Below are 54,466 nucleotides of genomic sequence, written 5' to 3' on the forward strand. Positions count from 1 at the left end.
CGAGGTCGGGGGTGTGCACGGTCAGTTCGTCGGCCTCGATGCCGGCCGAGTCCAGCCAGTCGAGGATGGAGCGCAGCTCGCGCTGGGTGCCGTCACTGGGGACCTGCAACGACAGCGACTCGTCGTCGCGGGTGACCTCGCGGAGCGCGGAGGCGGCGCTCCGGTACGCGGCCGGGTCGGTGAAGCGGAGCCGGACGTGCCCGCCGGGGATGAGCCGCTTGAGCTCCCCGGCGGTGCCTTGGGCGGCGATCCTGCCGTCGTTGAGCACGGCGATACGGTCGGCGAGCTGGTCGGCCTCCTCCAGGTACTGGGTGGTGAGGAAGACGGTGACGCCGCCCGTGACGAGGTCGCGGATGAGCTGCCACATGGTGTGGCGGCTGCGGGGGTCGAGGCCGGTGGTCGGTTCGTCGAGGAAGATGATCCTCGGGTCGCCGACCAGGGTCATGGCGATGTCGAGGCGGCGCTTCATGCCGCCGGAGTAGGTGGAGGCCGGCTTCTTCGCGGCCTCGACCAGGTCGAGGCGCTCCAGCAGCTCGGCGGCGACGTGCCGCCCCTCGCGCTTGGACAGGTGGTGCAGGTCCGCCATGAGGAGCATGTTCTCCTCGCCGGTGATCAGGCCGTCGACGGCGGAGAACTGCCCGGTGACGCCGATCGCGGCGCGGACCGCCTGCGGGTCGGCGGCGAGGTCGTGGCCACCGACGTGGATCACGCCGTCATCGGCGCTGATCAGGGTGGAGAGGATCTTGACGGCGGTGGTCTTGCCGGCGCCGTTCGGGCCGAGCAGGGAGAAGATCGTTCCTTCGGGGACGGCCAGGTCGACGCCGTCGAGCACGACCTTGTCGCCGTAGGACTTGCGCAGCCCGTTCGCCGCGATGGCCAAGTCGGTCATGGTGGGTGCTCCTTCTACAGGCCGCGGGTTCTACAGGCTGCGGGCGCTGATGTCGCCGTAGGCGGTGGTCGCGTGGATGGTCAGGCCGGCGGCGGCGCCGTCGGTGTTCTTGAGCGCGTTGTGGATCCGGCCGTGGGCGGTGCCGGCGTCCAGGGAGGCGGAGACTCCACGGGCGGCGCCGATGGACACCTCGCCGGACTCGGTGCGCAGCACGACCGTGCCGCGCACGGCCTCGGCGATGTGGATGTCGCCCTTCTGGGTGCTGATCTCCGCGGGCCCGCCCAGGCGGCCGACCGAGACGTCGCCGGCGAGGAGCGTGAGGCGGGCGCTCGCGGCCTCGTCGAGCTTCACCGAGCCCTGCGCGCCCTCGAAGGCGACGTCGCCGAGCCGTCCGACGCCCCGGAACTCGGCGCTGGCCGCCTTCACCTCGACCTGGGAACCGGCGGGCAACTGGATGGTCACCTCGATGGACCCGGAGCTGCCGAGGATCCGGTTCTTCGCCGGTGCGGCACCGATCCGCAGGACGCCGTCGCCGTATGCGACCTCGGTCCGCTCCGCCGCCTTCACATCGCGGCCGTTCGAGGCGTCCGCGGGGAGGACCTCGACCGCCGTGTCCGCCCGGTCGGCGGCGATGAACCGGATGCGTCCCGCGGGGATGTCGAGGACGGCGGAGATCGGGGCGGGGGTGTCGAACTTCTGCATCGCGCGCTCCTTCGAATCGTGTTTCCGATATAGGAAACGCTACGTTGCATTCGTGGATCGCTCAATAAAGTTGTTGCGCAGAAGCGACGTCACCGCAGCTCAGCGCCGCGAAATCGTTGCAATGTTTCTGGATTTAACGCAACGGCGGCCCGTCTGATCGTTGCAATGAGTTGACGGTGAAGGCTATGCTGGAGGCACCGAGGAGAACGAAGGAGAACGCGATGCCGGGAGGCAGGCTCACCCAGCAGGAACGCCAGCAGATCGCGCTGGGACTGGCCGACGGCCTCGCCTACGCGGAGATCGCCCGACGTCTCGACCGTCCGACCTCGACGGTCACGCGTGAGGTGATGCGGAACGGCGGCCCCACCGCCTACCGCGCCGACCTGGCCCACCGCGCCACCGAACGCCGCGCCCACCGGCGCAAGCGGGTCGCGCCCCGGGGAGCGGAGACGCCCCCGCGGGCCCACGGACGCGACGCCGAGGCCGTGCGCGAGTACGAGGAGGCGTTCACCACCGTCCTCATGCGCTCGGGCCTGCCCAAGATGATGGCCCGGGTGCTGGTCTGCCTCTACACCACCGACGCGGGCAGCCTCACCGCGTCCGAACTGGTCCAGCACCTCCAGGTCAGCCCGGCGTCCGTCTCCAAAGCGATCGCGTACCTCGAAAGCCGGGGCGTCGTCCGCCGGGAACGCGACGAACGCCGCCGCGACCGCTACGTCGTCGACGACGACGTCTGGTACCAGGCGATGATGGCCAGCGCCCGGTCCAACGCCCAGCTCGTCGAGATCGCCCGGCAGGGCGTCGGCATCCTCGGCCCCGACACCCCGGCCGCCACCCGCCTGGAGAGCGTCGCCCGCTTCGTCGACTTCGTCAGCGAGAGCGTCACCCGGGCCGCGGAGCAGGCCCGCGACGTTTTCCACACGAAAGCGAAAACGCCCCCAGGTGCCACTGCCGAGCCGCGTCCGAATCGCGGTGGCGATAGCCGGCCATCGTGAGGTGACACTTTTGCAAGCGGTTGCTTGCAAAAGTTAGCAGGAGGGTGCACCATCGACGTATGGCATCACTCAACGTCGGCAATCTCGGTGAGTACCTGCGCGAGCAGCGGCGCAATGCGCAGCTGTCCCTGCGTCAGCTCGCCGATGCCGCGGGGGTGTCCAATCCGTATCTGAGCCAGATCGAGCGCGGGCTGCGCAAGCCGAGCGCGGAGGTGTTGCAGCAGGTCGCCAAGGCGCTGCGGATCTCCGCCGAGACGCTGTACGTGCGGGCCGGGATCCTGGACGAGCAGGAGCGCGAGCAGATCGAGACGCGTGCCGTCATCCTCGCGGATCCCTCGATCAACGAGCGCCAGAAGCAGGTGCTGCTCCAGATCTACGACTCGTTCCGCAAGGAGAACGGGCTCGATACGGAGACGAGAGGCGCCGATGACACCACCGAGGACGGCACCTCACCCGACCTCTGAACCGCGATCCGGGAGGACCACAGACGTGGCCATCATCGAAGAACTCCGTACGCCCCTCTACTTCGCCGCCGGTACGGCGGACCTCGCCATGAAGCAGGCCAAGAAGGTGCCCGGCCTGATCGAGCAGATCGCCGCCGAGGCGCCGGCGCGTATCGACGCGGTACGCAACACCGACCCGAAGGTCGTGCAGGAGAAGGTGAGCACCCAGGCCAAGGAGGCCCAGGCCACCGTCCAGGCCAAGGTCACCGAGGTGTTCGGGTCCCTGGACACGGACCTGAAGAAGCTGGGCGAGACCGCCCAGGACTTCGCGCTGCGCAGCGTCGGCGTCGCGGCCGAGTACGCGGTCAAGGCGCGCGAGACGTACGAGAAGGTCGCCGAGCACGGTGAGCAGGCCGTGCGGATCTGGCGCGGCGAGGCCGCCGATGAGATCACCGAGATCGCCGTGGCCGTCGAGCCGGAGCCGGCGCCGAAGAAGGCGGGGGACACGAAGGCCGACGAGCCGAAGGCACCGGCCGCCAAGAGGACCGCCCCGGCGAAGAAGGCCCCGGGCCCGGCCCCCGCCTCGGCCCCGACGCCGGCCCCGCGCAAGCCGGCGGCGAAGAAGACGGCGCCGTCCGACAAGTAGGCCCAGGCGGCGTTGAGGGGGTGTTCCGGGCCGGGCAGGGCCCGGGACACCCCCTGCGCGCCGGGCACATTCGGGATGGCCCGGACGTTGTACGGGTACCTTGGCCGCGAGGCGCTTCACTCACTGACTAGGCGGTGCTCAGCATGCTGCTCGCAGGATTCGGCACGTTTCTCTTTCTGCTCAACCTCGCGATGCTCCTGCTCGCCGTGGTCGCCCTGTTCATCGCGGCGACGGCACGCGAGGACGCCTACCGCGCCGCCGACAAGCAGACCAAGATGTTCTGGCTGATCATCCTGGGCGTCACGGTCGCGGTGAACCTGCTCGTACCGATGCTGTTCCTGCAGATCGCCGGGCTCGTCGCCTCCATCGTGTTCATGGTCGACGTACGGCCCGCCCTTCAGCAGGTGTCCGGCGGCGGCCGCGGCAAACGACACGGCGGCGGCTCCAGCAGCGACGGGCCGTACGGCCCCTACAACGGCGGACGGTAGCCCCCCGGCCTGAAGGAGCGGCTTCCAGGGGCGGCCTACTGGGACGGCCTCTTGGGGGCGGTGCCTGGAGCGGCCTCCAGGGAGCTCCTGGGACGGCCTCTTGGGGCGGCGCGCACCAGCCGCGTGATTCAGCCGCGTGATTCAGCGGCGTGCTTCAGCGGCGCCCGGCGGGCGCCCGGTCGCGGGCCAGGAGCAGCACGGCCACGTCGTCCGTCAGCTCCCCGCCGTTCAGCTCCCGCACCTCCGCCACCGCGGCCTCCAGCAGCTCCTCGCCGCCCAGGCCCTGCGCCAGCTGGCGGTTGACCATCTCGACCATGCCGTCCTGGCCCAGCCGCGGCGAGCCCGGTCCCGCCGAGCGGCCCTCGATCAGGCCGTCCGTGTACATCATCAGGCTCCACGAGCCGCCCAGCTCCACCTGGCGGCGCGGCCAGCGGGCGCGCGGCAGCAGCCCCAGCGCGGGGCCGCCGTCCTCGTACGGAAGCAGCTGTGCCGCCCGGCCCTGCCGGGCTATCAGCGGCGAGGGGTGGCCGGCCAGGCACAGCCCGGCCCGCCGCCCGTCCGGCGCGATGTCGACCGTGCAGAGGGTCGCGAAGATCTCTTCGTTCTCGCGCTCGTGCTCCAGCACCTGCTGGAGGGTCGAGAGGAGTTCGTCGCCGCACAGCCCCGCGAACGTCAGCGCCCGCCACGCGATGCGCAGCTCCACGCCGAGCGCGGCCTCGTCCGGCCCGTGTCCGCACACGTCGCCGATCATGGCGTGGACGGTCCCGTCCGGCGTACGCACCGTGTCGTAGAAGTCGCCGCCCAGCAGGGCGCGTGAGCGGCCCGGCCGGTAGCGGGCGGCGAACCGCAGGTCGGAGCCCTGGAGCAGCGGCGTGGGCAGCAGGCCCCGCTCCAGGCGGGCGTTCTCCTGGGCCCGCAGCCGGGACTCGGCCAGCTTGACCTGGACCGAGTCGGCGCGCTTGCGTTCCACGGCGTACCGGATGGCGCGGATGAGTAGCGGCCCGTCCAGCTCCTCCCGGAACAGGTGGTCCTGGGCCCCCGCGCGTACCGCCTCGGCGGCCAGCTCCGGCTCGCCCGACGTGGCCAGCGCGAGCACGGCGTGGCGCGGCGCGAGGCGCAGCACATGGCGCAGCGTCGCCAGCCGGTCGCCGTACGGCGCGTCCGGCAGCGAGCCGGGCGGCGTGCCCGGCGGCACGTCCGCGTGCGGCCGGTCCGCCTGTGGTGCGGGCAGCGCGAGGTCGACGAGCACGCAGTGCACGTCGTCGGTGAGCAGCCGCTCGGCCCCGGTGAGGTTGCGGGCGGTACGGATACGGACCCGGGTGCCGGACGCGTCGATCAGTTCCGGAACGGTGAAGGTGCCCGCCGGGTCATCCTCGATCACCAGAAGAGTGAGGTCCGTGTTCCCGGCGTTCTCCGCGACGACGGCGTTGCTTGGAGTGTTCACCCGCTGTCGCGGTACGGGTACGGGCATCGGTTCGGTTTCCTTCCCTCCCCCCGAGGGCGCGGTGGTGCGTCGGTCGACACACCACCAGACGGGGACCATAGCGGTCCCCGGCGGCCGAACGGAATGGTGATCAGCGAAGACCGGATGGCATATGCCGCGCCAGGGGAGGTAGTTGGGCACTCGGTCATGACGAACATCACGCGTCCGCTGTTGGCCCCATCACATCTCGGGACGTATCCGGCAGGCGAGCCACCAGGGCTGCCATGTCCATGTGACCGGGGTCTTAAATGGGTTGTTTGTCCGGGCGTACGACCCCGAGGATCGCCATCGAGCCCGCCCCCGCCACCGTCACGCTCCGTCCCGGCCTCGGCGCGTGCACGATCGCCCCGTCGCCGATGTACATGCCCACATGGCTGGCGTCCGCGTGGTAAATGATCAGGTCGCCCGGCCGCATGTCCTTGACGTCGATCCGGGGCAGCAGCCGCCACTGCTCCTGCGAGGTGCGCGGGATGCCCTTGCCGGCCACCGCCCACGCCTGTGACGTCAGCCCCGAGCAGTCGTACGACCCCGGGCCCTCGGCGCCCCACACATACGGCTTGCCGATCTGCGCCGTCGCAAACTCGACCGCCTTCCTGCCCTGCGCGCTGGCGCTGCCGCCGATCCCCGTCAGCACACCGGAGCCGAGCCACGCCGTCTGCGCCTTGCTCTGCTCGTCCTGCTCCAGCGCCAGCAGCCGCGCACGCTCCTCCGCCGCCAGCTGCGACTCCAGCTTCTCCGCGGCGGCGATCTTGGTCTCGATCTGCTTCCTCGTCCTGGCCTGCTGAGCCCGGGTGGCCTCCAGGCTGGTCCGGTGCGCGCTGGCGTCCTTGGTGTACGTCTCCAAGTCGGCCTGCTTCTGGTGCAGTTCTGCGAGCAGGTCCTTGGTGGCCTTCTGGCCCTGCTGGATGCGGCCCACGCCGGAGAGGAAGAGCTGCGGGTCGTTGGTGAGGACCAGCTGGGCGCCGTCGGGTATGCCGCCGTTGCGGTACTGGGCGCGGGCGGCCGCGCCGGCCCGGTTCTTCAGGTCCTCGATACGGGCCTGGCCGTCGACGATCGCCTGCGCGAGCTCGACGATCTCGGCCGACTGCTTCTTGGCCTGCTCGTCGGCGAGGTTGTACGCGTCGGTGGCGGAAGCGGCCTGGCGGTAGAGGGTGTCGATCTCCGCGCGTACCTCTTCGAGGCTCTTGCCGACCGCGCCGGCGGGAGGGGCGGGGGGAGCGGGGGGAAGGGGCATCGGCGCCGCGTATGCCGCCGGGACCGGCGACGCCAGTACGAGCACGGTCATCGCACAGACCACGGTGATCGCGGCGGTGGCGCGGCGGCGTCGGTTCACGTACTCCCCCAGCTTCTCATCTGATTTACCGTCAGTAACTTGCGGATGCCTCGGAGATGGTGCCACGACCGTCGCGAAAGCGACAGAGGCTGCGGCAGGGGCTGACGGTCCCCCCGCTCCCACCCACCAGACGAAAGATCGTCGCGGTGCGTTCCCGGCCCTCGTTCAGGTGGTGACGGGCCGACTCCCGCTCACGCGGCGCCGGGCGCGAGCGCGGACCACCGGACCGTGACCTCGCCCTGCCGCCACCCCCGCCGGCCGTCCACCAGTGGCCAGTCGCCGGCCAGGTCCCGCGCGGTCCTGATCCACCGCTGCCTGGCGCCGAGCGAGGCGTACGGAGCCGCCGCCGCCCACGCCCGGTCGAAGTCCCGCAGGAACGCGTGCACCGGCTCGCCGGGGACGTTCCGGTGGATCAGCGCCTTCGGGAGGCGCTCCGCCAGGTCCGAAGGGCGGTCCAGCGAGCCCAGCCGCGTCGCGAACGTCACCGTCCGCGGACCCTCGGGCCCCAGCGCCACCCACACATGGCGCCGCCCGATCTCGTCACATGTCCCCTCCACCAGCAGTCCACCGGGCGCGAGCCGCGCGCACAGCCGCGCCCAGACGGCCGCGACCTGGCCCTCGTCGTACTGGCGCAGCACGTTCGCCGCCCGGATCAGCGCGGGCGCGCCGTCCACCGGGACCTCGAAGCCGCCGTGTACGAAGGTCAGGCCCTCGCGCTCGTACGGCCTGGCGGCGGCCACCCGCGCCGGGTCGATCTCGACCCCGGCGACCCGGGCGCGCGGATCGGCGGTACGCAGCCGCTCCAGCAGCTCGACGGCGGTCCACGGGGCGGCCCCGTACCCGAGGTCCACCGCCGTGGGCGGCCGCTCGCTGCGGCGCAGCGCCGCGCCGTGGACGGCCGCGATCCAGCGGTCCATGCGGCGCAGGCGGTTGGGGTTGGTGGTCCCGCGGGTCGGCGTGCCGAGGGGGCGGGTCCCGGCGGGGCGGGTTCCGGCGGGATGGGTTCCGGCGGGACGGGTCCCGGCCGGGAGGGGCCCGGCGGGGCGGGTGGTGCGCGGGGGCATGGGGACGAGCGTAAGCGGTGCGCTGCCGTGGCTCCGTACGCCTCCCGCCCCACGTAATGAATTGGCAAAGCGGAAATGAAGGGGAGCGCCGCGCTGTTGTGGCTGCTTGGAGGAGCGCGTGCAGGGTCGCCCGCGTGGCCTCCGTTCGTCATGCCGGAAAGCGTCCTGACTGAGGGACGCCCGAACGCCCCGCCTCTGCCCCACCAGCGGAAGGACCGCCGACGTGAGCCAGTACGTGTCCCGGTTCGCCGGCACCCTGGCGGCGCCGCACCGGCTCGCCGCACCCCACCGGCTCCGGCTCCCCGGCCGGGCGCGGGTGCCTCGCCGGGTCGCCATGCTGAGCGTGCACACCTCTCCGCTGCACCAGCCCGGCACGGGCGACGCGGGAGGCATGAACGTCTACATCGTCGAGCTCGCCAAACGCCTGGCCGCGATCAACGTCGAGGTCGAGATATTCACGCGGGCGAGCGCGGGCGGGCTGCCCGCGGCCGTGGAGCTGGCGCCGGGCGTGCTCGTACGGCACGTGGACGCCGGCCCGTACGAGGGGCTCGCCAAGGAGGAGCTGCCCGCGCAGCTGTGCGCCTTCACGCACGGTGTCATGCGGGCCTGGGCGGGGCACCGCCCCGGCTACTACGACCTGGTCCACTCCCACTACTGGCTCTCCGGCCACGTCGGCTGGCTCGCCGCCGAGCGGTGGGGCGTCCCTCTCGTGCACGCCATGCACACCATGGCCAAGGTCAAGAACGCCGCCCTGGCCGAGGGCGACACCCCCGAGCCGGCGGCGCGGGTCATCGGCGAGACGCAGATCGTGCGGGCGGCCGACCGGCTGATCGCCAACACCGCGGAGGAGGCCGACGAGCTCGTCCGCTTCTACGAGGCGGAGCCTTCGAAGGTCGCGGTCGTGCACCCCGGCGTGAACCTGGAGCGGTTCCGGCCGGGCGACGGGCGGGCGGCGGCGCGCGCCCGGCTCGGGCTGCCGGCCGACGCGTTCATCCCCGTCTTCGCGGGACGCATACAGCCGCTCAAGGCCCCGGACATCCTGCTGCGCGCGGCCGCCCTGCTGCTGGACGAGGACCCGTCGCTGCGGTCCCGGATGCTCGTGCCGGTCGTCGGCGGGCCGAGCGGCAGCGGCCTCGCCAAGCCGGAGGGCCTGCAGAAGCTGGCCGCCCGGCTGGGCATCGCCGACGTCGTACGCTTCCACCCGCCGGTGGACCAGGAGCGACTGGCCGACTGGTTCCGGGCCGCGTCCGTGCTGGTCATGCCCTCGTACAGCGAGTCCTTCGGGCTCGTCGCCATCGAGGCGCAGGCGGCCGGCACGCCGGTCGTCGCGGCGGCGGTGGGCGGCCTGCCGGTGGCCGTCCGGGACGGCTCGACCGGGTTCCTCGTGCGGGGCCACGACCCGGTGGACTACGCCGCGGCGCTGCGCCGCTTCGTCGCCGACCCGTCGCTGTCCGGCCGCCTGGGCGAGGCGGCCGCCCGGCACGCCCGGTCGTTCGGCTGGGACACGGCGGCGTCGGGGACGGCGGACGTGTACACCGAGGCCATGCACGACCACCGCCGCCGCGACGACCGGCGTGGCGTACGCTCGCGTCATGGCTGACGCCCGGAAGATCATCGAGTCCTCGCTGACCGACGCCGAGCTGACCTGGGAGTCCCCGCAGCCCGGCACGTACGTCGTGACCCTGCCCGGTACGCGCAAGCTGTCCACCACGCTGTCGCTGCGGCTCGGCAACCACTCGCTGTCCCTGAACGCCTTCGTGATCCGCCACCCCGACGAGAACGAGGCGGGCGTCCACCGCTGGCTGCTGGAGCGGAACCTGCGGCTGTACGGGGTGTCGTACGCGGTCGACAGCCTCGGCGACATCTACCTGACCGGCAAGCTCCCGCTGGCGGCGGTGACCCCCGAGGAGCTGGACCGGCTCCTGGGCTCGGTCCTGGAGGCGGCGGACGGCGCGTTCAACACGCTCCTGGAGCTGGGTTTCGCGACGGCGATCCGCAAGGAGTACGCCTGGCGCGTGTCCCGTGGCGAGTCCACGCGCAACCTCTCCGCGTTCAGCCACCTGACCAGGCCCAGCGCATAGCGCGAGGCCGCCTCCCGGACCCGGGAGCGCGCCCCCTCCACGCGCGCGTGGAGGCGTACGGCACCCCCGTCGCCGTACGCCCCCACAACCTGTACGAGGCAGAGCGCGCCCTCAGGCGCTGACCGCCTCCCGGGACGGCGCCGCGGCGGTGGTCCCCGGCTCCGCCTCCAGCTCCGGCTCCTCCCGCAGTTCCCGCATCAGCAGCCAGTAGCCGAGCCCCGCCACCGTTCCCAGCACCGCGCACGCGCCCCACAGCCACCCGGCGCCGAACCGGTCGATCACCCAGCCGGACAGCAGCGGGGCGATCAGGGCGGCGACGGACCACGACGTCGTGTACACCCCCTGGTAGCGCCCCCGCCCGTGGACCGGGGAGAGCCGGACGACCAGCCCCGTCTGGGTCGGCGCGTTGACGATCTCGGCGAGCGTCCAGACGCAGACGGTCAGCGCGTAGACGGCGACCGATCCGGCGAAGGCGGTGAGCCCGAACCCGTAGCCGGCCAGCAGCGCGGAGACGATCAGCAGGCGGCGCGGGTCGCGGTGCTCGATGTAGCGGGTGACCGGGATCTGGAGGACCACGATCAGGACGCCGTTGACGGCTATCACGAGGCCGAAGTCGGCGGCGCTGAACCCGTCGGCGCCCATGGCGACCGGCAGGCCCACGTACCCCTGCTGGAAGATCAGCGAGATCAGGAACGACAGCCCGACCACCCCCATGAACCGCCCGTCGCGCAGCACGGTCCCCATGCCGACCTCCGGCTCGGCGGCCTTCCCCGGGGCGGCCGGCCCCGGCTCCGGACGCGACTCGGGGAGCTTGACGAAGACCAGCACCGCGCACGCCAGGGTCAGTACGGCCTCGCCGATGAAGCCGGCCCGGTAGCTGTACTCGGCGAGGAAGCCGGCGCCCACGGAGGAGAGGGCGAAGCCCAGGTTGATCGCCCAGTAGTTGAGCGAGAAGGCGCGCAGGCGGTCCTCGGGCCGGACGATGTCGGCCATCATGGCCTGTACGGCGGGCCGTGAGGCGCTGGACGCGGCGCCCACCACGAAGGCGACGGCGGCGATCGCGACCGGATGCTGCATGAAGCCCAGCACGGCCACGGAGACCGCCGTCGAGGACTGGGCGATCAGCATCGTGGGCCGCCGCCCCAGCCGGTCGGTCATCACGCCGGCGCCGAGCGAGGAGATGACCCCGCCGAGCCCGTGGAGGGAGGCGACGAGACCCGCGTACGAAGCGGAGTGGCCGCGCTCCAGGGTCAGGTACAGGGCCATGAAGGTGGCGACGAAGGCGCCGAGCCGGTTCACCAGGGTGCTGGTCCACAGCCACCAGAACTCCCGGGGAAGCCCCGAAACGCTCTCCTTGGCCGCCCGTTTGAGCATGGCGATGGACATCCGTACCCCCTGTAAGTGCCTGGCCCGCTGACCGGAACTTACAAGGGCTCGGGGCCCGGAAGCCATTGAATTGACGCGGCCCGTCAACTGTCATCGGCGTCCATTAATCTCGTACGCATGGCCGACGCACCGTACAAGCTGATCCTCCTCCGCCACGGCGAGAGCGAATGGAACGCGAAGAACCTGTTCACCGGCTGGGTGGACGTCAACCTCACCGAGAAGGGCGAGAAGGAGGCAGTCCGCGGCGGTGAGCTGCTGAAGGACGCCGGTCTGCTCCCCGACGTGCTGCACACCTCCCTCCAGAAGCGCGCCATCCGCACCGCGCAGCTCGCGCTGGAGGCCGCCGACCGCCACTGGATTCCGGTCCACCGCTCCTGGCGCCTGAACGAGCGCCACTACGGCGCGCTCCAGGGCAAGGACAAGGCGCAGACGCTCGCCGAGTTCGGCGAGGAGCAGTTCATGCTGTGGCGCCGCTCGTACGACACCCCGCCGCCGGTCCTCGCCGACGACAACGAGTTCTCCCAGGCGGGCGACGCGCGGTACGCCACGATCCCGCCGGAGCTGCGCCCCCGCACCGAGTGCCTCAAGGACGTCGTCGTCCGCATGCTGCCGTACTGGTACGACGGCATCGTCCCGGACCTGCTCGCCGGCCGCACGGTCCTGGTCGCCGCCCACGGCAACAGCCTCCGCGCGCTGGTCAAGCACCTGGACGGCATCTCGGACGAGGCCATCGCGGGCCTGAACATCCCCACGGGCATCCCGCTGGTCTACGAACTGGACGCCGACTTCAAGCCCCTCACCACGGGCGGCACGTACCTGGACCCCGAGGCGGCGAAGGCTGCCATCGAGGCGGTCAAGAACCAGGGCAAGAAGTAGCCCCCTGCTGACGCCGGAAGGGCCCCGCCCATGGTGTGGACGGGGCCCTTTTGCGTACGGTCCGGCGGTCAGCCGCAGCAGCCGCCGCACTGGCACGGCGCGCCCGACTGGCAGCCGCAGCCGCAGCCGGAGCCGCAGCCGCAGGCGCCCAGCACGGGCAGGCGGACCACTTCGACGGGCACTTCCTGCTGGGGGTGGGTCATGGGGTCGTCGGCCATGGGGTACCTCCTCGAAGGCGTACGTCGCCTGCCCCCATTGGATGCCCACCCGTCAGGGCGCATCAACGGCGCACGGAAGCCCCCGCCCCCAGGGCTCACGCCCCCAGGAACGGGGCCTCGTCTCACGGCGGCGCCCCGCGATCCCCTGCGTCAGGCGCCCTCGACGGGGGCCTCCGACTGCTGGAGTTCGTCGGCATGCTCGCCCGTGACCAGGTAGACCACGCGCTTGGCCACCGAGACCGCGTGGTCGGCGAAGCGCTCGTAGTAGCGGCCCAGCAGGGTGACGTCGACGGCCGTCTCGATGCCGTGCTTCCAGCGGTCGTCCATCAGGTGCTGGAAGAGCGTCCGGTGCAGCCGGTCCATCTCGTCGTCGTCGTGCTCCAGCTGGAGCGCCAGGTCGACGTCCTTGGTGATGATGACCTCCGCCGCCTTGGCCATCAGCCGCTGTGCCAGCTGCCCCATCTCCAGGATCGTGGCGTGCAGGTCCTGCGGCACCGCCGTGTCCGGGAAGCGCAGCCGGGCCAGCTTCGCGACGTGCTGGGCCAGGTCGCCGGAGCGCTCCAGGTCCGCGCTCATCCGCAGCGAGGTCACCACGATCCGCAGATCCGTCGCGACGGGCTGCTGGCGCGCCAGCAGGGCTATCGCGCGGGCCTCCAGGTCGTGCTGGAGGTCGTCGACCTTCTGGTCGGCGGCGATCACGGCCTCCGCCAGCTTCAGATCCGCGTCGAGCATCGCCGTCGTGGCGCGCCCGATCGCCGACCCGACCAGCCGGGCCATTTCGACCAGGCCCTCGCCGATCGAGTCCAGTTCCTCGTGGTACGCGTCCCGCATGGATGTCCCTCTCTCAGTGCGAACCTCAGGGGTCCGGGTGGGCTCGGGCCCCTACGCTCCCACGGTCCGAGTCCAAAAAGTCCGGGGCCTCCCTCACAAGTGAACCGTCACTATCCCCTCGGTGAACTCTGGGCGACGACTGTTCGAGTACGCCCCCGGACGGCTGGGAGAGTGTCAGCGGCCACGCATAACCTGGATGCATGGACGTGAACGCGGCGGTCGCCGCATTGGCAGCGATCGCCGGGGCGTGCACCGGCGTGATCGCCATGCTGGCGTTCCGCTGGAGCGAGCGCGACCAGGCGAGACCCACCAGGACCTCCCTCCACACGGACGCGGTACTGCCGCCCGGCGTGGACACGGTCCTGTCCGTGCTGCGCTCCTCCGCCGTCGTGCTCGACGAGAGCGACTCCGTCGTCAAGGCCAGCTCCGCGGCGTACGCGCTCGGGCTCGTCCGCGGCGGCAAGCTCGCCGTCGAGCCGATGCTCCAGATGGCCCGCGACACCCGCCGCGACGGCGAGATACGGCAGGTCGAGCTGGACCTTCCCCGGCGCGGCACCGGCCGCGGCGAAGCGCTCGCCGTCTCCGCCCGCGTCGCCCCCCTCGGCTCCCGCCTCGTCCTGCTCCTGGTCGAGGACCTCACCGAGGCCCGCCGTATCGAAGCCGTACGGCGCGACTTCGTCGCCAACGTCAGCCATGAGCTCAAGACCCCGGTCGGTGCGCTGTCCCTGCTGTCCGAGGCGGTCATGGACGCCTCCGACGACCCCGAGGCCGTCATGCGCTTCGCGGGCCGCATGCAGATCGAGGCCACCCGGCTCACCAACCTCGTCCAGGAGCTCATCGACCTCTCCCGCGTCCAGAACGACGACCCGCTGGACGACGCCGAGCCCGTACGCGTGGACGAACTGGTCGCCGAGGCCATCGACCGCTCCCGGCACACCGCCTCCACCAAGCAGATCACCATGGCCGCCGGAGGCACCGCCGACCTGCATGTATGGGGTCACCGCGGCCAGCTCGCCGCCGCCCTCGGCAACCTCGTCGAGAACGCGGTCAACTACTCCCCGGCCCACACCCGCGTCGGCATCGCCGCCCGCCGGATCACCGCGCCCGGCGGTGGGGGCACCTCCCAGGCCGAAGGCCGAGGGGGACAGATCGAGATAGCCGTCACCGACCAGGGCATCGGCATCCCCGACAAGGACAAGGAGCGCATCTTCGAGCGCTTCTACCGCGTCGACCCGGCCCGCTCCCGCGCCACCGGAGGTACGGGACTGGGCCTGGCCATCGTCAAGCATGTGGCCGCCTCGCACGGCGGGGAGGTCACGGTGTGGAGCACCGAGGGTCAGGGCTCCACCTTCACCCTCCGGCTTCCCGAGGCCGGCGCCGGACGGGACCGCTCTTCCCGGTCCCACCACGACCACACCACCAACGAACCGCTCACCGCCCCGGAGGTCCTTCCGTGACCCGAGTGCTTGTCGTCGAGGATGAGGAATCCTTCAGCGACGCCCTGTCCTACATGCTCCGCAAGGAAGGCTTCGAGGTCGCCGTCGCGTCCACCGGGCCCGAAGGGCTCGACGAGTTCGAGCGCAATGGCGCCGACCTCGTCCTGCTCGACCTCATGCTGCCGGGCCTGCCCGGCACCGAGGTCTGCCGTCAGCTGCGCGGCCGTTCGAACGTCCCGGTCATCATGGTGACCGCCAAGGACAGTGAGATCGACAAGGTCGTCGGGCTGGAGATAGGAGCCGACGACTACGTCACCAAGCCCTTCTCGTCCCGCGAGCTCGTCGCCCGCATCCGCGCGGTGCTGCGCCGCCGCGGCGAGCCGGAGGAGGTCGCCCCGGCGGCCCTGGAGGCCGGGCCGGTCCGGATGGACGTGGACCGTCATGTCGTCACGGTCGCGGGCGGCAAGGTCGACCTGCCGCTGAAGGAGTTCGACCTGCTGGAGATGCTGCTGCGCAACGCGGGCCGGGTGCTCACGCGCATGCAACTGATCGACCGCGTCTGGGGCGCGGACTACGTCGGCGACACCAAGACGCTGGACGTCCACGTCAAGCGCCTGCGCGCCAAGATCGAGCCGGACCCGGGCGCCCCCAGGTACTTGGTCACGGTCCGTGGCCTGGGCTACAAGTTCGAGCCGTAAGCCGCAGCGGCAGACGCTCAGGACCTACGGCGAGGGGCGCCCCACCACCTGGTGGGGCGCCCCTCGCCGTACGTACGGGGTGGGTCAGTGACCCGCGCCGTGCGACGCCGAGGCCGAGTCCGAAGGGGTGGCGTCCGGCGGGGCGGCGTCCGACGGGCTGGACGACGCCTCGCCGCCGTCCGCCGGCGCACCCGGGGTGTTGTCGGCCGGGCTGCCGCTCGGGGAGCCGGTGGGCGTGCCGGCCGGCGGCTCGGGCAGGTCGGCGGGGCCGTAGCCCGCGAAGTAGCTGGTCGCCGGGACGACGAACGCCCTCAGCTTCACGTCACCGGTCTCGCTGAACCGGAAGACGACTTCCTGGGCCTCGCCGGCCTTCACCGCTTCGCTGCCCTTCTCGATCACGGCGGAGGCGTTGCCCTTGCCGCCGAGGAGCACCGAGCCGTGGGCCGGGACGGTGATGGGGCCGGAGCCGTCCGCGTCGGTCAGCTTGACCTGGACCTTGGTGCCCGGCAGCTCGATCGTCTCCAGGGTCTCCGCCGTGGAGCCGTCGTTGAAGAGCATCCCCGTCACGACCGCGGGGCCTGCCGCGTCGGGCTTCGGCTGCGTGATCACCGTGGCGTTCTGGATCTTGATGTCGCCGACCGTGGCGGCGGCGTTGTCCGGCCTGACGCCGAGGGTCTGGGCGTCGTTGCCCGCACCGCAGGCGGAGAGCGAGGCGATCGAGAACACGATGGCGGTGGCGGCGAGGGCGCCGCGTCGAAGGCTGCGGCTCACGGCGGCGGCAACTCCTAGGACGTACGGACGGGCGGGCGGACGGGCACGGTCTGTGATGACTCTCCGACCGAACCTGACGATCGATCGGCTGAGATCAGTGACATCAGTGAGATCACGGAGACCACTGAGATCACGGAGATCGCTGAGGATCGGCTGAGGATCAGTCGGCGCGCTCAGGTTACCGACCCCTCCCGCCCGCCCCGCACCCGGCCCGCCCCCAGCCCCGTATCGGGGCCGGGGTGCCCGCGCCGGCCGCCCCGCCGATCCCCGTACTTCGTCCCGTGTTCACTCAATCCCTTGATCAATTCCGCGGCGGCCACGCATTCCTCGCCGAATAGCCCACTCGCTCCCGCACGGTCAACACGCGATCAACACGAGGCCCGCCACCTGATCAATTCGGGAATGTTCCGGGCATCCGTCCGTACGAGTGACCGGCGTCCGAACGGAGTACGGGAAGTTCATCACATGGAACCCGGCAAATTGGGGCATTCGGCACCTTCTGCCGACCTCCGGATGCGCGCGACGTGCGCGTTTCTCCCCGCCCGTACAGCCGCTCCGACCTGCGAATACCCCCCTCCGGAAGCCCTCCGCAGCACGTTCCTGTTGCTGTTGTCAAGCCCCGAGATATGCCCTGACCTGCGAAAACGCCATTCAGAAGAAGCCGTTTCCGTGTTACCCTGGATAGCCACGGAAGGGGTACCTGTCACATGACGTTCAAGGTTGGCGACACCGTGGTCTATCCCCATCACGGGGCCGCGCTGATCGAGGCCATCGAAACTCGCCAGATCAAAGGCGTGGACAAGACCTACTTGGTGCTCAAGGTCGCCCAGGGCGACTTGACGGTTCGTGTGCCAGCGGACAATGCGGAGTTCGTCGGCGTTCGCGATGTGGTCGGTCAGGACGGACTGGACCGGGTCTTCGAGGTACTGCGCGCGCCGTACGCCGAGGAGCCGACGAACTGGTCTCGTCGCTACAAGGCAAATCTCGAGAAGCTCGCCTCCGGCGACGTCATCAAGGTCGCCGAAGTGGTGCGTGACCTGTGGCGCCGCGAGCGTGAGCGCGGTCTGTCCGCAGGTGAGAAGCGCATGCTCGCCAAGGCGCGACAGATCCTGGTCAGCGAGCTCGCGCTCGCGGAGAACACCAACGAAGACAAGGCCGAGGCCCTGCTCGACGAGGTCCTCGCGTCCTGACACGGAGCGCGTAGCCGCTGACGTGAAGCGCGAGGCGCTTGATGTGAAGCGATGCCGCGGTGCCCGCTGACATGCTGTGACAGACAGCTTCGTCGCCGGGCGCTGCGGCATGTCCGGACGGATTGGGCCATGCCGTTCGGTCGCGTCGCCACGTCGGATGCGTACGTACCGTACGTACGTCCCGTGTGCACGCCCGGCGGCTGCGTCGGCGTGAACCGCTCAACCAGTGGTCACGGAAGGGTCCGGTCAAGGCGTCACGCCCGGCGTCGCGCGCCCGGCACTGCCCCAAGCTCTGCGAGCACGGGGTACGCCCAGGCCATACCCATCTCGGCCGACTCAACAAACCTGCCGGAGTGCAACCGATGTCAGACGCAGCACCCCCCGCCCGCACCGCCGCGGTCATCCCCGCGGCCGGCCGGGGCGTACGGCTCGGCCCCGGCGCGCCCAAGGCGCTCCGCGCGCTGAACGGCACGCCCATGCTCATCCACGCGGTACGCGCCATGGCCGCCTCCCGCGCGGTCTCGCTCGTCGTCGTGGTCGCCCCGCCCGAGGGCGCGGCCGAGGTCAAGAACCTCCTCGACGCGCACGCCCTGCCCGAGCGCACCGACTACCTGGTCGTGCCCGGCGGCGAGACCCGGCAGGAGTCCGTCCGCCTCGGCCTGGACGCGCTGCCCGACGACATCGCCACCGTTCTCGTCCATGACGCGGCCCGCCCGCTCGTGCCGGTCGACACCGTCGACGCGGTGATCGAGGCGGTACGCGACGGAGCCGTCGCCGTCGTGCCCGCCGTGCCGCTCGCCGACACCGTCAAGCAGGTCGAGCCGCGCGAGAAGGGCGAGCCCGAGCCGGTCCTCGCCACGCCCGACCGGGCCGCACTCCGCGCCGTACAGACCCCGCAGGGTTTCGCCCGCGACACGCTTCTCCGCGCACACCGGACGGTCACCGGCAACGTCACCGACGACGCGAGCATGGTCGAGCAGCTCGGCGAGCCGGTCGTGGTCGTGCCCGGGCACGAGGAGGCGTTCAAGGTGACGCGGCCGCTCGATCTCGTCCTGGCCGAGGCGGTCCTCGCCCGCAGGAGGGTCACCGATGGCTTCTGACGCCGTGAACATCCCCCTGGTCGGGATCGGCACCGACGTCCACGCCTTCGAGAAGGGCCGCGAACTGTGGTGCGCGGGCCTGCTCTGGGACGACGCCGACGGCTACGGCCTGGCCGGGCACTCCGACGGCGACGTCGCCGCCCACGCCGCCTGCGACGCGCTGTTCTCCGCCGCGGGTGTCGGGGACCTCGGCGCGCACTTCGGGACCTCACGCCCCGAGTGGTCCGGCGCGTCCGGTGTCACGCTGCTCGCCGAGGCCGCCCGGATCGTACGGGCCGAGGGCTTCGAGATCGGCAACATCGCGGTGCAGGTCATCGGCGTACGCCCGAAGATCGGCAAGCGGCGCGACGAGGCGCAGAAGGCGCTCAGCGCGGCGGCCGGCGCGCCCGTGTCCGTGTCGGGGACGACGACGGACGGGCTCGGGCTGACCGGCCGGGCCGAGGGGCTGGCCGCGATCGCCACCGCCCTCCTCGTACGCACCGGCACCACCTGACGCCACCACCAGCACGACGACCACCACCTGGCTCCTTATTGCGCACAGGTCGCATTTACGCTGGTGTGACGGAAGAGGTGCGGATGAGGGAGGAAGGCCCATGTCGGCGGTCGCGGCCGGGTACGAGATGCGCACGGCAGGGCCCGGGGACGTGGGCGGGGCGCGAGCGGTGATGCTCGACACCGTCTACGGCGACCTCGCCTCCGGCTACGTACCGCACTGGCACGCCGACATCATCGACCTCGACGGCGCCTACCTGCGCCCCGGGCGGTGCACGCTGCTGGTCGTCGAGCACCTGGCGACCGGGCGGATCGTCGCCACCGGCGCCGTACGGGACCGGGGACCCGCCGCGCCGCCCAATCCGCCCGAGGTCGCCGCCCGCTACCCGTCCGGGACCACCGCCCAGCTGTGCCGTCTCTACGTCCGCGCCGAGCACCGCCGCCACGGGCTGGCCCGGGCCCTCGTGCGCGAGCTGTGCGACTTCGTCGCCCGCACCGGCGGCTACCAGGCGCTCTACCTGCACACCGACCCCGCCGTGCCGGGCGCGGAGCCCTTCTGGCGGTCACTGGCCCGCGAGGTGTGCGACGAGCGGGAGCTGCCCGGTGGCGGACAGGGCATCATCCACTTCGAACTGCCGCTGCCCGCCCCCGCCCCCACCCCCGCCCGCTGACCGGCGGCCCTCTGCTCCGTACGCGCGAACCCGCGGCCGGATCGGGGCTCCGGGCGTTTCGGGCAGGAAGCATCGAGTACGTGTCACCAGAGCCGTCCGCAGCCGTGCAGCCGTCCGCAGCCGTCCGGAGGCGCCCCCCGAGGCCGACGACGCGAGAGAGAGGCCCCCATGCCCGCCGTACTCAGCGAACACCTCAAGGCGCTGCTCGACAGCGCCGTCTTCGTCAGCATCGCCACCATCCAGCCCGACGGCCACCCCCAGGTCTCCCCGGTCTGGGTCAAACGCGACGGTGACGAGGTGCTGATCTCGACCACCGTCGGCCGGCGCAAGGAGCGGAACCTGCGCGACGACCCGCGGGTGACCGTCCTCCTCCAGCCCTTCGACGCCCCGTACACCTACGCCGAGATCCGCGGCACCGCCCAGCTCACCACCGAGGGCGGGGACGAACTCATCGACGAGCTGTCGCTCAAATACACCGGCAAGAAGTACGCCGAGTTCAACCCGTCCTCGCGCGAGGACGGGCAGCGCGTCGTCGTCCGCGTCACCCCGCACAAGATCGTCGGAAACATCTGAACCGCTCGGCCGTGCCCCGCGTTCGCCGGACCGGCGCGGGGCACTGCCATGCGCCCACTACCCTGGAGTGGTGACTATTCGTCTGTACGACACCAGCGCCCGGCAGGTCCGCGACTTCATCCCGCTCACGCCGGGCTGCGTCTCGATCTACCTGTGTGGCGCCACCGTGCAGGCCGCCCCGCACATCGGGCACATCCGGTCGGGACTCAACTTCGACATCATGCGCCGCTGGTTCGCCCACCGCGGCTACGACGTGACGTTCATCCGCAACGTCACCGACATCGATGACAAGATCATCGCCAAGTCCGCCGAGCAGGGCCGCCCCTGGTGGGCGATCGGGTACGCGAACGAGCGCGCCTTCACCAGCGGTTACGAGGCCCTCGGCTGCCTCCCGCCCACCTACGAACCGCGCGCCACCGGCCACATCACCGAGATGGTCGAGATGATGCGCGGCCTCATCGAGCGCGGCCACGCCTACGAGGCGGACGGCAGTGTCTACTTCGACGTCCGCTCCTTCCCCGGCTACCTGGCGCTGTCCAACCAGGACATCGACGAGCTGCGCCAGCCCGCCGAAGAGGGCATCACCGGCAAGCGAGACCCGCGCGACTTCGCCATGTGGAAGGCCACCAAGCCCGGCGAGCCCGACTGGGAGACCCCGTGGGGCCGCGGCCGCCCCGGCTGGCACCTGGAGTGCTCGGCGATGGCGCACAAGTACCTCGGCTCCGCCTTCGACATCCACGGCGGCGGCCTCGACCTGGTCTTCCCTCACCACGAGAACGAGATCGCGCAGGCCAAGGCGTACGGCGACGACTTCGCCCGCTACTGGGTGCACAACGCCTGGGTGACGATGAGCGGCGAGAAGATGTCGAAGTCGCTCGGCAACTCGGTGCTGGTCTCCGAGATGGTCAAGCAGTGGCGCCCCATCGTGCTCCGCTACTACCTCGGCACCCCGCACTACCGGTCGACGATCGAGTACAGCGAGGAGGCCCTGCGCGAGGCCGAGTCGGCGTTCGCGCGCATCGAGGGTTTCGTGCAGCGGGTCGTCGAGAAGGCCGGCGGCGCCGTCGAGCCCGCCCCCGAGGTGCCGCTCGCCTTCGCCGAGGCGATGGACGACGACCTGGGCGTACCGCAGGCGCTGGCGATCATCCACACCACCGTGCGCCAGGGCAACAGCGCCCTGGCCGCCGACGACAAGGAAGCCGCCGTCGCGCGCCTCGCCGAGGTCCGCGCCATGCTCGGCGTCCTCGGCCTGGACCCGCTCGACCCCCACTGGGCGGGCGAGGCCGACCGCGGCGAGGACCTGCACGGCGTCGTCGACAGTCTCGTACGCATGGTCCTCGACCAGCGCGAAGCGGCCCGCGCCCGCAAGGACTGGGCGACGGCCGACGCGATCCGGGACCAGCTGAGCCAGTCCGGCCTGGTCATCGAGGACAGCCCCGAAGGGCCGCGCTGGACGCTCGGCGCGCGCTGAGCACTCGCGGCACACTTCATATACACACTTCATATATACGTACGCAGCACCTCAATTCTTCACGAAGCAGGTAAGTCATGGCCGGGAACAGCCAGCGCAGGAACCGCCGCACGTCCAACAAGAAGGGCGCGACGGTCGGCAGCGGTGGCCAGCGGCGCCGGGGCCTGGAGGGCAAGGGCCCGACCCCGCCCGCGTCCGCGCGCAAGGGCCACAAGAAGAATCGCATCGCCAACGCACAGGCGAAGCACGCCCAGCGCCGCCCCATCGCCCGCCGCGGCGGCAAGGGTGCCTCCGAGATGGTCGTCGGCCGCAACCCCGTCTTCGAGGCGCTGCGCGACGGCGTACCGGCGTCGACCCTGTACGTGCAGCAGTTCATCGACAACGACGAGCGGGTGCGCGACGCGCTCAAGCTCGCGGCCGACCGCGGCGGCATCAACCTCATGGAGGCGCCGCGCGCCGAGCTCGACCGGATGACCAATGGCCTGAACCACCAGGGCCTCGTCCTCCAGGTCCCGCCGTACGAGTACGCCCACCCCGAGGACCTCGCCGCGGCGGCCTTCGACGAGGGCGAGGACCCGCTGATCGTCGCCCTCGACGGGGTCACCGACCCGCGCAACCTCGGCGCGGTCGTCCGCTCCGTCTCCGCGTTCGGCGGCCACGGCGTGGTCGTGCCGGAGCGGCGCGCGGCGGGCATGACCGCCGGTGCCTGGAAGACCTCCGCGGGCACCGCCGCCCGTACCCCGGTGGCCCGCGCCACCAACCTCACCCGCGCCCTGGAGTCGTACCAGAAGGCCGGCCTCACGGTCGTGGGCCTCGCGGCGGACGGCGACGCCGAGGTCGGCGACCTGGAGGCGCTGGGCGGCCCGGTCGTCATCGTCGTGGGCAGCGAGGGCAAGGGCCTGTCGCGCCTGGTCGGCGAGACCTGCGACTTCCTCGTCCGCATCCCCATGCCGGGCGGTGCCGAGTCCCTCAACGCGGGCGTCGCGGCCGGTGTGGTGCTGTACGAGGCGGCTCGCCGCCGCGCGTAAAACGCCTGGTCCCGCGCTCGTCCCGAGACCCGTCATGATCTTGACGGGTCTCGGACATTTCCCACGCGTCAAGGCAGTGTCCTAAACCCACGTCACTCGGTTAGATGAGTGTGGACACCAGAACGCCCCGGCCCGGTTTCGACGATCAGCCTGCGCTGAGCATGGTCAAGGTGGATTGCGATCCCGCGCAGGTCATCGTGAACCACGCCAGCTTCCGAGTGCAGCTCGCCCCGGTGAACAAGCCTCGATTCACCGACACCGCCCGTGTGCCCGCCATGAGCGGCGCCACCACCGCGGGGGCGCGGCGCCGCGCCCCCGTCGTATGGAGCGGGAAGTCCTCCCCCGGGGACCCCGGCGCGACCGGGCTGCTGCAAGCCGTGCGGGAGTCCGCCGCCGTCGACACGCTCGACCCCGGCGCGACGCAGGTCATCCCCCGCCTCGGCCTCTCCGACGACACCATGCCGACGCCCGTCGTCGGCGCCCAGCGCGGCCCCGACGGGCCGCCGCTCCTGCCGCCGATGCGCCGCGCGGTCGGCGCCTACGACGAGCCGCCCGGCGACCACCACACGGACGCGTACACCGATACATACACCGATGCGTACGCCGCCGACCGCGACCAGGCCGACGACGGTGACGACCGTGACGACCGCGGCGAGCGGTACGAGAACGGGGTGTACACCGGGCCCGCGCACCGGCACGCCTACTACCCCGGCCGGCGCATGAACCTCGGCGTCGTCCTGCTCCCGCTGCGCGTGTTCCTCGGCTTCATCTCCATCTACGCCGGCATGGGCAAGCTCTGCGACCCCGTCTACTTCGACGGCGGCGAGCGCGGCTCCATGGTCAAGTGGCTCACCTCCCTCCACCCCTGGACCGCCGCGGAGCCGCTGCGTGACTTCGCGCTCGCCCACCCCGTGGGCGCCGGCCTGACGGTCGCGTTCGCCCAGGTCATCGTCGGCGTCCTGACCGTGCTCGGGCTCTGGCAGCGGGTCGCCGCCGTGTTCGGCGCGCTGCTGTCGGCCGCGCTGATCCTGATCGTGAGCTGGAAGACCGTCCCGGTCTACGACGCGCCCGACATCATCTACCTCGCCGCCTGGTCACCGCTGATCATCGCCGGGGCCCCCGTCTACTCCATCGACGGCCGCCTCGCGGGCGAGGCCTGGCGCACGCTCGGCCCCCGCTCCGCGCTGTGGCAGCTGCGCCGCCGCGTGCTGCGGCGCGGCGTGGTGGTCGCCACCGTGGTCGTGGGCCTCACCCTGCTCGTCGGCTCGGTGCTCGGCGGGGCCGTGCGCTCCAGCGAGGTCGTCACCGTGCCCGGCCCGAACGACGACCCGACCAACCACCTGCCCGGCCGGCCCCTGCCGCAGGAGCCGGGTGAGCGCTCCCCGTCGGCCGAGGAGACGTCCAAGCGCCCCGAGCCCTCCGCGTCCACGTCCAGCGGCCCGGCGGAGGAGGAATCCTCCCCGGAGGAGACGGTCCGCGAGACCGGACGCATCGAGGAGGAGGAGCGGCCCACCACCTCCCAGGGCACCGGCCAGCAGCCCCCGGAGCAGTCCGAGCCCGTGCCCCCGCCGTCCACGAGCGCCGGTCCGTCCTCCACGGGAGGCAGCGGCGGCAGCGGCGGCAGCACCAGCGGCGGTGGCGGCGACGACGGCGGTTCCGGCGGCAGCGAGGACGGCGGCTCGTCCAGCGGCGGCAACAACAACCCGATCGGCGGTCTGCTGGGCTGACGCACCACAGCGCGTGGGGCGGTCACCGTGAAGACGGTGACCGCCCCTCTGCGTATGCGTCATACGCGTCGTACGCCGTACGCGTCGTACGCGTCGTACGCAGAAGGATTCAGGAACCGGCGAGCTCCTTCGCCGCCTCGCTGAGGTCCTTGGCGGTGTCGATCGCCCGCCAGTAAGCCCCCTGCGGCAGCGGAAAGCCCGCCAGGCGCCGCTCACGGGCCAGGCGGGGGAACGTGGTGCGCTCATGGTCGCCCACATCGGGCAGGAGCTCGGTGAAGGCGGGGGAGAAGACGTACACGCCCGCGTTGATCAGATACGGCGAAGGCGGCGACTCGATGAAGTCGGTGATGTGCCCGAAGGCGTCCGTCTCGACGGCCCCCCACGGGATACGGGGACGGGCCAGGGCGAGCGTGGCGGTGGCGTCCCGCTCGGCGTGGAACGCGGCCATCTCGCGCAGCGAGAAACGGGTCCAGATGTCACCGTTCGTGGCGTACCAGGGCTCATCGGGGTGCGGCAGACGCGCGGCCGCGTACTTGAGGCCGCCGCCACGGCCCAGCGGCTCGGCCTCCACAACGGTGGTGACGCGCAGCGGCAGTTCGGCCGTCGCCAGCCACTGCTGGAGTACCTCGGCGAGATGGCCGCAGGAGACGACGGCGTCCGTCACGCCCTCGGCGGCGAGCCAGGAAAGCTGATGGCCGATGATCGGGGTCCCGGTTCCCGGGATCTCGACCATCGGCTTGGGGCGGTCATCGGTGTACGGGCGCAGTCGTGAACCCTGGCCGCCCGCCAGGACCACGGCCTGCGTCGGAGAGGTGTGCATACCGCGCACGATAGGCGCACCTCGGTGCCGGGGATGCGCTCAGCTCTCGTGGGCGACGCCGGAGGCGAAGGAGGTGTCGCAGACCGGCCGCGAGTACGTCTGGGCGCGTACGGGGCCGTAGTGCTGGACCGCCGCACGGCCGAGCGCGCGGGCGATCGACATGCAGTGCTTGGCGAGCGACGGGCGCTCCTCCACCGCACGCTGAAGGTGGGTGAGGGCGACACCGGGGTCCTTCTCCTGAAGCTCCGCGAGGAGCTTGTCGCGGAGAATATCCTGCGGGGTGCGAGGCTTGGCCCGTACGGAGACGTTCTCGGAGGACGCGGTCAGCATCTGTGTCTGGGAGCTGTTGCCCGCCCACGGGACGCTGGTGACCGCGAGAGTTCCGGAGAGCACCAGGACGACGGGCAGGACGAGGGCGAGTGTGCGGCCGATTCGGCGTGCTGTGTGGGTCACGGACGTGAGCGTAGCGGCCAGTGATGATTTGGAGACATTTAGTCACCCCCACGGGGGATGGTTCGATGCTCCTTTTCGAATCAGGTGTTGACAACAGGGTCCGAATTGACCCCTGTGCCGGGGTATTTGTCGACATCCGGGCGGGGCTGCGCCAACGGCCCCGCACCGAAGTGCGGGGCCGGGCAACAGCTTTGACCGCCAGGCGCGGGGTCAGCCGGAGAGGCGCTCACCCGTCGAGGTCGAGAACACGTGGATCTCCTCCGGACGCGGCACCACGTGCAGCACGGAGCCCTTCTCGGGGATCGCGCGGCCGCCGACGCGGACCACCAGGTCCTTGTCCTCGCCGCCGACGCGGGCGGAGCCGTACACGTAACCATCGGCGCCGAGCTCCTCGACGACGTTGACCGAGACGGCCAGACCCTGGTCGCTCTCGGCGCCCGCGACATCGAAGTGCTCGGGGCGGACGCCGACCGTCACGGTCATGTCGCCCTTGTCGGACGCGGCGGACAGCGCCTCGCGGGAGACGGGCACCACGCTGTTGCCGAACTTCACGCCACCGTCGGTGATCGGGACCTCGACCAGGTTCATGGCGGGGGAGCCGATGAAGCCGGCGACGAAGAGGTTGGCCGGGCGGTCGTACATGTTGCGCGGCGTGTCGACCTGCTGGAGCAGCCCGTCCTTGAGGACCGCCACCCGGTCGCCCATGGTCAGGGCCTCGACCTGGTCGTGCGTGACGTACACGGTCGTGATGCCGAGCCGGCGCTGGAGGCTCGCGATCTGCGTACGAGTGGAGACGCGCAGCTTGGCGTCGAGGTTCGACAGCGGCTCGTCCATCAGGAACACCTGCGGCTCACGCACGATCGCGCGGCCCATCGCCACACGCTGACGCTGACCGCCGGAGAGCGCCTTCGGCTTGCGGTCCAGGTACTCGGTGAGGTCGAGGATCTTCGCCGCCTCCTCGACCTTCTTGCGGATCTCCGCCTTGTTGACCCCGGCGATCTTGAGCGCGAAGCCCATGTTGTCGGCGACGGTCATGTGCGGGTACAGCGCGTAGTTCTGGAACACCATGGCGATGTCCCGGTCCTTCGGCGGCAGGTGGGTGACGTCACGGTCACCGATGCGGATGGCGCCGCCGTTGACGTCCTCCAGACCGGCGAGCATGCGCAGGGAGGTGGACTTGCCACAGCCGGAGGGGCCGACGAGAACGAGGAACTCGCCGTCCTCGATCTCGATCTCGAGCTGGTCGACGGCGGGCTTGGTGGACCCCGGGTAGACACGGGTCGCCTTGTCAAAGGTGACAGAAGCCATGGTGATGCGGTCCCTTCACCGGCAGGAACGTGCCGGACGATCCGAGTAGAGGGAGAGATCGGTCTAGTCCACGTCAGTGAACTGCCGGTGACGCTACCTGGCGGGGCCAGGTCTGTCAGTAGTTGGCGGAAACGAAATCCTGCCTGGTGGCTCGGTGGTGGCAGAGCACCCGACTTTTGACCTTGCACGCCCCGCGCAGAGCAATTGCCTCGGCCTCAGCTCGGCTACGGGACGGGTTGCGGCCCTCGCGGGCCAACACTTCCTGCTTCATCACCCATCGCCGTCCGACCATGGCCCTGAAGGGCCACGCCCGGCCGGTCTTACGCGGGCTCCACAGGCATGACGGCCGACGGCCCGTCGGTCCGTACCTCACTTCACCTCACGCAGCGGGCGAGTACCGCACCAGCTCCGAGGCCTTGATTATCGAAGGTGGCATCCTGCCCGGGGGCAGCGCCGCAGCGAGCAGCCAGTACAGCCGCAATCCCTCGTCACGGAGATTCACCGCCGCGTTCACATCACGGTCGTGCACCATGCCGCACTCCTGGCAGGTCCACTCCCGAACCGACACATCCAGACGCGGACCCTTCGCATGACAGGCCGAGCAGCGCCGCGTCGATGGGAAGAAGCGGTCCACGATCACCAGCGTCCGCCCGTACCACTCGCACTTGTAGCGGAGCTGCCTCAGCAGCTCGCCCCACGCCGCGTCGCGGATGGCCTGGTTCAGCTTCGCTTTCCGCCGCCGTCCCTTGCCGATCGCCGGCCGCATCAGATTGGCGATGGGCAGCTCTTCCACCACGAGCACTTGGTTCTCGCGCACGAGGCGGGTCGTGAACTGGTCCAGCATGTCTCTGCGGACGTCCGTGATCAGCGCGTACAGCCGGGCGATCTTGACTCGGATCTTTCCCCGGTTCTTGGAACCCTTCTCCTTCCGATGGAGCTGCCGCTGGAGGCCGGCGAGCTGCTGCGCGTACTTCTTCAGGAGGCGGGGATGCTCCAGCTTCCGACCGTCGTCCAGCGTCACAAGAGCGGTCAGACCAAGATCGAGCCCTACAGCCTTGGGAGCCTGCGAGCCCGGCACGAAGGCGGCGGGCAAAGGCGCGATCCGCTCCTCCACCAGCATCGACAGGAAATACCTGCCCGCCCGGTCCCTGGTCACCGTCAGCTTCACCGGCACCACACCAGCGGGCAGCGCCCTGGACCACCGCACGTCCAGTGGAGACATCTGCTTGGCCAGCGTCACCAGACCGGTCCCCGGCCGCTCCGGGTCCTCAAGCCAGCGGAAGCCCGTACGGACGTACGTCGCCGAGTCCCGCGCGGTGCGCTTCCTCTTGAGCTTCGGATACTTCGCGGCCTTCCGGAAGAAGCGCTGGAACGCCCCGTCCAGGTGGCGCAGCGCCTGTTGGAGGACCGTGGAGGAGACCACCTGGAGCCAGGACGTGTCCTCGGCCCGGCGCCACCCGGTGAGAGCACGGCACGTCTCCGCGTATCCGACCGACACCCGGTGCTTCTCCCATGCCTCCGAGCGCAGGGACAAGCCCTGGTTGTAGACCCAGCGGCAGGCGCCGAAGGTCTGCTCAAGCTGTTCGGCCTGCTCAGGTGAGGGATAGAAACGGAAGCGGTAGACGCGCTGCCGGGTGTCGGCTTCCTTGGTCCGGCTTCGCATCGGGGTAGCGGCCCTCGTGTGGTGCTTGCGCCGGTCGGCGATGCCCAGCGCCTCGCGCTTGAGGCGCTTGGCCTCCGTGCCGGTGATACGTACCGGCCCCTCGACCGCATCTGTCATCCCCCTGGCCCCCCGATCCGATCTTCGGAACAGCACTCCAGTGCGTTCAACGAACACATGGGCGGGGGGTCACGGGTCAGAACTCCGTGGCCTTGGGATTCGCGTGCTGTGTAGAGTGGTGACGCCTTTCGCGTGCGGCTCTGACGTGCGCGATGCCGCCTTAGCTCAGTTGGTAGAGCGGTTGCCTTGTAAGCTCCAGGTCGTCGGTTCGATTCCGACAGGCGGCTCCAGCAAAACCGTGTCCCGGACCACTCAGGTCCGGGACACTTTGCGTTGAGGGGTGTACCTGGCGTGCCTGGGGAGGGGTGTGTCGGATGAGTCGTCGTTCTGGTGGGCTGATCGGGGCGTGGGCGGAGGCCCAGCGGCAACAGCAGCGGCAGGCGGAGGCGCGGCAGAGGGCTGTGGTGGAGCAGCGGTTGCGGTCTGAGCGGGAGCAGCGGGCGTACGAGCGGGACATGGCCCGGATGCATCGGGAGCAGCGGGCCGCGTATCGGCGTCAGCGGGAGGCGGATGTTCTGCGGCGGTCGCAGGAGTTGGACGCGCGGGTGGCGGAGTTGGAGGGGTTGCTGGCGGAGGGGTGTCGTGCGCCTGCGTTTCGGATTGCCGGAGAGGGCTGACCGGCTGGTGCTGGTGGCTGCTGTGGATCCGGAAGAGAATCCGGATGCGGACTTGTCTTTTCACGGATGCGGCGATTCGTTTGCGTGATGCGTCGGGGGCGGAGCTCGATCGGTTGACGGTGTCGGATGGGCGGGCGGGGGAGACGGCTTTGGTGCTCGGGTCGTTTCGACGTCGGGCGGGTGGTGACTGGGATTTCGTTCTCGGTGGCAAGGGCTATGCGGAAGGTTTGGCGGCCTTGGTGGGCGATTTCGGTATCGAAGCCGAGTAGGTGGATGCGGCAAGGCCCCGGACGGGTGTGTCCGGGGCCTTTTGCGTGTGCTGGTGGACGTGGATCAGTGGCGGCCGGAGATGCGGTTGGCGAGGGTGGCGATGGGCGCGGTCGTGGGGGTGTGGGTGGTCGTTTCGCGGTGGTCGGCGGTGCGGTAGGCGGCGTAGAGGGTGTGGACGCCGAGCCAGCGGAGGGGTTCGGGTTCCCAGAGGCGGACCTTGTGGTTGACCCAGGGGAGGGTGGTGAGGTCGGTGGGGCCGCACTGGCCGGAGTCCTGCTGGATCAGGTCGCGCAGGGTGCGGGCGGCGAGGTTGGCGGTGGCGACGCCCGAGCCGACGTAGCCGCCGGCCCAGCCGAGGCCGGTGGAGCGGTCGAGGGTGACGGTGGCGCACCAGTCGCGGGGGACGCCGAGGACGCCGGACCAGGCGTGGGCGATGGGGGTGCCGGCGAGGGTGGGGAAGAGGCGGGTGAGGGCGGAGCGGAGGGCTTCGATGGTGGCGGGGTGGGTGCGGTCGGCGTTGAGGGCGGTGGCGGCGCGTGAGCCGTAGCGGTAGGGGACGCCGCGGCCGCCGAGGGCGATGCGGTCGTCGGCGGTGCGCTGGGCGTACGTATAGGCGTGGGCCAGGTCGCCGAGGGTTTCGCGGCCGGTCCAGCCGATGGCGTCCCACACGTCCGGGGGGAGCGGGTCGGTGACGATCATGGAGGAGTTCATGGGGAGCCAGGTGCGCTTGTGGCCCTTGAGGGACGCGGTGAAGCCTTCGGTGCAGCGCAGGATGTAGGGGGCGCGGACGGTGCCGTAGGGGGTGACGGCGTGCTTGGGCTTGATGTCGGTGACGGGGGTCGACTCGTGGATGGTGACGCCGAGGGCTTCCACGGTGGCGGCCAGGCCCCTGACGAGTTTGACCGGGTGGATACGGGCGCCGTGCGGGGTCCAGGTGGAGCCCACGGCGCCGGTGACGCGGACGCGCTCGGCGGTGGCGCGGGCGCCGAGGAGTTCGCGGTCGGTCTCGCCGAAGGCGATCTCGACGGAGTGGAACGCTTTGAGGCGGGCCAACTGGGCGGGTGTGTAGGCGACTTCGAGGACGCCGCCCTGGTGGATGTCGGCGTCGATGTGTTCGTCGGCGGTGACCTTGATGACCTCGGTGACCGTGTCGTTCATCGCCTGCTGGAGGCGTACGGCGGCGTCGTGGCCGTGGCGCTTTGCGTAGCGGTCGCGGCCGGCGATGCCGTTGTAGAGCCATCCGCCGTTGCGGCCGGAGGCCCCGTAACCGCAGAACTTCCCTTCCAGGACAATGATGTTGAGGAAGGGAACGGCCTTCTTGAGGTAGTACGCGGTCCACAGGCCGGTGTAGCCGCCGCCGACGACGCAGACGTCGGCGGTGGTGTCGCCGGGGAGGGGCTCCCGGGGGGCGGGGGTGCCCTCTTGGGCGTACCAGAACGATATGCCGCCGTTGACGGTGCTCATGTGGTTCCTCGGCTGGTGCTGGTGGGTGTGGACGCGTGTGGCGGGACGTTATCGGATGGGGTGTTCAGTGATCGAGGTTCCGGCGGAGCTGGCGCGGATCCAGGGCGAGGTCAACGGTGACGAGGGGCGGGCGTTCATCGCCGCGCTGCCCGGGCTGGCCGAGCGGTTCCTGGAGGAGTGGGGGCTGCGGCGGGCCGGGCCGGTGATGCACGGGTGGAGTGCGCTGGTGCTGCCGGTGGTGGCGGGGGACGGGACGCGTGCGGCGCTGAAGTTGCAGCTGCGGGACGAGGAGAGTGAGGGCGAGGGCGCGGCGCTGCGGGCTTGGGGCGGTTCGGGCGCCGTGCGGCTGCTGGCGGAGGACGCCGGGACGGCGACACTGCTGCTGGAGTGGCTGGACGAGGGGCGGCATCTGTCGGCGGTGGAGGACGTGCGGGAGGCGACGGCGACGCTGGCCGGGCTGATGGCGCGGCTGGTGGCCGTCCCGGCGCCGGCCGGGATGCGGCGGCTGGGCGACATCGCGGCGCGGATGCTCGATGACGTACCGGAGGCTTTGGCGTGGCTGGAGCGCGAGGAGGACCGGCGGCTGCTGCGGGATTGCGCGGCGGCGGTACGGGAAGTGGTGGGCGAGCCGGGGGACCGGCTGCTGCACTGGGACCTGCACTTCGACAACGTCCTCGCGGCGGACCGCGAGCCGTGGCTGGCGATCGACCCCAAGCCGCTCGCCGGGGACCCGGGTTTCGAGCTGCTGCCGGCGCTGTTCGACCGGTTCGATCCGGATGATGTGCTGTGGCGCTTCGACCTGATGACCGAGGTGCTGGGGCTGGACCGCGAGCGGGCGAGGGCCTGGACGCTGGGGCGGGTGCTCCAGGACTCCCTGTGGGACGTCGAGGACGGGGTCACCGTGCTGGAGGGGGAGCGGGCGGTGGTGGGGCGGCTGTTGCTCGGGCGGTAGTGCTTAGGCTGCGGTCATGATTCGTACCGCTGTCGTTGACGACGTCCCTGTCCTTCACGCGATGATCCGCGAGCTCGCCGAGTACGAGAAGGCCCTCGATGAGGTGCGGGCGAGCGAGGAGCAGCTGCGGGAGGCGCTGTTCGGCGAGCGGCCCGCCGCGTTCGCGCACATCGCGGAGACGGACGAGGGGGAGGCCGTCGGCTTCGCGCTGTGGTTCTTGAACTTCTCGACGTGGCGTGGGGTGCACGGGATCTATCTGGAGGATCTGTACGTGCGGCCCGGGAAGCGGGGCGGCGGGTACGGCAAGGCGCTGCTGAGGGAGTTGGCGCGGATCTGTGTGGCGCGGGGGTACGAGCGGCTGGAGTGGTCCGTGCTGGACTGGAACGCCCCGTCGATCGACTTCTACCGGTCGCTGGGCGCGCGGCCGCAGGAGGAGTGGACGGTGTACCGGCTGACCGACGAGGCGTTGGTGGCGCTGGGGTCGTGAGTCGTGAGTCCGGGGCGGGCTACCCGTTCTTGCAGGTGACGGTGGGGCCGGTGAGCATTCCGCCGGTGGTCTGCTGGCCCTTGGGTGTCCAGTAGCCCAGCTTGGAGACGAGGGTGGAGCAGGTCGCCTTGAGCGTGGCGCGGACGGTCACCGTGGCGGGGCGGCCCGGCTGGAGGTCGGTGAGCGCGCAGTCCAGTGCGTACATGCTCCGGGTGGTGGAGGGGTAGCGGCCGGGGAGCGGGTTGACGCACCGGGTGTCGGAGGAGACGACGCGGATGCCGGTGGCCTCTTCGCCGATGAGGCCGAGCCGGGCGCTGCCGTCGCCGTGATCGCTGACGCGGGAGACGGTGTAGGTGAGGGTGGTGGAGGTGCCCGGCTTCAGGGTGCCTCCCGTGACCTCGACGCGGTGCGTGGGCGGCGGTGCGGCCTCGGTGAGGGTGAGGGTGCCGCGTGCCTGGCCGCGCAGGTCGATGCCGGGCGTGGTGGAGCGTACGTGGACGGCGGCGCTGATGCGGTACGCGCCGGGGCCCGGGTAGTCGGCGCGGCCCGCGAGGGTGCCGGAGGAGGTGGGCTCGGCCGTGGGGCTGCCGTCGCGGTGGGCGGTCCAGGTTCCGGAGGTGCGGCAGACGGGGCGGGTGCCGGTGAGGTCGCGGCGGCAGGTGGCGGCGGCCATCACGGTCATGGTGGCGCCGGTGTGGGTGACGCACAGGGCGATGTCGGCGTACTGGCCGTGCGCACCGCGCAGGGTGCCGCCGGGGGCGCAGTGGGTGACGGGGGTGGGGGCCTGGGCGGGGGCCGGGGCTTGGGGGGATGGGGTGGCATGGGCCGCGGCGGTGGTCCACAGCAGCAGCGCCGACAGTGCGCCCAGCGCGTACAGCCTGGTGGGCGGTTTGCGGGATGTCCGGCTCATTCTGGTCCTCCTGCTCATCCAGCTCGGCGATTCCGGTCGGTCCGGTGTTCCGGTCGGTCCGGTCTGTTCCGGTCGCTCCGGTCTCTGCCGGTCTCTTCCGGTCGATTCGGAGCTTGGATGGTGCGGGAGCGAGGTGGCGCCGGTGCCCGGCCACGCGGGCACTGCGCCGGTTCCGCTACGCCGGTTCACCCGGCGGGGGGAGGCGCTGTTACGGGACGAGGACCACCTTGCCCATGGTGGCGCGGGTCTCCAGGGCGCGTACGTCTCCGCCGGCCTTCTGGAGCAACGAGAGGGGCCCCCGGTCGGTCAGGGCAGGCGGGGGAAACGGGACTGGAGGTCCCAGATCACCGGGTTGTCCGCCAGGCCCTCGTGCATGTCCGTGAGGTCGGCGACCAGGTCGTGCAGGAAGTCGCGGGCCTCGCGGCGCAGCACCGCGTGGCTGAAGGTCAGCGGGGGCTCGTCGGCCGGCATCCAGTCGGCCTCGACGTCCACCCAGCCGAAGCGGCGCTCGAAGAGCATCCGGTCCGTGGACTCGGTGAAGTCCAGCTCCGCGTACTGCGGCGCGGCCGACCGGCTGCCGCGCGGGTCGCGGTCGAGCCGCTCGACGATGTCGCACAGCGCCCACGCGAAGTCGAGCACCGGCACCCATCCCCAGGCTGTGGACACCTCGCGGTCCGCCTTCGTGTCCGCGAGGTACACGTCGCCGCAGAACAGGTCGTGGCGCAGCGCGTGGACGTCCGCGCGGCGGTAGTCCGTCTGCGGCGGGTCGGGGAAGCGGCGGGAGAGGGAGTAGCCGATGTCGAGCACGTGGTCGATGGTGTCACGTCCGGGGCGTGCGCCCACACGTGCGAGTGAATGACTCGCGGTTGCCCCGATGGGGTCCGGCCTACTTGAGAGCGTCGCTCCGTATCGAAGGAGGTCCGCCGTGGCGCTGCCTGTCCCCGAGCACGAGCGGGTTCGACCTCGGCACCGGGGCGTTCTGACCGCTACGGCAGCAGGCGCCGCTCCTTCGCCACCGCCACCGCGCCGGCGCGCGTGTCCACGCCGAGCTTGGCGTAGATGCGGCCGAGGTGCGTCTTGACGGTGGCCTCGCTGATGAACAGTGCCCGTGCGATCTCCCGGTTGCCCAGACCGCGCGCCAGCTGGCCCAGGATGTCCAGCTCGCGGTGGGTGAGGGCCGGGGCACGGTGCCGGGGTACGGCGCGGCTGAGTGCCGCGCGGCCCTCGGCCGCCGCGTGGATGGCGGCGAACAGCTCCTCGGGGCGTTCCGCCTTCAGCAGGTAGCCGGTGGCGCCCGCGCCGATGGCCCGGGTGACGTCGGCGTCCGTGTCGTAGGTGGTGAGGACCAGCACCCGCACGGACGGGGAGGCGATACGGCGGGTGGCCTCCACCCCGTCGATGCCGGAGCCCAGCTGGAGGTCCATGAGCACGACGTCCGGCGTGACCTTGGCGGCCATCGCGACCGCCTCCTCGCCGCTGCCCGCCTCGCCGACGACCTCGATGCCGGGTGCGCTGCCCAGCAGCGCGCGCAGCCCGGCGCGTACGACCGCGTGGTCGTCGCACAGCAGGATCCGTACCGTCATGGGCGGCTCTCCAGCGGGATCGACGGGATCGAGACGGACAGCACCGTGCCTTCGCCGGGCGCGGACTCGATGGTCAGGGTGCCGCCGAGCTGCTCGGCCCGCGCCCGGATGGCGGGCAGGCCGTGGCCTCGGACGCCTCGCCGTGCCGTACGCGGATCGAAGCCGCGGCCGTCGTCCGCGATGTCGAGGACGACCTGGTCGTCCAGGTAGGTGAGGGTCAGCGCGGCGGAGGTGGCGTCGGCGTGCTCCCGTACGTTGGCCAGGGCGCCCTGTGCGATCCGCAGCAGCGCGGAGCGCACCCGCTCGGGAAGGGCGACCGGCGTGCCGTCCACCCGGAAGTGCGCCGACTCGCGGGCGGCGAGCGCGCGTAGCGCCTCTTCCAGGCCGACGCCCCCGGCGAGGTCGGCGGGCGCCAGGTCGTGCACGAAGCGGCGCGCCTCGGCCAGGCCGCGTTCGGCGATCGACTCCGCCGTACGGACGTGGCGGCGGGCGGCCGCCGGGTCGCTGTCCCAGGTGCGCTCGGCGGCCTGGAGCAGCATCTGCTGGCTGGACAGGCCCTGGGCCAGGCTGTCGTGGATCTCCATCGACAGCCGCTGCCGTTCCGCGAGGGTGCCCTCGCGACGCTCGGTGGCGGCCAGCCGGTCCGCCTGCCGCTGGGCGTGGACGAAAACGGCGGTGGCGATCGCCGCGGCGGCGGGCGGCGCGACCAGCAGCACCGGATCGACCCCGGCGTCCGTCAGCTGGAGCAGCGCGGCCACGACGAACACGGTGAGCAGCGTCACCAGCACGAGCGCGGCGCGCGGCGGCAGTGTCCGCAGCCCGGCGTACAGCAGCGGTACCGCGCACAGCGCGAAGCTCGGCGCCAGCACCACCAGCACCATCCACACCGCCACGACCGTGAACAGCCAGGGAAGCCGGTGCGGCACCGGCAGCACGTACAGCACCGCGAGCGCCACCGAGAGCGCCACGACCCACGGGCCGAGCTCCGCCCACGGGTGGCGCAGCAGGAACCGCGCCAGCGAGGCGCCGAGCAGCGCGAAGAACGCGGCGTGCATCACCCGGGCCAGCCAGCGGGCGTCGGGATCCTGGTCCACGGCCACTCCCTTCCGTACGACGTCGTACGACTCGACCGACTGGACTCCGTACGACGTCATCCTCACCCGGGCGCGGCGCGGCGGGGTCAACCGATCGGTTGACCCCGGGCCCCTGGTGGCGGGCCCAGGATCGACAGCAGGTCCGGGTCACCCACCACCAAGGAGTCCCCATGAAGAACATGACGAAGATGACGAAGATCAAGAAGATGACGACGATGTCGCCGCGTGCCCGTGTCCTGACCGGTGCCGTCGCCGCCGCCGTACTGTCCGCGGGCACCTTCGGCGCCATGTCGGCGAACGCCGCCCCGGCCGCCGCGCCCGCCGCCGCGCCCGCGCAGAGTGCCGCGCGGAGTGTCAGCGACCACCACCTGCGCACCACCACCCACCTCACCATCGAGGCCGCCACCAAGGCCGCCGAGGCCACCCTGAAGGCCGCCGAGAAGGACGACCAGCGCGTCACCGTCGCCGTCGTGGACCGCAACGGCACCACCCTGGTCACCCTGCGCGGCGACGGCGCCGGCCCGCAGTCGTACGAGTCGGCCATACGCAAGGCGTTCACCGCCGTGTCCTGGAACGCCCCGACGTCCGAGCTGGTCAAGCGGCTCCAGACCACCCCGACGCTGAAGGACATCCCCGGCACGCTGTTCCTCGGCGGCGGCGCCCCCGTCACCGCCGGTGGCGCGCCCATCGCGGGCATCGGCGTCGCGGGCGCGCCCAGTGGCGACCTGGACGAGAAGTACGCGCGGGCGGGCGTGGCGGCGCTGGGCCGCTGACGAATGCCGTGATCCGTACGATCACGGGGTGGACCTACACATCCGTGCCGTCGCCGTCGCCGTCGCCGTCACCGTGGCCGCCGCCTCCGTACTCCTCACCGGCACCGGCTGCACCGGCGGCGGCGAAGCCGGCAGCGGCACCGGCACCCGCACCGGTACCGGCGGCGTGCACGGCAAGCCCGGCGCGGCCGGGCTGCGCGACCCGTACTTCCCCAGGCTCGGCAACGGCGGCTACGACGTCCGGCACTACGCGCTGACCCTCGCCTACGACCCCGCCACCAACCGCCTGACCGGCACCGCCGACATCACCGCCCGCGCCACCCAGGCCCTCAGCGCCTTCAACGTCGACCTCACCGGCCTGACCGTCGACCGCGCCACGGTCGACGGCCGCCCCGCCTCCGTCCGCCGCGCCGGCCACGAGCTCACCCTCCGCCCGGCCGCCGGCCTCGGCGCCGGCGACACCTTCCGTACCGTCATCGGCTACTCCGGCGAGCCGGTCACCGTCACCGACGAGGACGGGGCGGAGGAGGGCTGGGTGAGGACCCGGGACGGCGCGGTCGCGCTCGGCCAGCCGACCGGCTCGATGGCCTGGTTCCCCGGCAACCACCACCCCTCCGACAAGGCCACCTACGCCGTCACCGTCACCGTCCCCAAGGGCTACCAGGCCGTATCCAACGGTGAGGTGGCGCAGCGGCGCACCGGCGGCGACGGCCGTACGACCGTCACCTGGCGCTCCGCCGAGCCGATGGCGAGCTACCTGGCGACGCTCGCCGTCGGCAAGTACCGGACGAAAACCTTCCGTACGCCGTCCGGGCTGCCCGTGCACACCGCCACCCGGGGCAATCCGGCGCTGCTGGCCCGGATTCCCGAGCTGCTGGCGTGGGAGGTGGAGAACTTCGGCCCCTACCCCTTCTCCTCCATCGGCGCGATCGTCGACCCCACGGTGGAGGTCGGGTACGCGCTGGAGACGCAGAGCAGGCCGTTCTTCGCGGCGGGCACCTTCGATCCGCTCACGCTGGTGCACGAACTCGCCCACCAGTGGTACGGCAACTCCGTCTCGCCCGAGTCGTGGCGGGACATGTGGCTCAACGAGAGCTTCGCGACGTACGCCGAGTGGCTGTACGCGGAGGACTTCGCCGAGACGCCGGCCGAGGTGAGTTTCGCCGCCGCCTTCGCCGACGAACGGAACTGGGCGTTCCCGCCCGCCGATCCGCCCACGGCCGCGGACATCTCGGAGCCGCCGGTGTACGGGCGGGGCGCGATGGTGCTGCACAAGGTGCGCCAGGCGGTCGGCGACGACACGTTCTTCGGCATCCTGCGCGGCTGGGCGGCGGAGCACCGGCACGGCAACGCCTCGACGCAGGACTTCACGCGGTACGTGGAGGAGAAGTCGGGCGAGGACCTGACCGGCCTGTGGGACACCTGGCTGTACGGCGAAAAACGCCCTGCGGGGCCTGCTACAGGGCCTTCCGCATGACGACGCAGTCGCGGCCGAGCCGCTGATCCTTGCGGCGGTCGACCTCCTCGTACCCGAGGGCGCGCCAGAAGGCGAGGGCCTTGGGATTGTTGTCGAGGACGGCGAGCTTGACGCCCTGTCGGCCGCGTTCCCGGAACCGCTTCTCGACGATCTCGGCCAGCTCGCGGCCGAAGCCGACCCGGTGGTCGCGGGCGTGCACCATCAGCAGGCCGATCCACGGGTCCGGGTCGTCGGGGTCGGGGTGGTGAGCCCGGGTCACCGAAACGCCGATCACGTGACCGGCCGAACGGGCGAGCAGCACCTCGGTGTCGGGGTGCGACAGCTCGTGGGCGAGCGAGGCGGCGACCTGCTCGGGCCGGATGTCGTCGGGGTCCGGGAAGTCCCCGCTGAGCTGCTGGAACTCCCGGTTCGACGCGTACAGCTCGGTGAGTTCGGTCAGGAGCGGCCCGGGCAGGGCGCCGTCCTCACCGGCCTCCAGTGGTTCGACGATCATGCGGCCACGGTAGGGCCCCGGGGCGGGCTTCGCCCCGGGGCCACAGCCGTTCAGGGGTGGTGTCAGAGGTTGACGCCGAAGTCGCGGGCGATGCCCTCCAGGCCGGAGGCGTAGCCCTGGCCGACGGCGCGGAACTTCCACTCCGAGCCGTTGCGGTACAGCTCGCCGAAGACCATGGCGGTCTCGGTGGCGGCGTCCTCGCTCAGGTCGTAGCGGGCGAGCTCCGCGCCGCCGGCCTGGTTGACGATGCGGATGTACGCGTTGCGCACCTGGCCGAAGTTCTGGGAGCGGTTGACCGCGTCGTAGATGGAGACCGGGAAGACGATCTTGTCGACGTTCGCCGGGAGACCGGCCAGGTTGACGTTGATCTGCTCGTCGTCGCCGCCGCCCTCGCCGGTGCGGTTGTCACCGGTGTGGACGATGGTCTGGTCGGGGGTGGACTTGTTGTTGAAGAAGACGAAGTGCGCGTCGGAGGCGACCTTGCCGGAGCCGTCGACGCCGATCGCCGAGGCGTCGAGGTCGAAGTCGGTGCCGGTGGTCGTACGGACGTCCCAGCCGAGGCCCACAGTGACGGCGGTCAGTCCCGGCGCCTCCTTGGTCAGCGAGACATTGCCGCCCTTGGACAGGCTTACAGCCATGGGAAGTCCCTTTCTTCATGCATCGGTGACGTCACAGCACATAACGCGCAGCGTGACCGAGTGGTTCCAGGCGGGGAAAACGGGATGACGTGACCGCGTCGGGACGGGGAACATGGAGGGCATGTCCGGTCCCTATGTCATCCGCGGTTCGGTCTGCCTGCCGGAGGCCGAGCTGATGTGGCGTTTCTCCAGGTCGTCCGGGCCGGGCGGGCAGCACGTCAACACCAGCGACTCCCAGGTGGAGCTGCGCTTCGACCTGGTGCGTACGCAGGCGCTGCCGCCGGTCTGGAAGGAGCGCGCGCTGAGCCGTCTGGCGGGCCGGCTGGTCGACGGGGTGCTCACCGTCCGCGCCTCCGAGCACCGCTCGCAGTGGCGCAACCGGGAGACGGCGGCGGTCCGGCTGGCGTCCCTGCTGGCCGAGGCGACGGCGCCGCCGCCCAAGCCCCGCCGCCCGACGAAGATCCCGCGCGGCATCAACGAGCGCCGCCTGCGCGAGAAGAAGCACCGCGCCGAAACCAAACGCGGCCGCTCGCCCCGCGACTGGTCCTGAGCCCCCGCGGGGGCGCCCCCGTCAGGACAGGTGCCGGTAGCGCCCGCGGAAGTACGTCAGCGGGTTGCCCTCGCCGCCGGGGAAGCCGACCTTCAGCACCCGGCCGATCACCAGCGTGTGGTCACCCGCCGCCACACGCTGTTCCGTGCGGCACTCCAGCGTCGCCAGCGACCCGTCCACCAGCGGCGCGCCGCTCACCTCGCCGCGCGCGCACGGGATGTCCGCGAACAGCAGCCGGTCGCTGACGCGGCCCTTCATCGCGAACCGGCCCGCGACGTGCCGCTGGCCCTCGGAGAGGATCGACACGCCCCACACCGGCTGCTCCGCGAGCAGGTCGTCCATGCGGGAGCCGTCGCGCAGGCTCACCAGCACCAGCGGCGGGTCCAGTGACACGGACATGAAGGACGTCGCCGTCATGCCGACGTCCTCGCCTCTCGGGCCGTCGTCCGGATCGTGCGCCGTGACCAGCACCACACCGGCGGCCAGGCGGGACATCGCGGCCCGGAAGTCGTCGTTGCTCACCCCCTCAGGATGAGGGACGGCAGGGGTGGGAGACTGAGTCGTCGGCAGCACACCGGGAACGCTAACCGTGCCCGCCGCCGGCCCGCATCGGGCCCAGGGACCAGGCCGGTCCTAGGTCCAGGGCCGCATACCGGGCGGACAGGACCCGCACGGAACCGCCATCGGCTCGGGCCCGGCACCAATATCATTCTTTGTGACTTGAGTCACAGAGGCCAGGTTTTGTTGACCCTGTGTACCTGGGGCACAGCTCGCTGTGATTCAGTGGCCGGTGACAGTGCAACACGAGCGCCGATGAGAACCCTGGAGTTGCTGTCGAGGTCTCGGGGAGAGCGAGCAATGGAGACCGAGTCGGAGCCGTACGTCCGTCTTGCGACCCTGCGGCAGCTGCATCAGGTCGTCGCCAACCTCAACACGGCCCGAAGCCTGGCCGACACACTGCAGACCGTCGCCGATGGCGTCACCGCCGGCCTCGGCTACGAACTGGCCTGCGTCAACCTCGTACGCCCGGACGGTGACCTGGTCGTCGCCGCCTTCGCCGGCAGCGCCGCCGCCGAGGCCCTCATCACCGGCCGCGTCGGCTCCCGGGCCTCCTGGGAGCGCCGCCTGAGCATGGGCGAGGCCTGGGGTGAGTTGCGGTTCATACCGCACACCGAGGGCTGGGTCCTGATAGAGGATGACGTGCCGCAGTGGCACACCGACGGCCCCGAGCCCCGCTTCGAGGACGAGTGGCACCCCCGCGACCGCCTCTACGCCCCGATGTACGCCTCCGGCAGCGGCCGCGAACTGCTCGGCGTCATCTCCGTCGACCGGCCGCGCAACGGCCGCCGCCCCGGCCCCTGGGGTCAGGAGGCGCTCCAGATGTACGCCTCGCAGGCCGCCATCGCGATCAGCAACGCCCGGCTCCGGGCCAATATGCAGCGCGCCCTGGTCCGCCTGGAGCGGGAGCAGCAGGCGCTGCGGGCCAGTGAAGAGTCGTTCCGGCAGGCCTTCGAGTACGCCCCGTCCGGCATGGCCATCGCCGAGATGGGCGGCGATCAGCACGGGCGGCTGCTGCGGGCCAACGACGCCCTGTGCCGGCTGCTGGGCCGCCCCGCCTCCGTCATGCGCCGGTACTCCTTCTCCGACCTGGTCCACCCCGAGGACATCGGCACCCTGCTGCGCACCTCCGCCGAGGGCGGCCGCGCCGAGCTGCGCCTCGCCCGCCGCGACGGCACGTACGTGTGGGTGTCCCTGCGCAACTCGGTGGTCGCCGACACCGCGGACGGGCCGCGCTTCCTGCTCACCCACGTCGAGGACATCGAGGAGCGCAAACGGCACGAGCTCCAGCTCGCCCACCGCGCCTCGCACGACGCGCTCACCGGCCTGCCCAACAGCGCCGAGCTGCGCGCCCGGCTCAGCTCCCGGCTGTGCTCCCGCCCCCACGCGGTGCGCTCGACGGCCGGCGGGCGCGACCCGGACAGCTACGACAGCTATGACAGCGGTGACTACGAGTACGGCGAGCGGGCCTACCGGGGCGACGGCTTCGACTTCGGCGGCTGCGCGGACCCGGGCGCGTACGACCCTCACGTACACGCCATCGCGCCGGACGGGGAGGTCGACGACGGTACGAAGGGGCTCGCCGTGCTCTTCTGCGACCTGGACGGCTTCAAGTCGATCAACGACCGGTTCGGGCACCACACCGGTGACGCCGTGCTCATCGAGGTGGCCCACCGCCTGACCGCCGGGGTGCGGGACGGGGACACCGTGGCCCGGCTGGGCGGTGACGAGTTCGTCGTCCTCGCGGACGGGCTCGGCGCGGCCGACGCCGCCGATCTGGCCGTACGCCTGCGCAACGCGATCATTCCGCCGATCCGGGTGGACGGACGGGCGGTGCGCGTGGGGGCCAGTTTCGGGATCGGCTGGGCGGAGTGCGGAATGTCCGTCGAAGAGGTGCTGAACTCCGCTGACCAGCGCATGTACATCGAAAAGCGCTCCCGCTCGAAGGTCCACCGCAGGGCGGGGTAGGCCGCGGCCGCCGGGTCTGGTAGTCCGTTCGGGGTAGGCTCGCCCGGGTCGGTGACCGCTGGCGAGCAGGGATGAGGAGTGACCAGGGATGGCTGCCGGTAACAACGGCGCGAGCACGCCCGAGGACGACGATCCGTTCGGCTACCTTTACGCGGACGGGCAGGCGGCGGGCGCGCAGGCGCCGCGCCAGGGCGGCGGCTACGGCTACCCGGGTCCCGCCTCGCCGGGTGTGCCCAGGACGTCGTACAACCAGGTCAGGGCGGTGGGCGAGCGCCAGTACGGCCAGGTCCCGCCGCAACAGCAGTACCAGCAGTACCAGCAGTACGCCCAGCCGAGCCCGCAGTACGCGGCGCCCGAGAGCTACCCGGGCGGCGGTGACCGGACCCGCCCGGTGCCCCAGGCGCAGCCCCCGCAGCGCGGCGGCGGCCGGGGCGGCGGCCCCAACACCAAGGGCCTGCTGATCGGCGCGATCGCGGTCGTCGGGGTCGTCGTGGCCGGAATCACCATCGCGGTCCTGACCAACACCTCCGACGGCACCAAGGACGACCAGGCGAACCCGGCCCCGGCCGCGTCCCAGGTCCAGGAGTCCCCGAGCGCGCGGCCGTCCGCCTCCCAGGAGGAGCAGCCGGTCGAGCTGCCCAAGCAGGACGCGGCGACGCTCCAGCTGGGCGGCCCGGCGACCCTCGGCAAGGACGTCAAGGGCGCGAAGGGCGCTGACGGCGCGTACGTCATGTTCAACGGGGTCGGCGGCTCCGCGAGCTGGACGGTGGAGGTGCCGAAGGACGGCGAGTACACGCTGTTCCTGACGTACGGCGTGCCCGGCCGGGACGCGAAGACCTCCCTGTCGATCAATGGCGAGCAGCCGCGCGGGATCAACATGTCCAACTTCGCCCAGGCGGCGGAGAACGACTGGGAGAAGGGCTGGACCAAGACCTACTCCTGGGTCACGCTCAAGAAGGGCGTGAACACCATGAAGATGTCGTGCGAGCCGGGCGACCAGTGCGAGGCGTACCTCGACCAGGTGTGGCTGAAGCAGGGGCACGTCAAGGGCTGACCACCGTCAGGAAGTGCGCCACCGTCCCCGTCATCGCCTCGCGAGCGGGGACGAGGTACTTGCGGGGGTCGACCGTGGTGGGGTGGGCGTCCAGGTAGGCGCGGACGGCGGACGTGAAAGCCGTGTTCAGGGCCGTACCGATGTTGATCTTGGTCATGCCGGCCGTGATCGCCGCGCGGAGTTCGTCGTCCGGGACGCCCGAGGAGCCGTGCAGGACCAGGGGGACGCCGACCGCGTCGCGCAGGGCGGCGATCAGGGCGTGGTCCAGGGACGCCGTGCGTTCCGTCATCGCGTGGGTGGAGCCGACCGCGACGGCCAGTGCGTCGACCCCGGTGTCCGCGATGTACGCGGCGGCTTCGGCCGGGTCCGTGCGGACGCCCGGGGTGTGGGCGTCCAGCGGGGGCTCGCCGTCCTTGCCGCCGACCTTGCCCAGCTCCGCCTCGACCCAGATGCCCCGCTCGCGGCCCCAGCGCACGGCCTCGGCCGTCGCCTTGACGTTGTCGCCGTACGGGAGCTTGGAGGCGTCGAACATCACCGAGCTGAAGCCCTCGGTGTGCGCCGAGCGCAGCAGGTCGGGCGAGACGACGTGGTCCAGGTGCAGGCCCAGCGGCACGGTGCAGGCGCGGGCGACGGCGGCCGTGGCGGCGGCGATGCCGGCCAGGTCGCCACCGTGGAACTTCACGGCGTTCTCGGAGATCTGGAGGATCGCGGGCGCACCGGCCCGCTCCGCCCCCGCCGCGATCGCCTCGGCGTGCTCCAGGGTGATGACGTTGAACGCGGCCACCGCGCGGTGCGCGGCCCTGGCCCGGTCGATCAGCTCGGCGGTGGGGACGAGGGGCATGTGCTCTACCTCCGTTATGCGGCTGCGGCGTGCTCCTTCACCGTGACCCGGCCCAGGAGCTCGGTGTACGTCCGTGTGTCGTACTCGCCCGCCGCCGGGGCCGGCACCGTCGCCGCCGACAGGGCGACCGCGCGGCGCAGCCGGTCCGGCCAGGGCAGGCCCTCGACCAGCGCGGACAGCAGGCCCGCCACCGCCGAGTCGCCCGCGCCCGTCGGGTTGCCCTTCACCGGCGCGGGCGGGGCGGCCCACCAGGTGCCGTCCGGGGTGACCGCGAGCAGCCCGTCCGGGCCGAGCGAGGCCACCACGGCGTGGGCGCCCCGGCGGCGGGCGTCGCGGGTGGCGCGCAGCGGCTCGCGGGAGCCGGTGAGCTGGGCCAGCTCGTCGGCGTTGGGCTTGACCAGGTCGGGGCGGGCGGCGATGCCCCGGCGCAGCGGTTCGCCGCTGGTGTCCAGCAGGACGAGCGCGGACGCGGCGCGGGCGCGGCGCACCAGCTCCCCGTACGCGCCCACGGGGACGCCGGGCGGCAGGCTGCCGCACAGGGCGACCGCGCGGGCGTCCCGTACGAGGGTGTCGTACGCGGTGAGGAAGGCCGACCACTCGGCGGGCGTGATGGCCGGGCCCGGCTCGTTGAGCTGGGTGGTGTCGCCGGTCGCCGCGTCGATGACGGCCACCGTCCGGCGCGTGGTGCCGGCGACCGGGAGGAGCGCGTCCCGCACCGGCAGGGGCGCGAGGAGGCCGCGCAGTACGTCGCCGGTGGGGCCGCCCGCGAAGCCCGTGACCACGGTGTCGTGACCGAGGGAGGCGAGCACGCGGGCGACGTTGAGGCCCTTGCCGCCGGGGCGTTCGGCGACGTCGGTGACGCGGTGCGAGGCGTGCGGGACCAGGGCGTCCACCGTGTACGTGATGTCCAGGGCGGTGTTCAGCGTGACCGTCAGGATCACCGTGACACACCCCCCAGACGTACGCCCGCCGCTTGCGCTTCCGGGTCCTGATCATGCCAAACCCACGGCGGTTGGCCCAGTCCCCGGGGTCCGATCAGGCGACGTGCGGCGCCACCACCCACGCGCCCTTGCGCATGACGCCGACCAGGCCGAACGCGTCGTCCAGGACCACCAGGTCCGCGTCCTTGCCCGGCTCCAGCGAGCCGACCCTGTCGTAGAGCCCCAGCAGTTTCGCCGGGTTGGCGGAAATGGCTCGCACGATCGCCTCGACGGGCAGCCGGTCGACGGTCGCCGCCCGCTTGAACGCGGTGTCCAGGGTGAGCGTGGAGCCCGCGATCGAGCCGCCCTCCACCAGCCGGGCGACCCCCTCGCGTACCTCCACCTCCAGCGGACCGAGGTGGTAGACGCCGTCGCCGAATCCCGCCGCGTCCATCGCGTCCGTGATGAACGCGACACGCCCGGCGCCGGCGTGATGGAACGCCAGTTCCAGCGCCGCCGGGTGCAGATGGGTGCCGTCGTTGATCAGCTCGACGGTGACCCGCTCGTCCTGGAGCAGCGCGGCGATCGGACCGGGCGCGCGGTGGCCGAGCGGCGGCATGGCGTTGAACAGGTGCGTGGCGACCGTGGCGCCCGCCTCGATCGCCTCGACGGTCTGCTCGTACGTCGCGTCCGTGTGCCCGATCGCCGCGATGACGCCGTGCTCGGTCAGCAGCCGTACGGAGTCGATGCCGCCGGGCAGTTCGGTGGCGAGGGTCACCATGCGGGCGTGGCCGCGCGCCGCGTCGATCAGCTTGCGCACCTCGGCCGGGTCGGGGTCGCGCAGCAGCGCCTCGCTGTGGGCGCCCTTGCGGCACGGCGAGATGAACGGCCCCTCGAAGTGGACGCCTGCGATGTCGCCCTGCTCGGCCAGCTCGGACAGCTCCCCGGCGCGGTGCGCGAGGAAGTCCATCTCGCCGGTGACGGTGGAGGCGACGACCGTGGTGGTGCCGTGCAGCCGGTGCGTGCGGATGCCGTGGAGGACCTCCTCGACCGTCCCGGAGGTGAAGGACGCGCCGCCGCCGCCGTGGTTGTGCATGTCCACGAACCCGGGGACGATCCAGCACCCGCTGAGGTCGATGACGCCGCGGCCGCGCTCGGCCCACGCAGCCGGCCCCGTCGCGCCCGTCGCGCCCACAACGCTTTCGGCCCAGGCCGCCGCGTCGCTTGCGCCTGCGGCGCCTTCGGCGCGGGCGCCGGATGCGGCATCGGTGCCGCCTGAAGCGGTCCGCGCGCCGGTGCCGCCGACCGCCGGGGCGCCGGGTGTGGCCGGCCGTCCAGGTGCGTCGCCGCGCTCGGCGGGGGCCGGGCCGGCGGTGACGATGCGGCCGTTTTCGACGGTCACCCGCCCGTTGTCGACGATCCCGGTCGGCAGTACCACACGGGCACCGGCGAGAACCTTGCGATCGGCCATCAGGCGGAAACCTCCGAGTCCTTGGAGAGCAGGTCCCAGGCGAGGAGGCCCGCGCCCAGGCAGCCGGCGGTGTCCCCGAGGGCCGCCGGCACGATGGCGGGCAGCTTCTGGAACGTCACCCGCTCCTCGACGGCCGCCCGCAGGGGTGTGAACAACGTTTCCCCGGCTTCCGCGAGCCCGCCACCGATGATGAGCGTGCGCGGGTCCAGCAGAGTCAGCGCGGTGACCAGCCCGTCGGCGAGCGCGTCCACCGCGTCCTGCCAGACCCGTACGGCGACGGGGTCGCCCGACTCGACGGCCTTGGCGCAGTCCGCCGCGTCCGCCTCCGCGTCGCCGCTGGCCGCCGCCCAGGCCCTCGACACGGCCGAGGCGGAGGCGAGGGTCTCCAGGCAGCCGCGCTGCCCGCAGCCGCACGCGGGCCCGCCGGGGCGCACCACGATGTGCCCGATCTCGCCCGCGTACCCGTGCGCGCCCGCCTCGATGGCCCCGCCGATGCCGATCGCGCCCGCGATCCCGGTGCCCAGCGGCACGAACAGGAACCGGTCGGCGCCCTGCCCGGCGCCCACGCGGCCCTCGGCGAGCCCGCCGGCGCGCACGTCGTGCCCGAGCGCGACCGGCAGGCCGCCGAGCCGCTCGCTCAGGAGGGCGCGCATCGGTACGTCGCGCCAGCCGAGGTTGGCCGCGTAGCGCGCGACGCCCCGGGCGGTGTCGACGATGCCGGGTACGGCCACACCGGCGGCGACCGCGCCGGTGCCGTACCGCTCGCGGCCGTGGGCGTACAGCTCCGCGGCGAAGCCGAGGACCGACTCCACGACCGCGTCGGGCCCGCGCTCCCGGCCGGTGGCGCGGCGCGCCTCGTACAGCAGGGCCCCGTCGGCTCCGACCAGCGCGGCCTTCATCCCGGTGCCGCCCACATCGAGGGCGATGACGTGTCTCACGGGAGACAGTGTCGCTCGTGAACCCGTGAAAGGTCTAGTCCACTTATGGGCGGCTTACGAGGAGAGGATCACGCTGCGGGTCAGGTTGCGCGGCCGGTCCGGGTCGAGGCCCTTCGCCTCGGCGAGCGCCACCGCCAGCCGCTGCGCCCGGATCAGGTCGGCCATCGGGTCCGTCATCGGGTCCGTCATCGGGTCCGCCGCCGGGTCCGCCGTCGCGTGCGCGTGCAGCGTGCCGCCCACCCGTGCCACCTCGCCCGCGAGGCCCTCGGGCAGCTCCCCGAACACCCACGTCACCCGGCCCGGTCCGGTGATCGCGATCGGGCCGTGGCGGTACTCCATCGCGGGGTACGCCTCCGTCCACGCACCCGCCGCCTCCCGCATCTTCAGGCCGGCCTCCAGCGCCAGCCCGTACGTCCAGCCCCGGCCCAGGAACGTCCACTGCTCGGCCGCGAGGACCGCCTCCGGCAGCGGCTCCGTCACCGCGAGCTCCGCGTCCACCGCCGCCTCGGCGACCGGCTTCACGCCCGCCACCGGTCCGAGGGCCGCCCGCAGGAACGCCAGCGCCGTCGTCGCGAACCGCGTCTGGACCACCGACTCCTCGTCCGCCCAGTCCAGCACCGCGACCGCGTCGGCCGCGTCCATGACGGGCGTCTTGGGGTCGGCCGTCAGCGCCAGCGTCGGCACCTTCCCGCGCACCGCCGCCAGCACGTCCAACACCTCCGTCGTCGTACCCGACCGGGTGATCGCCACGACGCGGTCGTACGCGCGTGAGGACGGGAACTCCGACGAGGCGAACGCGTCGGTCTCCCCCTGCCCCGCCGCCTCCCGCAGCGCGGCGTACGCGATCGCCATGAACCACGACGTCCCGCACCCCGTGACGGCGACCCGCTCGCCCGGCCGCGGCAGCCCGGCCGTGAACGACGCGGCCGCCTCGGCGGCGCGGCGCCAGCAGGTGGGCTGGGTGGCGATCTCCTCCGCTGTACGTGACATGCGAGACGGCTCCTCCATCGACGGCCGGCAAGAGTTGCCGGAGCGATACCCACGTGGTGTAGACCTCATCCGTCACTGTGGGAAAATCACCGCTCCAGGAACAACGCGAGGTGGGGAAGAGCTGTGCAGCGCCGCTACATGGGACTGACCGCGGCGGTGGCCGCACTGAGCTTGGCGGCGACGCTCGCCGGCTGCGGAGGCGTCGGTGACTCCGGCGACGTGACCCTCAAGCTGGTCGCCGCCGACTACGGCAACAACGACTCCAACACCTCGCAGAAATACTGGGACGACCTCGCCCGGTCCTTCGAGAAGTCGCACCCCGGCATCACGATCGACGTGGACGTCATGTCGTGGAAGGACGTCGACCGCGAGGTCGCCGAGATGGTCAAGAACGGCCAGGCGCCCGACCTCGCCCAGATCGGCGCGTACGCCGACTACGCCGCCGAGGACCGCCTCTACAAGGCCGACGACCTGCTCTCCATACGGACCCAGGCCAACTTCCTGCCCCTGCTCAGCCGAGCCGGCGAGGTCGACCGCGTCCAGTACGGCATGCCGTTCGCCGCCAGCACCCGGCTGCTCTTCTACAACAAGGACCTGTTCGCCAAGGCCGGCGCCACGCCCCCGAAGGACTGGAAGGGCATCCGCGAGGCCGCCGAGAAGCTCAAGGCCCAGGGCGTGACCTACCCCTTCGCGCTGCCGCTCGGCTCCGAGGAGTCCCAGGCCGAGACCATGATGTGGTTCCTCAGCGGGGGCGGCGGCTACCGCGACACCGCCGACATCTCGTACGAGATCAACTCCACCGCCAACGTCAGCACCTTCAAGTGGCTCAAGAGCGAGCTCGTGGACCCCGGCCTGACCGGCCCCGGCACGCCCGGCGAGCTGGACCGGCAGGAGGCGTTCGACGCCTTCGCCCGCGGTGACGTCGGCATGCTCAACGGCCACCCCACGCTGATGGAGACCGCCGAGAAGGCCGGCGTGGACGTCGGCAAGATCCCGCTGCCGGGCACGGACGGTGAGGCCAGGGCGACCATGGGCGTGGCCGACTGGATGATGGCGTTCAAGCAGAACGGCCACCGCGAGGAGATCGGCACGTTCCTCGACTACGTGTACGAGGACAAGAACGTGCTGGCCTTCTCCGACAAGTACGACATCCTCCCTGTGACCGTCACCGCCGGCACCGCGATGCAGGGCGACCCCAAGCACAAGGACCTGTGGCCGTTCCTGGCGGAACTGCCCACGTCGGAGCTGTACCCGGTCGGCCAGACGTCCTGGGCGAAGGTCAGCGAGAGCATCAAGAAGAACATCGGCAAGGCCGTCGAGCCGGGCGGCGACCCGGAGGCCGTGCTCGCGGGCATCGCGCAGGACGCGAAGGACGCGGAAGCCGCCGAGTAACTATGTTGCTCATATGACCGCCGCCGAACTGACCGACCGGGACCGTGCCGTCCTCGCCATGGAACGGCGCTCGTGGCCGGGCCCCGGCGCCAAGGAGCGGGCGATCCGGGAGCAGCTGGGCATGTCGCCCACCCGCTACTACCAGCTGCTCAACGCCCTCCTCGACGACCCCAGGGCGCTGGCCCACGACCCCGTGACGGTCAACCGGCTGCGGCGGCTGCGGGCTTCGCGCGAGGCGCGCCGCTGAGGTGTGCGGGGCGGGGCCCGGGGATAGGTTTCCGCACATGGGTACGCAACCGGACTCCCTCCCGCCCTCCCTGCCCCGCCCCACCACGCCGGCCGGCCGCGACGGCCTGGCCGCGCTGCTGGCCCGGCCCGGGAAGGCGGTCGTCGCCCTCGACTTCGACGGCACGCTCGCCGACATCGTCGACGACCCCGAGCAGGCCCGCGCCCACCCCGGCGCCGTCGAGGCCATCGCCGCGCTCGCCCCGCGGGTCGCGTCCGTCGCCGTGATCACCGGCCGCCCGGCCGGGGTGGCGGTGCGCAACGGCGGCTTCGCCGGGGTGCCGGGCCTGGAGCGGCTGGTGATCCTCGGCCACTACGGCGCCGAACGGTGGGACGCCCTCACGGGAACGGTCCAGGCCGCGCCCGCGCATCCGGGCGTGGCAGCGGTCCGCGCCGAACTGCCCGGGTTCCTGGACCGGGTGGGGGCGTGGCGCGGCACGTGGATCGAGGAGAAGGGGCGGGCGGTGGCCGTCCACACCCGGCGCGCGGAGGACCCGCAGGCGGCGTTCGAGGCGCTGCGCGACCCGCTCGCGGGGCTGGCGGCCCGTCACGGCCTGGTCCTCGAACCGGGGCGCCTGGTCCTGGAGCTGCGGCCCCCGGGCGTGGACAAGGGCGTGGCGCTCACGGAGTACGTCCACGAGACCGGCGCGGAGTCGGTGCTGTACGCGGGCGACGACCTCGGTGACCTGCCGGCCTTCGCGGCCGTCGAGAAGCTCCGCTCGGACGGGGTGCCGGGTGTGCTGGTGTGCAGCGGCAGCACGGAGGTCAGGGAGGTCGCCACCCGCGCGGACCTCCTCCTCCCGGGCCCGCCGGGCGTGGTCGCGTTCCTGACGGCCCTGGCGGGAGCCGTCGCCTGACCTGCTTTTGCGAAGTGCGTACAGGCGCGCTCTACTGGGATACGAGCCTGTATGTCTCGCTATAAGGGGATATCGGTATGTCTGTTACAGACCCCATCATCCGCGACCTCAAGGAAACGCTGGGCAGCGAGGTCGAAGCGGCCTTGAACCCGGTCGAAGTCGAGGGCTTCTACCGCGACAACCACGAGTGCGGGGCTCTGGCGCTGAAGGCCGGGGCGGGAAAGCTCCTGCTGTCGCCCCCGACGCCGCGGCCGAAGAAGAGCTGACCACCGGCCTCTGCGCGGCGCCCCGGCCCCTGTGGCCAGGGCGCCGCTTCCGCGTAAGGAGCCGATACGCCGGGTACACGCCTTGCGACGGGGCGCGGGGGCGCCGCGGGGGAGGGCGGGGACGTGGAACGGCTCACGATCCATGGCGTGACCTATCTCGGCCGCGGAACCGGACCGACCACCCGGCCGGTGCACAGGCTGACACTGAGGCTGGACGGCTCCGGCATCTCCGCCGGCCGCTTCCTGCGCGGCGTGGTGTCCATACCCTGGCCGGAGTTGGACTGGCTCTACGCGCTGACCCCCGGCGACGTCGAACGGAAGGGACGCGGCTGGCGATTCGAGTTCTCCATGTTCCCCAACCGCGACTACGCGCTCACGGCCGGCGGCAGCGTCCTGGGCCTCGGCTCGGGCGACCACACCACCTGGCTCCTGGCCGAGCACACGCCCGTCCCCGAGTTGCGGCAGCAGCTCGCCTCCTGGACGCTGAGCACCCGCCGGGTACGCCGCCACGCCGCACCCGAAAACGCCCTGGAACTCGCCGAACACGCCCTCGGCATATGGAAGGCCGGCCAACTCGCCACCAAGCCGGTGACAGACCGGGCCACCCTCTTCCAGCGCCTGTCGACCGCCGAACAGCACCGCCTGCGAGGCGACCTGAGCGGCGCCCTCACCCTGCTCGGCCCCCTGGCCGTCCAAAGCTCCCGCGCCTTCGGCCCGGTGGACGAGGACACCATCGCCGTACGCAACAACCTGGCGTACACCCTGGCAGCCACCGGACACCGCGGCGCGGCGATCGAGCTGTACTGGGAGATCCTCGACGACCTGGCGGCCGCCGGAATCCTCACCAGCCCGGCCGAGATGTTCGCCCGCCAGAACCTCGCCCGCCTGCACGACCCCAACTGGCAACCCTGATCGACCGCACAGCGGTGCCGTGCGGCGCCGTGCGGTGAGCGGGGGGTCAGCGCGTGGCCGTCAGACGGTGCGCAGGGCGGTGAGTTGGTCGAGGAACCAGCGGGCCGGGGGGAGGGCCGTGGCGGCGACGGAGAGGCGCTTGGTGCGTTCCGCGCGTTCGGTGGGGGGCATCGAGAGGGCCTCGTGGAGCGCCGAGGCCGTGCCCGTCACGTCGTAGGGGTTGACCACCAGGGCCTCGTCGCGCAGTTCCTCGTACGCGCCCGCCTCACGGGAGAGGACCAGGGCGCAGCCCGCGTCGGAGACGACCGGGACCTCCTTGGCGACCAGGTTCATGCCGTCGCGGATCGGGTTGACCAGCGCGACGTCCGCCAGGCGGTACGCGGCCAGGGAGCGGGCGAAGTCGTCCTCGACGTGGAGGATGACCGGGGTCCAGCCGTCGCGGCCGTACTCCGCGTTGATCTCGTCCGCGAGCTGCGAGACCCGCGCGGTGTACTCGCGGTACACCGAGAGGTCCTGGCGGGAGGGGTACGCGAAGGCCAGGTGGACCACCCGTTCGCGCCACTCGGGGTGCTGCTCCAGGAGCGTCCGGTACGCCATGAGGCCGCGCACGATGTTCTTGGACAGTTCGGTGCGGTCGACGCGGACGATCACGCGACGGTCCTCCCCGCCGATCTGCTCCCGCAGCATCGCCATCCGGTCGTCCACGTCCGCCCGCCGCGACCGCTCGCGCAGGAAGTCGCCGTCCGCGCCCAGCCCGTGCACGCCCAGGAACGTGCGCCGCGTGTGCCCGCCGGGCGCCGCGACCTGGACGCTCGGCGGCTGGTCCTTCGGCCAGTGCACCTGGACGTCCCGGTCCCTCAGCGACGTACCGCAGCAGGACTGGAACGCCTTCAGCCACCGCCAGGTCAAGAACCCCAGCCGGTCCGCGCCCAGCATGCCGAGCAACAGCTCCTCGGCGATGTCGTCCGGCAGCATGGAGAAGTACTCCGGCGGCGCCCACGGGGTGTGCGAGAAGTGCCCGATGCGCAGGTCGGGGCGGAGCTCGCGCAGCATGCCGGGCACGAGGGCCAGGTGGTAGTCCTGGACCAGCACGGCGGCGCCGTCGGCGGCCTCCTGGGCGAGGGCTTCGGCGAAGGCCCGGTTGTAGAGCCGGTAGGCCACCCACTGGCGGCGGAACTCCGCGTCGAACGCCGGCTCCAGCGGCGTCTGGTACAGCATGTGGTGCACGAACCACAGCACCGAGTTCGCGATCCCGTTGTACGCGTCCGCGTGCACCGCCGCGTCGATGTCCAGCATCTGCACGCCCGGCTCGGTCACGAGCCCCTGCCGCACCGCCTGCCGGTCACCGTCCGTCAGCGCCGCGCACACCCACAGCGCCCCCGCTTCCGGTCCGATCGCGGAGAGCCCCGACACCAGCCCGCCCCCGCCGCGCCGGGCGTCGAGCGTGCCGTCCGCGCGAGGCACGTAGCTGACGGGACCGCGGTTCGAGGCGACGAGAATCTGGGCTGCCATGGAGACGAACCTAGCCCGTTGCGGAAACGCTCAAACGTACGGCCCTCACGCCACCCGGCGGCGCCGCGCGTACTCGGCCACCTCCACCATCGGCGGCCGCTCCTCGGTGTCCACCTCGTGCGTACGCGGTACGAAGCCGCCGTCGCCCCGGTCGAACTGGGTCAGCCGGGGCCGCACCAGGTGCCCCCGCGACAGCCGCAGCTGAGCCGTCCGGTAGATCGCCGCCGCCATCCGCCCCAGC

57 protein-coding genes, 1 tRNA gene and 1 pseudogene (1 of these 59 cut by a window edge) are annotated in these 54,466 nt (G+C 71.8%); 31 read left to right on the plus strand and 28 right to left on the minus strand.

Going from position 1 to position 54,466, the window contains the following annotated elements; translation table 11 throughout:
* Both QWM81_RS19375 and QWM81_RS19380 read right to left on the minus strand, forming a co-directional pair.
* Positions 1 to 889, minus strand: an 889-nt coding sequence (locus QWM81_RS19375; protein WP_290113384.1) for an ATP-binding cassette domain-containing protein, incomplete at its 3' end; no start/stop codon positions are given.
* A 30-nt stretch (positions 890 to 919) separates the two neighbouring features.
* Positions 920 to 1,591, minus strand: coding sequence for a DUF4097 family beta strand repeat-containing protein (locus QWM81_RS19380; RefSeq protein ID WP_290113386.1), 672 nt, complete (start codon positions 1,589 to 1,591; stop codon positions 920 to 922).
* A 221-nt stretch (positions 1,592 to 1,812) separates the two neighbouring features.
* Here QWM81_RS19380 and QWM81_RS19385 point away from each other — a divergent pair, with 221 nt between their 5' ends.
* The 4 genes from QWM81_RS19385 to QWM81_RS19400 all read left to right on the plus strand — a co-directional run bounded on the left by QWM81_RS19385 (position 1,813) and on the right by QWM81_RS19400 (position 4,163).
* A complete protein-coding gene (locus QWM81_RS19385; protein WP_290113387.1) occupies positions 1,813 to 2,586 on the plus strand; it encodes a GbsR/MarR family transcriptional regulator in 774 nt (257 codons plus the stop codon).
* Positions 2,587 to 2,645: 59 nt separating this feature from the next.
* Entirely contained in the window at positions 2,646 to 3,050 is a 405-nt protein-coding gene (locus tag QWM81_RS19390; RefSeq protein WP_290113388.1) for a helix-turn-helix domain-containing protein, read from the plus strand.
* Between the two features lie 25 nt (positions 3,051 to 3,075).
* Positions 3,076 to 3,675, plus strand: a complete 600-nt coding sequence (locus QWM81_RS19395) for a hypothetical protein (RefSeq protein WP_290113389.1) — start codon at positions 3,076 to 3,078, stop codon at positions 3,673 to 3,675.
* A gap of 143 nt (positions 3,676 to 3,818) precedes the next feature.
* Entirely contained in the window at positions 3,819 to 4,163 is a 345-nt protein-coding gene (locus tag QWM81_RS19400; RefSeq protein WP_290113390.1) for a DUF2516 family protein, read from the plus strand.
* 154 nt (positions 4,164 to 4,317) lie between these two features.
* Here the strand turns inward: QWM81_RS19400 and QWM81_RS19405 are convergent, their stop codons facing one another.
* The 3 genes from QWM81_RS19405 to QWM81_RS19415 form a co-directional block, all read right to left on the minus strand.
* Positions 4,318 to 5,634: a PP2C family protein-serine/threonine phosphatase gene (locus QWM81_RS19405; protein WP_290113391.1), complete on the minus strand. Its 1,317-nt coding sequence runs from the start codon at positions 5,632 to 5,634 to the stop codon at positions 4,318 to 4,320.
* Between the two features lie 256 nt (positions 5,635 to 5,890).
* Positions 5,891 to 6,979 carry a C40 family peptidase gene (locus QWM81_RS19410; protein ID WP_290113392.1) on the minus strand — a complete coding sequence of 363 codons (1,089 nt, stop codon included), beginning with the start codon at positions 6,977 to 6,979 and terminating at the stop codon, positions 5,891 to 5,893.
* 191 nt (positions 6,980 to 7,170) lie between these two features.
* On the minus strand, positions 7,171 to 7,896 hold the full coding sequence (locus tag QWM81_RS19415; RefSeq protein ID WP_290113467.1) for a class I SAM-dependent methyltransferase: 726 nt from the start codon (positions 7,894 to 7,896) through the stop codon (positions 7,171 to 7,173).
* 370 nt (positions 7,897 to 8,266) lie between these two features.
* Here QWM81_RS19415 and mshA point away from each other — a divergent pair, with 370 nt between their 5' ends.
* Positions 8,267 to 9,643: a D-inositol-3-phosphate glycosyltransferase gene (gene mshA, locus QWM81_RS19420; protein ID WP_290113393.1), complete on the plus strand. Its 1,377-nt coding sequence runs from the start codon at positions 8,267 to 8,269 to the stop codon at positions 9,641 to 9,643.
* Entirely contained in the window at positions 9,636 to 10,124 is a 489-nt protein-coding gene (locus tag QWM81_RS19425) for a type III secretion system chaperone family protein (protein WP_290113394.1), read from the plus strand. The genes mshA and QWM81_RS19425 overlap by 8 nt, the downstream gene beginning before the upstream one ends.
* A 111-nt stretch (positions 10,125 to 10,235) precedes the next feature.
* Here QWM81_RS19425 and QWM81_RS19430 read toward each other — a convergent pair whose 3' ends face one another.
* Complete coding sequence (locus QWM81_RS19430; RefSeq protein ID WP_290113395.1) at positions 10,236 to 11,510, minus strand: MDR family MFS transporter; 1,275 nt, start codon at positions 11,508 to 11,510, stop codon at positions 10,236 to 10,238.
* A 117-nt stretch (positions 11,511 to 11,627) separates the two neighbouring features.
* On the opposite strand from QWM81_RS19430, the gene QWM81_RS19435 reads away from it, so the two are divergent.
* Entirely contained in the window at positions 11,628 to 12,386 is a 759-nt protein-coding gene (locus tag QWM81_RS19435; protein ID WP_290113397.1) for a phosphoglyceromutase, read from the plus strand.
* Between the two features lie 68 nt (positions 12,387 to 12,454).
* On the opposite strand, the gene QWM81_RS19440 is transcribed toward QWM81_RS19435, so the two are convergent.
* Positions 12,455 to 12,604 carry a hypothetical protein gene (locus QWM81_RS19440; protein WP_290113398.1) on the minus strand — a complete coding sequence of 50 codons (150 nt, stop codon included), beginning with the start codon at positions 12,602 to 12,604 and terminating at the stop codon, positions 12,455 to 12,457.
* Between the two features lie 150 nt (positions 12,605 to 12,754).
* Positions 12,755 to 13,435 carry a phosphate signaling complex protein PhoU gene (gene phoU / locus QWM81_RS19445; protein WP_290113399.1) on the minus strand — a complete coding sequence of 227 codons (681 nt, stop codon included), beginning with the start codon at positions 13,433 to 13,435 and terminating at the stop codon, positions 12,755 to 12,757.
* A gap of 200 nt (positions 13,436 to 13,635) precedes the next feature.
* Here phoU and phoR point away from each other — a divergent pair, with 200 nt between their 5' ends.
* Together phoR and phoP are read left to right on the plus strand one after the other, a co-directional pair.
* The gene (gene phoR / locus QWM81_RS19450; protein WP_290113400.1) at positions 13,636 to 14,892 is read left to right on the plus strand and encodes a two-component system sensor histidine kinase PhoR; all 1,257 of its coding nucleotides are present in this window, start codon (positions 13,636 to 13,638) and stop codon (positions 14,890 to 14,892) included.
* Positions 14,889 to 15,569, plus strand: coding sequence for a two-component system response regulator PhoP (phoP, locus tag QWM81_RS19455; RefSeq protein WP_290113401.1), 681 nt, complete (start codon positions 14,889 to 14,891; stop codon positions 15,567 to 15,569). The genes phoR and phoP overlap by 4 nt, the downstream gene beginning before the upstream one ends.
* An 84-nt stretch (positions 15,570 to 15,653) precedes the next feature.
* Here the strand turns inward: phoP and QWM81_RS19460 are convergent, their stop codons facing one another.
* Positions 15,654 to 16,340 carry a copper chaperone PCu(A)C domain-containing protein gene (locus QWM81_RS19460; protein WP_290113402.1) on the minus strand — a complete coding sequence of 229 codons (687 nt, stop codon included), beginning with the start codon at positions 16,338 to 16,340 and terminating at the stop codon, positions 15,654 to 15,656.
* Positions 16,341 to 17,047: 707 nt separating this feature from the next.
* Here QWM81_RS19460 and QWM81_RS19465 point away from each other — a divergent pair.
* From QWM81_RS19465 to QWM81_RS19500, 8 genes are all read left to right on the plus strand, one after another.
* Entirely contained in the window at positions 17,048 to 17,530 is a 483-nt protein-coding gene (locus QWM81_RS19465) for a CarD family transcriptional regulator (RefSeq protein WP_003953493.1), read from the plus strand.
* A 362-nt stretch (positions 17,531 to 17,892) separates the two neighbouring features.
* Positions 17,893 to 18,630, plus strand: a complete 738-nt coding sequence (gene ispD / locus QWM81_RS19470) for a 2-C-methyl-D-erythritol 4-phosphate cytidylyltransferase (RefSeq protein WP_290113403.1) — start codon at positions 17,893 to 17,895, stop codon at positions 18,628 to 18,630.
* Positions 18,620 to 19,123 carry a 2-C-methyl-D-erythritol 2,4-cyclodiphosphate synthase gene (ispF, locus tag QWM81_RS19475; protein WP_290113404.1) on the plus strand — a complete coding sequence of 168 codons (504 nt, stop codon included), beginning with the start codon at positions 18,620 to 18,622 and terminating at the stop codon, positions 19,121 to 19,123. Before ispD ends, ispF begins: the two co-directional genes overlap by 11 nt.
* A gap of 100 nt (positions 19,124 to 19,223) precedes the next feature.
* A complete protein-coding gene (locus tag QWM81_RS19480; protein ID WP_290113405.1) occupies positions 19,224 to 19,793 on the plus strand; it encodes a GNAT family N-acetyltransferase in 570 nt (189 codons plus the stop codon).
* 168 nt (positions 19,794 to 19,961) lie between these two features.
* On the plus strand, positions 19,962 to 20,366 hold the full coding sequence (locus QWM81_RS19485) for a PPOX class F420-dependent oxidoreductase (protein ID WP_290113406.1): 405 nt from the start codon (positions 19,962 to 19,964) through the stop codon (positions 20,364 to 20,366).
* Between the two features lie 70 nt (positions 20,367 to 20,436).
* Positions 20,437 to 21,837 (plus strand): cysteine--tRNA ligase, encoded by a 1,401-nt coding sequence (gene cysS / locus QWM81_RS19490; protein ID WP_290113407.1) that lies wholly within the window; start codon positions 20,437 to 20,439, stop codon positions 21,835 to 21,837.
* A gap of 77 nt (positions 21,838 to 21,914) precedes the next feature.
* Entirely contained in the window at positions 21,915 to 22,865 is a 951-nt protein-coding gene (rlmB, locus tag QWM81_RS19495) for a 23S rRNA (guanosine(2251)-2'-O)-methyltransferase RlmB (RefSeq protein ID WP_290113408.1), read from the plus strand.
* A gap of 104 nt (positions 22,866 to 22,969) precedes the next feature.
* Complete coding sequence (locus tag QWM81_RS19500; protein ID WP_290113409.1) at positions 22,970 to 24,592, plus strand: DoxX family protein; 1,623 nt, start codon at positions 22,970 to 22,972, stop codon at positions 24,590 to 24,592.
* A gap of 109 nt (positions 24,593 to 24,701) precedes the next feature.
* On the opposite strand, the gene QWM81_RS19505 is transcribed toward QWM81_RS19500, so the two are convergent.
* The 4 genes from QWM81_RS19505 to QWM81_RS19520 form a co-directional block, all read right to left on the minus strand.
* Positions 24,702 to 25,412: a nucleotidyltransferase family protein gene (locus QWM81_RS19505; RefSeq protein WP_290113410.1), complete on the minus strand. Its 711-nt coding sequence runs from the start codon at positions 25,410 to 25,412 to the stop codon at positions 24,702 to 24,704.
* Positions 25,413 to 25,451: 39 nt separating this feature from the next.
* A complete protein-coding gene (locus tag QWM81_RS19510; protein WP_290113411.1) occupies positions 25,452 to 25,865 on the minus strand; it encodes a hypothetical protein in 414 nt (137 codons plus the stop codon).
* A gap of 210 nt (positions 25,866 to 26,075) precedes the next feature.
* Positions 26,076 to 27,173 (minus strand): ABC transporter ATP-binding protein, encoded by a 1,098-nt coding sequence (locus QWM81_RS19515; protein ID WP_290113413.1) that lies wholly within the window; start codon positions 27,171 to 27,173, stop codon positions 26,076 to 26,078.
* 379 nt (positions 27,174 to 27,552) lie between these two features.
* Complete coding sequence (locus QWM81_RS19520; RefSeq protein WP_290113414.1) at positions 27,553 to 28,953, minus strand: RNA-guided endonuclease InsQ/TnpB family protein; 1,401 nt, start codon at positions 28,951 to 28,953, stop codon at positions 27,553 to 27,555.
* Positions 28,954 to 29,107: 154 nt separating this feature from the next.
* Here QWM81_RS19520 and QWM81_RS19525 point away from each other — a divergent pair.
* Together QWM81_RS19525 and QWM81_RS19530 are read left to right on the plus strand one after the other, a co-directional pair.
* Positions 29,108 to 29,183, plus strand: a tRNA-Thr gene (locus tag QWM81_RS19525).
* 364 nt (positions 29,184 to 29,547) lie between these two features.
* Positions 29,548 to 29,839 (plus strand): annotated as a pseudogene (locus tag QWM81_RS19530) (TerD family protein); the annotation flags it as partial.
* A gap of 64 nt (positions 29,840 to 29,903) precedes the next feature.
* Here the strand turns inward: QWM81_RS19530 and QWM81_RS19535 are convergent.
* Entirely contained in the window at positions 29,904 to 31,304 is a 1,401-nt protein-coding gene (locus QWM81_RS19535; RefSeq protein WP_290113415.1) for an NAD(P)/FAD-dependent oxidoreductase, read from the minus strand.
* A gap of 55 nt (positions 31,305 to 31,359) precedes the next feature.
* On the opposite strand from QWM81_RS19535, the gene QWM81_RS19540 reads away from it, so the two are divergent.
* Together QWM81_RS19540 and QWM81_RS19545 are read left to right on the plus strand one after the other, a co-directional pair.
* Positions 31,360 to 32,256, plus strand: a complete 897-nt coding sequence (locus tag QWM81_RS19540) for an aminoglycoside phosphotransferase family protein (protein WP_435372398.1) — start codon at positions 31,360 to 31,362, stop codon at positions 32,254 to 32,256.
* Positions 32,257 to 32,272: 16 nt separating this feature from the next.
* On the plus strand, positions 32,273 to 32,743 hold the full coding sequence (locus QWM81_RS19545; RefSeq protein ID WP_290113417.1) for a GNAT family N-acetyltransferase: 471 nt from the start codon (positions 32,273 to 32,275) through the stop codon (positions 32,741 to 32,743).
* A gap of 19 nt (positions 32,744 to 32,762) precedes the next feature.
* On the opposite strand, the gene QWM81_RS19550 is transcribed toward QWM81_RS19545, so the two are convergent.
* The 4 genes from QWM81_RS19550 to QWM81_RS19565 form a co-directional block, all read right to left on the minus strand.
* Positions 32,763 to 33,653 (minus strand): hypothetical protein, encoded by an 891-nt coding sequence (locus QWM81_RS19550; protein WP_290113418.1) that lies wholly within the window; start codon positions 33,651 to 33,653, stop codon positions 32,763 to 32,765.
* A gap of 306 nt (positions 33,654 to 33,959) precedes the next feature.
* The gene (locus QWM81_RS19555; RefSeq protein WP_290113468.1) at positions 33,960 to 34,460 is read right to left on the minus strand and encodes a hypothetical protein; all 501 of its coding nucleotides are present in this window, start codon (positions 34,458 to 34,460) and stop codon (positions 33,960 to 33,962) included.
* A 179-nt stretch (positions 34,461 to 34,639) separates the two neighbouring features.
* Entirely contained in the window at positions 34,640 to 35,236 is a 597-nt protein-coding gene (locus QWM81_RS19560) for a response regulator (protein ID WP_290113419.1), read from the minus strand.
* Positions 35,233 to 36,291, minus strand: a complete 1,059-nt coding sequence (locus QWM81_RS19565) for a sensor histidine kinase (RefSeq protein ID WP_290113469.1) — start codon at positions 36,289 to 36,291, stop codon at positions 35,233 to 35,235. Before QWM81_RS19565 ends, QWM81_RS19560 begins: the two co-directional genes overlap by 4 nt.
* 245 nt (positions 36,292 to 36,536) lie before the next feature.
* Here QWM81_RS19565 and QWM81_RS19570 point away from each other — a divergent pair, with 245 nt between their 5' ends.
* Together QWM81_RS19570 and QWM81_RS19575 are read left to right on the plus strand one after the other, a co-directional pair.
* Positions 36,537 to 37,103: a GlcG/HbpS family heme-binding protein gene (locus QWM81_RS19570; protein WP_290113470.1), complete on the plus strand. Its 567-nt coding sequence runs from the start codon at positions 36,537 to 36,539 to the stop codon at positions 37,101 to 37,103.
* A 28-nt stretch (positions 37,104 to 37,131) separates the two neighbouring features.
* A complete protein-coding gene (locus tag QWM81_RS19575) occupies positions 37,132 to 38,580 on the plus strand; it encodes a M1 family metallopeptidase (protein ID WP_435372399.1) in 1,449 nt (482 codons plus the stop codon).
* Here QWM81_RS19575 and QWM81_RS19580 read toward each other — a convergent pair.
* Positions 38,561 to 39,073: a GNAT family N-acetyltransferase gene (locus tag QWM81_RS19580; RefSeq protein ID WP_290113420.1), complete on the minus strand. Its 513-nt coding sequence runs from the start codon at positions 39,071 to 39,073 to the stop codon at positions 38,561 to 38,563. The genes QWM81_RS19575 and QWM81_RS19580 overlap by 20 nt on opposite strands.
* Positions 39,074 to 39,135: 62 nt before the next feature.
* The gene (locus QWM81_RS19585) at positions 39,136 to 39,711 is read right to left on the minus strand and encodes a TerD family protein (RefSeq protein WP_290113421.1); all 576 of its coding nucleotides are present in this window, start codon (positions 39,709 to 39,711) and stop codon (positions 39,136 to 39,138) included.
* A 112-nt stretch (positions 39,712 to 39,823) separates the two neighbouring features.
* Here QWM81_RS19585 and arfB point away from each other — a divergent pair, with 112 nt between their 5' ends.
* A complete protein-coding gene (arfB, locus tag QWM81_RS19590; protein WP_290113422.1) occupies positions 39,824 to 40,261 on the plus strand; it encodes an alternative ribosome rescue aminoacyl-tRNA hydrolase ArfB in 438 nt (145 codons plus the stop codon).
* Positions 40,262 to 40,282: 21 nt separating this feature from the next.
* On the opposite strand, the gene QWM81_RS19595 is transcribed toward arfB, so the two are convergent.
* Positions 40,283 to 40,756, minus strand: coding sequence for a flavin reductase family protein (locus tag QWM81_RS19595; RefSeq protein WP_435372400.1), 474 nt, complete (start codon positions 40,754 to 40,756; stop codon positions 40,283 to 40,285).
* Positions 40,757 to 41,119: 363 nt separating this feature from the next.
* Between QWM81_RS19595 and cdgB the strand changes: the two genes are divergently transcribed.
* On the plus strand, positions 41,120 to 42,787 hold the full coding sequence (cdgB, locus tag QWM81_RS19600) for a diguanylate cyclase CdgB (RefSeq protein WP_290113425.1): 1,668 nt from the start codon (positions 41,120 to 41,122) through the stop codon (positions 42,785 to 42,787).
* 88 nt (positions 42,788 to 42,875) lie between these two features.
* Positions 42,876 to 43,841, plus strand: a complete 966-nt coding sequence (locus QWM81_RS19605) for a carbohydrate-binding protein (RefSeq protein WP_290113427.1) — start codon at positions 42,876 to 42,878, stop codon at positions 43,839 to 43,841.
* Here QWM81_RS19605 and QWM81_RS19610 read toward each other — a convergent pair.
* The 5 genes from QWM81_RS19610 to QWM81_RS19630 all read right to left on the minus strand — a co-directional run bounded on the left by QWM81_RS19610 (position 43,831) and on the right by QWM81_RS19630 (position 49,001).
* Positions 43,831 to 44,682, minus strand: coding sequence for a class II fructose-bisphosphate aldolase (locus tag QWM81_RS19610; RefSeq protein ID WP_290113429.1), 852 nt, complete (start codon positions 44,680 to 44,682; stop codon positions 43,831 to 43,833). The two genes, QWM81_RS19605 and QWM81_RS19610, sit on opposite strands and share 11 nt — an antisense overlap.
* A 14-nt stretch (positions 44,683 to 44,696) precedes the next feature.
* Complete coding sequence (locus QWM81_RS19615) at positions 44,697 to 45,623, minus strand: 1-phosphofructokinase family hexose kinase (RefSeq protein WP_290113430.1); 927 nt, start codon at positions 45,621 to 45,623, stop codon at positions 44,697 to 44,699.
* Positions 45,624 to 45,717: 94 nt separating this feature from the next.
* Positions 45,718 to 47,073, minus strand: a complete 1,356-nt coding sequence (nagA, locus tag QWM81_RS19620) for an N-acetylglucosamine-6-phosphate deacetylase (protein WP_290113431.1) — start codon at positions 47,071 to 47,073, stop codon at positions 45,718 to 45,720.
* Positions 47,073 to 48,011, minus strand: a complete 939-nt coding sequence (locus tag QWM81_RS19625; RefSeq protein WP_290113432.1) for an ROK family protein — start codon at positions 48,009 to 48,011, stop codon at positions 47,073 to 47,075. Before QWM81_RS19625 ends, nagA begins: the two co-directional genes overlap by 1 nt.
* Positions 48,012 to 48,065: 54 nt before the next feature.
* The gene (locus QWM81_RS19630) at positions 48,066 to 49,001 is read right to left on the minus strand and encodes an SIS domain-containing protein (protein WP_290113433.1); all 936 of its coding nucleotides are present in this window, start codon (positions 48,999 to 49,001) and stop codon (positions 48,066 to 48,068) included.
* A 123-nt stretch (positions 49,002 to 49,124) separates the two neighbouring features.
* Here QWM81_RS19630 and QWM81_RS19635 point away from each other — a divergent pair, with 123 nt between their 5' ends.
* The 5 genes from QWM81_RS19635 (at position 49,125) to QWM81_RS19655 (ending at position 52,713) form a co-directional block, all read left to right on the plus strand.
* The gene (locus tag QWM81_RS19635) at positions 49,125 to 50,393 is read left to right on the plus strand and encodes an extracellular solute-binding protein (protein ID WP_493660871.1); all 1,269 of its coding nucleotides are present in this window, start codon (positions 49,125 to 49,127) and stop codon (positions 50,391 to 50,393) included.
* 13 nt (positions 50,394 to 50,406) lie between these two features.
* Complete coding sequence (locus tag QWM81_RS19640; protein WP_290113434.1) at positions 50,407 to 50,640, plus strand: DUF3263 domain-containing protein; 234 nt, start codon at positions 50,407 to 50,409, stop codon at positions 50,638 to 50,640.
* Positions 50,641 to 50,677: 37 nt separating this feature from the next.
* On the plus strand, positions 50,678 to 51,535 hold the full coding sequence (gene otsB, locus QWM81_RS19645) for a trehalose-phosphatase (RefSeq protein ID WP_290113435.1): 858 nt from the start codon (positions 50,678 to 50,680) through the stop codon (positions 51,533 to 51,535).
* A 77-nt stretch (positions 51,536 to 51,612) separates the two neighbouring features.
* Entirely contained in the window at positions 51,613 to 51,801 is a 189-nt protein-coding gene (locus QWM81_RS19650; protein ID WP_290113436.1) for a hypothetical protein, read from the plus strand.
* Positions 51,802 to 51,948: 147 nt separating this feature from the next.
* Positions 51,949 to 52,713, plus strand: coding sequence for a hypothetical protein (locus QWM81_RS19655; protein WP_290113437.1), 765 nt, complete (start codon positions 51,949 to 51,951; stop codon positions 52,711 to 52,713).
* Positions 52,714 to 52,773: 60 nt separating this feature from the next.
* On the opposite strand, the gene QWM81_RS19660 is transcribed toward QWM81_RS19655, so the two are convergent.
* Together QWM81_RS19660 and QWM81_RS19665 are read right to left on the minus strand one after the other, a co-directional pair.
* Entirely contained in the window at positions 52,774 to 54,225 is a 1,452-nt protein-coding gene (locus QWM81_RS19660) for an alpha,alpha-trehalose-phosphate synthase (UDP-forming) (RefSeq protein WP_290113438.1), read from the minus strand.
* 45 nt (positions 54,226 to 54,270) lie between these two features.
* Positions 54,271 to 54,466 carry the 3' portion of a glucosyl-3-phosphoglycerate synthase gene (locus tag QWM81_RS19665; RefSeq protein WP_290113473.1) on the minus strand. 749 nt of this gene lie beyond the right edge of the window, so the window shows 196 of its 945 coding nt (coding positions 750-945); the start codon falls outside the window, past its right edge; its stop codon occupies positions 54,271 to 54,273.

The sequence above is a fragment of the Streptomyces ficellus genome, assembly GCF_030406405.1.
Classification (GTDB): domain Bacteria; phylum Actinomycetota; class Actinomycetes; order Streptomycetales; family Streptomycetaceae; genus Streptomyces; species Streptomyces ficellus_B.

Excerpts from the sequence above, each read along its gene's own strand:
- QWM81_RS19380 (WP_290113386.1), bottom strand. The coding sequence starts at position 1,591 with ATGCAGAAGTTCGACACCCCCGCCCCGATCTCCGCCGTCCTCGACATC.
- QWM81_RS19385 (WP_290113387.1), top strand. The coding sequence starts at position 1,813 with ATGCCGGGAGGCAGGCTCACCCAGCAGGAACGCCAGCAGATCGCGCTG.
- QWM81_RS19390 (WP_290113388.1), top strand. The coding sequence starts at position 2,646 with ATGGCATCACTCAACGTCGGCAATCTCGGTGAGTACCTGCGCGAGCAG.
- QWM81_RS19400 (WP_290113390.1), top strand. The coding sequence starts at position 3,819 with ATGCTGCTCGCAGGATTCGGCACGTTTCTCTTTCTGCTCAACCTCGCG.
- QWM81_RS19405 (WP_290113391.1), bottom strand. The coding sequence starts at position 5,634 with ATGCCCGTACCCGTACCGCGACAGCGGGTGAACACTCCAAGCAACGCC.
- QWM81_RS19415 (WP_290113467.1), bottom strand. The coding sequence starts at position 7,896 with ATGGACCGCTGGATCGCGGCCGTCCACGGCGCGGCGCTGCGCCGCAGC.
- QWM81_RS19425 (WP_290113394.1), top strand. The coding sequence starts at position 9,636 with ATGGCTGACGCCCGGAAGATCATCGAGTCCTCGCTGACCGACGCCGAG.
- QWM81_RS19430 (WP_290113395.1), bottom strand. The coding sequence starts at position 11,510 with ATGTCCATCGCCATGCTCAAACGGGCGGCCAAGGAGAGCGTTTCGGGG.
- QWM81_RS19435 (WP_290113397.1), top strand. The coding sequence starts at position 11,628 with ATGGCCGACGCACCGTACAAGCTGATCCTCCTCCGCCACGGCGAGAGC.
- QWM81_RS19440 (WP_290113398.1), bottom strand. The coding sequence starts at position 12,604 with ATGGCCGACGACCCCATGACCCACCCCCAGCAGGAAGTGCCCGTCGAA.
- phoU (WP_290113399.1), bottom strand. The coding sequence starts at position 13,435 with ATGCGGGACGCGTACCACGAGGAACTGGACTCGATCGGCGAGGGCCTG.
- phoR (WP_290113400.1), top strand. The coding sequence starts at position 13,636 with ATGGACGTGAACGCGGCGGTCGCCGCATTGGCAGCGATCGCCGGGGCG.
- QWM81_RS19465 (WP_003953493.1), top strand. The coding sequence starts at position 17,048 with ATGACGTTCAAGGTTGGCGACACCGTGGTCTATCCCCATCACGGGGCC.
- ispD (WP_290113403.1), top strand. The coding sequence starts at position 17,893 with ATGTCAGACGCAGCACCCCCCGCCCGCACCGCCGCGGTCATCCCCGCG.
- ispF (WP_290113404.1), top strand. The coding sequence starts at position 18,620 with ATGGCTTCTGACGCCGTGAACATCCCCCTGGTCGGGATCGGCACCGAC.
- QWM81_RS19480 (WP_290113405.1), top strand. The coding sequence starts at position 19,224 with ATGTCGGCGGTCGCGGCCGGGTACGAGATGCGCACGGCAGGGCCCGGG.
- QWM81_RS19485 (WP_290113406.1), top strand. The coding sequence starts at position 19,962 with ATGCCCGCCGTACTCAGCGAACACCTCAAGGCGCTGCTCGACAGCGCC.
- rlmB (WP_290113408.1), top strand. The coding sequence starts at position 21,915 with ATGGCCGGGAACAGCCAGCGCAGGAACCGCCGCACGTCCAACAAGAAG.
- QWM81_RS19500 (WP_290113409.1), top strand. The coding sequence starts at position 22,970 with ATGAGTGTGGACACCAGAACGCCCCGGCCCGGTTTCGACGATCAGCCT.
- QWM81_RS19505 (WP_290113410.1), bottom strand. The coding sequence starts at position 25,412 with ATGCACACCTCTCCGACGCAGGCCGTGGTCCTGGCGGGCGGCCAGGGT.
- QWM81_RS19515 (WP_290113413.1), bottom strand. The coding sequence starts at position 27,173 with ATGGCTTCTGTCACCTTTGACAAGGCGACCCGTGTCTACCCGGGGTCC.
- QWM81_RS19520 (WP_290113414.1), bottom strand. The coding sequence starts at position 28,953 with ATGACAGATGCGGTCGAGGGGCCGGTACGTATCACCGGCACGGAGGCC.
- QWM81_RS19535 (WP_290113415.1), bottom strand. The coding sequence starts at position 31,304 with ATGAGCACCGTCAACGGCGGCATATCGTTCTGGTACGCCCAAGAGGGC.
- QWM81_RS19540 (WP_435372398.1), top strand. The coding sequence starts at position 31,360 with ATGGGGTGTTCAGTGATCGAGGTTCCGGCGGAGCTGGCGCGGATCCAG.
- QWM81_RS19545 (WP_290113417.1), top strand. The coding sequence starts at position 32,273 with ATGATTCGTACCGCTGTCGTTGACGACGTCCCTGTCCTTCACGCGATG.
- QWM81_RS19550 (WP_290113418.1), bottom strand. The coding sequence starts at position 33,653 with ATGAGCCGGACATCCCGCAAACCGCCCACCAGGCTGTACGCGCTGGGC.
- QWM81_RS19560 (WP_290113419.1), bottom strand. The coding sequence starts at position 35,236 with ATGACGGTACGGATCCTGCTGTGCGACGACCACGCGGTCGTACGCGCC.
- QWM81_RS19565 (WP_290113469.1), bottom strand. The coding sequence starts at position 36,291 with ATGCACGCCGCGTTCTTCGCGCTGCTCGGCGCCTCGCTGGCGCGGTTC.
- QWM81_RS19570 (WP_290113470.1), top strand. The coding sequence starts at position 36,537 with ATGACGACGATGTCGCCGCGTGCCCGTGTCCTGACCGGTGCCGTCGCC.
- QWM81_RS19580 (WP_290113420.1), bottom strand. The coding sequence starts at position 39,073 with ATGATCGTCGAACCACTGGAGGCCGGTGAGGACGGCGCCCTGCCCGGG.
- QWM81_RS19585 (WP_290113421.1), bottom strand. The coding sequence starts at position 39,711 with ATGGCTGTAAGCCTGTCCAAGGGCGGCAATGTCTCGCTGACCAAGGAG.
- arfB (WP_290113422.1), top strand. The coding sequence starts at position 39,824 with ATGGAGGGCATGTCCGGTCCCTATGTCATCCGCGGTTCGGTCTGCCTG.
- QWM81_RS19595 (WP_435372400.1), bottom strand. The coding sequence starts at position 40,756 with ATGTCCCGCCTGGCCGCCGGTGTGGTGCTGGTCACGGCGCACGATCCG.
- cdgB (WP_290113425.1), top strand. The coding sequence starts at position 41,120 with ATGGAGACCGAGTCGGAGCCGTACGTCCGTCTTGCGACCCTGCGGCAG.
- QWM81_RS19605 (WP_290113427.1), top strand. The coding sequence starts at position 42,876 with ATGGCTGCCGGTAACAACGGCGCGAGCACGCCCGAGGACGACGATCCG.
- QWM81_RS19610 (WP_290113429.1), bottom strand. The coding sequence starts at position 44,682 with ATGCCCCTCGTCCCCACCGCCGAGCTGATCGACCGGGCCAGGGCCGCG.
- nagA (WP_290113431.1), bottom strand. The coding sequence starts at position 47,073 with ATGGCCGATCGCAAGGTTCTCGCCGGTGCCCGTGTGGTACTGCCGACC.
- QWM81_RS19630 (WP_290113433.1), bottom strand. The coding sequence starts at position 49,001 with ATGTCACGTACAGCGGAGGAGATCGCCACCCAGCCCACCTGCTGGCGC.
- QWM81_RS19640 (WP_290113434.1), top strand. The coding sequence starts at position 50,407 with ATGACCGCCGCCGAACTGACCGACCGGGACCGTGCCGTCCTCGCCATG.
- otsB (WP_290113435.1), top strand. The coding sequence starts at position 50,678 with ATGGGTACGCAACCGGACTCCCTCCCGCCCTCCCTGCCCCGCCCCACC.
- QWM81_RS19650 (WP_290113436.1), top strand. The coding sequence starts at position 51,613 with ATGTCTGTTACAGACCCCATCATCCGCGACCTCAAGGAAACGCTGGGC.
- QWM81_RS19660 (WP_290113438.1), bottom strand. The coding sequence starts at position 54,225 with ATGGCAGCCCAGATTCTCGTCGCCTCGAACCGCGGTCCCGTCAGCTAC.